General features: G+C 64.1%; 50 protein-coding genes (2 of these 50 only partly in view). 31 read left to right on the top strand and 19 right to left on the bottom strand.

Annotation, left to right across the window (positions count from 1 at the left end; genetic code table 11):
* Together KIT10_07335 and KIT10_07340 are read right to left on the bottom strand one after the other, a co-directional pair.
* On the bottom strand, window positions 1-1,991 hold the 5' portion of the coding sequence (locus tag KIT10_07335; protein MCW5899068.1) for a T9SS type A sorting domain-containing protein. It extends 283 nt beyond the left edge of the window; only the first 1,991 of its 2,274 coding nucleotides appear in the window; it begins with the start codon at window positions 1,989-1,991; its stop codon lies off the left edge, out of view.
* Window positions 1,975-2,811 (bottom strand): PASTA domain-containing protein, encoded by an 837-nt coding sequence (locus KIT10_07340; GenBank protein MCW5899069.1) that lies wholly within the window; start codon window positions 2,809-2,811, stop codon window positions 1,975-1,977. Before KIT10_07340 ends, KIT10_07335 begins: the two co-directional genes overlap by 17 nt.
* Window positions 2,812-2,933: 122 nt before the next feature.
* Between KIT10_07340 and KIT10_07345 the strand changes: the two genes are divergently transcribed.
* Window positions 2,934-3,929, top strand: a complete 996-nt coding sequence (locus KIT10_07345) for a D-alanine--D-alanine ligase (GenBank protein MCW5899070.1) — start codon at window positions 2,934-2,936, stop codon at window positions 3,927-3,929.
* 82 nt (window positions 3,930-4,011) lie between these two features.
* On the opposite strand, the gene rdgB is transcribed toward KIT10_07345, so the two are convergent.
* Entirely contained in the window at window positions 4,012-4,593 is a 582-nt protein-coding gene (rdgB, locus tag KIT10_07350) for an RdgB/HAM1 family non-canonical purine NTP pyrophosphatase (GenBank protein MCW5899071.1), read from the bottom strand.
* A 71-nt stretch (window positions 4,594-4,664) separates the two neighbouring features.
* Here rdgB and KIT10_07355 point away from each other — a divergent pair, with 71 nt between their 5' ends.
* The 6 genes from KIT10_07355 (at window position 4,665) to KIT10_07380 (ending at window position 12,178) form a co-directional block, all read left to right on the top strand.
* Complete coding sequence (locus KIT10_07355; GenBank protein MCW5899072.1) at window positions 4,665-5,498, top strand: ABC transporter permease; 834 nt, start codon at window positions 4,665-4,667, stop codon at window positions 5,496-5,498.
* Between the two features lie 18 nt (window positions 5,499-5,516).
* Window positions 5,517-6,737 carry an ATP-binding cassette domain-containing protein gene (locus tag KIT10_07360; protein MCW5899073.1) on the top strand — a complete coding sequence of 407 codons (1,221 nt, stop codon included), beginning with the start codon at window positions 5,517-5,519 and terminating at the stop codon, window positions 6,735-6,737.
* Window positions 6,734-7,915, top strand: coding sequence for a glycosyltransferase (locus KIT10_07365; GenBank protein ID MCW5899074.1), 1,182 nt, complete (start codon window positions 6,734-6,736; stop codon window positions 7,913-7,915). The genes KIT10_07360 and KIT10_07365 overlap by 4 nt, the downstream gene beginning before the upstream one ends.
* 106 nt (window positions 7,916-8,021) lie before the next feature.
* Window positions 8,022-8,762, top strand: coding sequence for a methyltransferase domain-containing protein (locus KIT10_07370; protein MCW5899075.1), 741 nt, complete (start codon window positions 8,022-8,024; stop codon window positions 8,760-8,762).
* A gap of 51 nt (window positions 8,763-8,813) precedes the next feature.
* Window positions 8,814-10,175 carry a hypothetical protein gene (locus KIT10_07375; GenBank protein MCW5899076.1) on the top strand — a complete coding sequence of 454 codons (1,362 nt, stop codon included), beginning with the start codon at window positions 8,814-8,816 and terminating at the stop codon, window positions 10,173-10,175.
* Window positions 10,160-12,178, top strand: coding sequence for a glycosyltransferase (locus KIT10_07380; protein ID MCW5899077.1), 2,019 nt, complete (start codon window positions 10,160-10,162; stop codon window positions 12,176-12,178). The genes KIT10_07375 and KIT10_07380 overlap by 16 nt, the downstream gene beginning before the upstream one ends.
* Here KIT10_07380 and KIT10_07385 read toward each other — a convergent pair.
* Entirely contained in the window at window positions 12,175-13,689 is a 1,515-nt protein-coding gene (locus KIT10_07385; protein ID MCW5899078.1) for a hypothetical protein, read from the bottom strand. The two genes, KIT10_07380 and KIT10_07385, sit on opposite strands and share 4 nt — an antisense overlap.
* A gap of 182 nt (window positions 13,690-13,871) precedes the next feature.
* Here KIT10_07385 and KIT10_07390 point away from each other — a divergent pair, with 182 nt between their 5' ends.
* Entirely contained in the window at window positions 13,872-14,645 is a 774-nt protein-coding gene (locus tag KIT10_07390; protein MCW5899079.1) for a class I SAM-dependent methyltransferase, read from the top strand.
* Here KIT10_07390 and KIT10_07395 read toward each other — a convergent pair.
* Window positions 14,639-15,100 (bottom strand): 23S rRNA (pseudouridine(1915)-N(3))-methyltransferase RlmH, encoded by a 462-nt coding sequence (locus tag KIT10_07395; GenBank protein MCW5899080.1) that lies wholly within the window; start codon window positions 15,098-15,100, stop codon window positions 14,639-14,641. The two genes, KIT10_07390 and KIT10_07395, sit on opposite strands and share 7 nt — an antisense overlap.
* Window positions 15,101-15,187: 87 nt before the next feature.
* On the opposite strand from KIT10_07395, the gene KIT10_07400 reads away from it, so the two are divergent.
* From KIT10_07400 to KIT10_07420, 5 genes are read left to right on the top strand one after another with little or no spacing between them, the layout of a single operon-like run.
* On the top strand, window positions 15,188-15,586 hold the full coding sequence (locus KIT10_07400) for a DUF4783 domain-containing protein (GenBank protein MCW5899081.1): 399 nt from the start codon (window positions 15,188-15,190) through the stop codon (window positions 15,584-15,586).
* A gap of 5 nt (window positions 15,587-15,591) precedes the next feature.
* The gene (gene nadC / locus KIT10_07405) at window positions 15,592-16,446 is read left to right on the top strand and encodes a carboxylating nicotinate-nucleotide diphosphorylase (GenBank protein ID MCW5899082.1); all 855 of its coding nucleotides are present in this window, start codon (window positions 15,592-15,594) and stop codon (window positions 16,444-16,446) included.
* A 4-nt stretch (window positions 16,447-16,450) separates the two neighbouring features.
* The gene (locus tag KIT10_07410) at window positions 16,451-17,410 is read left to right on the top strand and encodes a YihY/virulence factor BrkB family protein (GenBank protein ID MCW5899083.1); all 960 of its coding nucleotides are present in this window, start codon (window positions 16,451-16,453) and stop codon (window positions 17,408-17,410) included.
* A gap of 23 nt (window positions 17,411-17,433) precedes the next feature.
* Window positions 17,434-20,670, top strand: coding sequence for a M1 family metallopeptidase (locus KIT10_07415; GenBank protein MCW5899084.1), 3,237 nt, complete (start codon window positions 17,434-17,436; stop codon window positions 20,668-20,670).
* 11 nt (window positions 20,671-20,681) lie between these two features.
* On the top strand, window positions 20,682-21,098 hold the full coding sequence (locus tag KIT10_07420; protein MCW5899085.1) for a DUF2147 domain-containing protein: 417 nt from the start codon (window positions 20,682-20,684) through the stop codon (window positions 21,096-21,098).
* Between the two features lie 5 nt (window positions 21,099-21,103).
* Here KIT10_07420 and KIT10_07425 read toward each other — a convergent pair whose 3' ends face one another.
* Genes KIT10_07425 through KIT10_07440 form a run of 4 tightly spaced genes read right to left on the bottom strand, consistent with a single transcriptional unit; the run spans window position 21,104 to window position 26,987 of the window.
* Window positions 21,104-22,582, bottom strand: coding sequence for a hypothetical protein (locus KIT10_07425; protein MCW5899086.1), 1,479 nt, complete (start codon window positions 22,580-22,582; stop codon window positions 21,104-21,106).
* A gap of 14 nt (window positions 22,583-22,596) precedes the next feature.
* Window positions 22,597-23,907, bottom strand: a complete 1,311-nt coding sequence (locus KIT10_07430) for a glycosyltransferase family 4 protein (protein MCW5899087.1) — start codon at window positions 23,905-23,907, stop codon at window positions 22,597-22,599.
* Window positions 23,904-26,699 carry a hypothetical protein gene (locus KIT10_07435; GenBank protein ID MCW5899088.1) on the bottom strand — a complete coding sequence of 932 codons (2,796 nt, stop codon included), beginning with the start codon at window positions 26,697-26,699 and terminating at the stop codon, window positions 23,904-23,906. Before KIT10_07435 ends, KIT10_07430 begins: the two co-directional genes overlap by 4 nt.
* A gap of 42 nt (window positions 26,700-26,741) precedes the next feature.
* A complete protein-coding gene (locus tag KIT10_07440) occupies window positions 26,742-26,987 on the bottom strand; it encodes a hypothetical protein (GenBank protein ID MCW5899089.1) in 246 nt (81 codons plus the stop codon).
* Window positions 26,988-27,140: 153 nt separating this feature from the next.
* On the opposite strand from KIT10_07440, the gene KIT10_07445 reads away from it, so the two are divergent.
* Window positions 27,141-28,979 (top strand): DEAD/DEAH box helicase, encoded by a 1,839-nt coding sequence (locus KIT10_07445; protein MCW5899090.1) that lies wholly within the window; start codon window positions 27,141-27,143, stop codon window positions 28,977-28,979.
* Window positions 28,980-28,995: 16 nt separating this feature from the next.
* Here the strand turns inward: KIT10_07445 and KIT10_07450 are convergent, their stop codons facing one another.
* Together KIT10_07450 and KIT10_07455 are read right to left on the bottom strand one after the other, a co-directional pair.
* Complete coding sequence (locus KIT10_07450; protein ID MCW5899091.1) at window positions 28,996-29,673, bottom strand: DNA alkylation repair protein; 678 nt, start codon at window positions 29,671-29,673, stop codon at window positions 28,996-28,998.
* 3 nt (window positions 29,674-29,676) lie between these two features.
* Entirely contained in the window at window positions 29,677-31,341 is a 1,665-nt protein-coding gene (locus tag KIT10_07455) for a cation:proton antiporter (protein ID MCW5899092.1), read from the bottom strand.
* A gap of 169 nt (window positions 31,342-31,510) precedes the next feature.
* Between KIT10_07455 and KIT10_07460 the strand changes: the two genes are divergently transcribed.
* The 3 genes from KIT10_07460 to KIT10_07470 are packed head-to-tail and all read left to right on the top strand — an operon-like array spanning window position 31,511 to window position 35,277.
* On the top strand, window positions 31,511-33,013 hold the full coding sequence (locus KIT10_07460) for a potassium/proton antiporter (protein MCW5899093.1): 1,503 nt from the start codon (window positions 31,511-31,513) through the stop codon (window positions 33,011-33,013).
* A 29-nt stretch (window positions 33,014-33,042) separates the two neighbouring features.
* On the top strand, window positions 33,043-33,441 hold the full coding sequence (locus tag KIT10_07465; GenBank protein ID MCW5899094.1) for a hypothetical protein: 399 nt from the start codon (window positions 33,043-33,045) through the stop codon (window positions 33,439-33,441).
* Between the two features lie 51 nt (window positions 33,442-33,492).
* Window positions 33,493-35,277: a cyanophycinase gene (locus tag KIT10_07470; protein ID MCW5899095.1), complete on the top strand. Its 1,785-nt coding sequence runs from the start codon at window positions 33,493-33,495 to the stop codon at window positions 35,275-35,277.
* On the opposite strand, the gene KIT10_07475 is transcribed toward KIT10_07470, so the two are convergent.
* The 5 genes from KIT10_07475 to KIT10_07495 form a co-directional block, all read right to left on the bottom strand.
* Window positions 35,274-35,666 carry a hypothetical protein gene (locus tag KIT10_07475; GenBank protein MCW5899096.1) on the bottom strand — a complete coding sequence of 131 codons (393 nt, stop codon included), beginning with the start codon at window positions 35,664-35,666 and terminating at the stop codon, window positions 35,274-35,276. The genes KIT10_07470 and KIT10_07475 overlap by 4 nt on opposite strands.
* 85 nt (window positions 35,667-35,751) lie before the next feature.
* Window positions 35,752-36,240 carry a four helix bundle protein gene (locus KIT10_07480; protein MCW5899097.1) on the bottom strand — a complete coding sequence of 163 codons (489 nt, stop codon included), beginning with the start codon at window positions 36,238-36,240 and terminating at the stop codon, window positions 35,752-35,754.
* A 155-nt stretch (window positions 36,241-36,395) separates the two neighbouring features.
* Window positions 36,396-37,616, bottom strand: a complete 1,221-nt coding sequence (locus tag KIT10_07485) for an alanine dehydrogenase (protein MCW5899098.1) — start codon at window positions 37,614-37,616, stop codon at window positions 36,396-36,398.
* A 101-nt stretch (window positions 37,617-37,717) separates the two neighbouring features.
* On the bottom strand, window positions 37,718-38,143 hold the full coding sequence (gene tsaE, locus KIT10_07490; GenBank protein MCW5899099.1) for a tRNA (adenosine(37)-N6)-threonylcarbamoyltransferase complex ATPase subunit type 1 TsaE: 426 nt from the start codon (window positions 38,141-38,143) through the stop codon (window positions 37,718-37,720).
* A 79-nt stretch (window positions 38,144-38,222) separates the two neighbouring features.
* Complete coding sequence (locus KIT10_07495) at window positions 38,223-39,776, bottom strand: PglZ domain-containing protein (protein ID MCW5899100.1); 1,554 nt, start codon at window positions 39,774-39,776, stop codon at window positions 38,223-38,225.
* Window positions 39,777-39,933: 157 nt separating this feature from the next.
* On the opposite strand from KIT10_07495, the gene KIT10_07500 reads away from it, so the two are divergent.
* The 11 genes from KIT10_07500 to KIT10_07550 all read left to right on the top strand — a co-directional run bounded on the left by KIT10_07500 (window position 39,934) and on the right by KIT10_07550 (window position 52,363).
* Window positions 39,934-42,453, top strand: a complete 2,520-nt coding sequence (locus tag KIT10_07500; GenBank protein MCW5899101.1) for a hypothetical protein — start codon at window positions 39,934-39,936, stop codon at window positions 42,451-42,453.
* Window positions 42,454-42,533: 80 nt separating this feature from the next.
* Complete coding sequence (locus KIT10_07505) at window positions 42,534-43,751, top strand: HD domain-containing protein (GenBank protein ID MCW5899102.1); 1,218 nt, start codon at window positions 42,534-42,536, stop codon at window positions 43,749-43,751.
* Between the two features lie 12 nt (window positions 43,752-43,763).
* Window positions 43,764-44,543 carry an SDR family oxidoreductase gene (locus KIT10_07510; GenBank protein MCW5899103.1) on the top strand — a complete coding sequence of 260 codons (780 nt, stop codon included), beginning with the start codon at window positions 43,764-43,766 and terminating at the stop codon, window positions 44,541-44,543.
* A gap of 40 nt (window positions 44,544-44,583) precedes the next feature.
* On the top strand, window positions 44,584-45,132 hold the full coding sequence (locus KIT10_07515; GenBank protein MCW5899104.1) for a DUF2911 domain-containing protein: 549 nt from the start codon (window positions 44,584-44,586) through the stop codon (window positions 45,130-45,132).
* Between the two features lie 51 nt (window positions 45,133-45,183).
* Entirely contained in the window at window positions 45,184-46,236 is a 1,053-nt protein-coding gene (gene lpxD / locus KIT10_07520) for a UDP-3-O-(3-hydroxymyristoyl)glucosamine N-acyltransferase (GenBank protein MCW5899105.1), read from the top strand.
* Between the two features lie 69 nt (window positions 46,237-46,305).
* Window positions 46,306-47,745: a bifunctional UDP-3-O-[3-hydroxymyristoyl] N-acetylglucosamine deacetylase/3-hydroxyacyl-ACP dehydratase gene (locus KIT10_07525; protein MCW5899106.1), complete on the top strand. Its 1,440-nt coding sequence runs from the start codon at window positions 46,306-46,308 to the stop codon at window positions 47,743-47,745.
* A gap of 5 nt (window positions 47,746-47,750) precedes the next feature.
* The gene (lpxA, locus tag KIT10_07530; GenBank protein MCW5899107.1) at window positions 47,751-48,533 is read left to right on the top strand and encodes an acyl-ACP--UDP-N-acetylglucosamine O-acyltransferase; all 783 of its coding nucleotides are present in this window, start codon (window positions 47,751-47,753) and stop codon (window positions 48,531-48,533) included.
* Between the two features lie 36 nt (window positions 48,534-48,569).
* A complete protein-coding gene (locus KIT10_07535; protein MCW5899108.1) occupies window positions 48,570-49,202 on the top strand; it encodes an ABC transporter ATP-binding protein in 633 nt (210 codons plus the stop codon).
* 118 nt (window positions 49,203-49,320) lie between these two features.
* Window positions 49,321-49,884 (top strand): elongation factor P, encoded by a 564-nt coding sequence (gene efp, locus KIT10_07540; protein MCW5899109.1) that lies wholly within the window; start codon window positions 49,321-49,323, stop codon window positions 49,882-49,884.
* Window positions 49,885-50,058: 174 nt separating this feature from the next.
* Entirely contained in the window at window positions 50,059-51,132 is a 1,074-nt protein-coding gene (locus tag KIT10_07545; protein ID MCW5899110.1) for a UDP-3-O-(3-hydroxymyristoyl)glucosamine N-acyltransferase, read from the top strand.
* Between the two features lie 4 nt (window positions 51,133-51,136).
* Window positions 51,137-52,363, top strand: coding sequence for a PP2C family protein-serine/threonine phosphatase (locus KIT10_07550; GenBank protein ID MCW5899111.1), 1,227 nt, complete (start codon window positions 51,137-51,139; stop codon window positions 52,361-52,363).
* Between the two features lie 8 nt (window positions 52,364-52,371).
* Here KIT10_07550 and KIT10_07555 read toward each other — a convergent pair whose 3' ends face one another.
* From KIT10_07555 to KIT10_07565, 3 genes are read right to left on the bottom strand one after another with little or no spacing between them, the layout of a single operon-like run.
* Window positions 52,372-53,829 (bottom strand): O-antigen ligase family protein, encoded by a 1,458-nt coding sequence (locus tag KIT10_07555; protein ID MCW5899112.1) that lies wholly within the window; start codon window positions 53,827-53,829, stop codon window positions 52,372-52,374.
* Between the two features lie 4 nt (window positions 53,830-53,833).
* Window positions 53,834-54,775: a hypothetical protein gene (locus KIT10_07560; GenBank protein ID MCW5899113.1), complete on the bottom strand. Its 942-nt coding sequence runs from the start codon at window positions 54,773-54,775 to the stop codon at window positions 53,834-53,836.
* Window positions 54,768-55,787, bottom strand: a complete 1,020-nt coding sequence (locus KIT10_07565) for a hypothetical protein (GenBank protein ID MCW5899114.1) — start codon at window positions 55,785-55,787, stop codon at window positions 54,768-54,770. Before KIT10_07565 ends, KIT10_07560 begins: the two co-directional genes overlap by 8 nt.
* A gap of 135 nt (window positions 55,788-55,922) precedes the next feature.
* Between KIT10_07565 and KIT10_07570 the strand changes: the two genes are divergently transcribed.
* The 3 genes in view from KIT10_07570 to KIT10_07580 are tightly spaced (at most 54 nt apart) and all read left to right on the top strand, a layout consistent with a single transcriptional unit that may run on beyond the window.
* Window positions 55,923-56,186, top strand: coding sequence for a hypothetical protein (locus KIT10_07570; protein MCW5899115.1), 264 nt, complete (start codon window positions 55,923-55,925; stop codon window positions 56,184-56,186).
* Window positions 56,164-56,796: a hypothetical protein gene (locus tag KIT10_07575; protein ID MCW5899116.1), complete on the top strand. Its 633-nt coding sequence runs from the start codon at window positions 56,164-56,166 to the stop codon at window positions 56,794-56,796. The genes KIT10_07570 and KIT10_07575 overlap by 23 nt, the downstream gene beginning before the upstream one ends.
* A 54-nt stretch (window positions 56,797-56,850) precedes the next feature.
* Window positions 56,851-57,671 carry the 5' portion of an NTP transferase domain-containing protein gene (locus KIT10_07580; protein ID MCW5899117.1) on the top strand. It continues 241 nt past the right edge of the window, so 821 of the gene's 1,062 nt are visible here — the first part of the coding sequence; it begins with the start codon at window positions 56,851-56,853; its stop codon lies beyond the right edge, outside the window.

A 57,671-nucleotide genomic window follows, 5' to 3' on the forward strand; every position in this document is an offset into this window, starting at 1 on the left:
GCGGAGACGAACACGGGCCGCATCATCAATGATCCTTCGTGGACGGTGATCTGCCAGTTGAGCCCGGTGCGGAAGAAGATCTTGTTGTTGTTGTTGCGGTTCTTGTCGAAGCCCAGGTTCATCTTCACGTTGTTCGTCTGCGTCCAGCCTATGTAGAACGTACCGTCCACCCAGATGGTGGAATCCAGCGGATACTCCACGAACTTGTCGTGGCCGTGGTCACGGTACTCCGGCGATGAGAAGGAGAAGTTCTGGTGGATGATCACCGGTTCCGGCGTCAACTGCTTCCACACGGTGATGAGGAAGGAGCCCTGCGTGGGCTGCTGGTCCGGCGGTGGGTTGGCCATGGGCAGGAAGTACATGCGGATGGCGCGCAGCGAATCGCCGCCCACGATGTCGAATCGGTGGGCGAGTTGCGCACCGGCGATGTTCAGACTGTAGCCCGCCTCGGCGCTGCCATCATCATAGCTGTAGTAGTTGCTCAGTTCCTGCACGAAGGTGATCGTGTCGTTGTAGCGGTTCACATCGGGCGTGGTGTTGGTGATGAACCGCACACGCCAGAACGCGGCGTCCTCACTGAGCGAGGTGTCGTAGGTGAAGTTGTTCGGTGCGCTGTTGATCGGGTGAACGCTGGGGAAGATGGTGTATGCGTTGTTGCTGGTGTTGTTCCCGTAGCTCGGCGGATCGAAAAGCACCGGGCCTTCGTCCAGCCCGGCCTGCATGCGCCAGGTGACGAAGCGGTCGTCATCGTCCAGGTTGCGCTGGAGGGTCGTCACCGATTGCGCCATGTACGAGCCCGGCGACTGGCTGAACTTGTTGAAGGGCACCGAGGTGTATGTCTCCAGCAGTGTGGAAGCGGGCACCATCCACGCCACGTCGGTGAGCGTGGTGTCGCTTTGGGTGCGGTTGGCGGCCAGGCGCACATAATCCAGGTGCCAGTGGTCGAATGCGCCGCTCAGGGTCGCGTAGTTCTTGAAGCGCATGCGGAAGCCGTTCTGCAGGTAACGGAACTCCTTGATCGGGATCATCACCTGCTGGAAGGGGATGAGGATGCTGTGCGGGCGGCTCCACACCTTGTACCAGAGGTTCTCCTGCGGGGCGAAGAATTCCAGCACCAGGCTGTCCTGCGGTTGGGATTGATTGTCGCCGCTGAGGCCCTGCGGTTGCACGAAGAAGCTCAGGTAGATGGAATCGCTCGCCGGGTGGAACATGTCGATGGGCACTGAGGTGAGCTTGTCGGCCACGCCATAGGCCAGGTAATTGCCGGCTTCGTAGGGCAGCCCATTGCGCGCGAGGCCGTCGAAGGTGGCCACACCCACGGTGGGCGGGTTCACGGGATAGTTGCCATTCACGAAGACATCATCGTCCTCCCACAGGATCAAGGGGCCGATGTTGCCGCCCGTGTTGTAGGTGTCGGGCACCGGAGGCACGAGGTACACCAGAAGGGAATCCTGCGTCCACGGCGGGGAAATGATCCAGAGCGTGTCGGCCGGGGGCACCTGGAGCGAATCGATGATGTTGTAGGGCGGCCAGGCGGTGACGATGTTCTCCGTGGGGGGATAGACCGACAGGTTCCGCACGGTGAGCTGCACGGAAGGCAATGCCTCGCTGGAGAAGATGATGGTGTCGGGATCCGACTGGTCCACGATGAAGCGGAAGGTGGTGTCGTTGGCGAAGGCCATGTCAGGCGTGGAAACGCCATCCACGGCCAGCCGGTAGATGGTCTCCTGCAGGGTGACGCCCGGGTCGTCCGGCTTCGCCCAGCGCTTGCGGGTGCGGTCCACGGAGAAGTCGTCCACGATGGGCAGCGTCTGTGGCAGGTTCTGGTAGATGAAGTATTCCTTGCCGCCGGACTTCCGGAGTGCTTCCAGTGCTTCGGGCACCGGCCGCATGGTGAGCGGCATGAGCACTTCGCCCCCTTGCTGGGCGAACACGCCGGCCTGGGCACAGAAGAATCCGAAGGCCGTGAGGGTGTTACTGGTTCTCTTCATCATCTTCCTCTTCCTCTGTTTCGCGGTAGCGATCGGGGTCGTCCCAGCCCGGTGTGGGCCGCAGCCCGGTGGTGTCGGCCGTGAGCCAGATGTCGATCATGCTGCCATAGGCGATCCGGTTGCTGGCATCGGCCACCGGTGATTGGCGGCGCACCCTCGCCAACGCGGAATCGCCGGGGGTATTGCAGCCCTCGCAGTCCACCACCACACCCAGGTTCAGGGAGGCCATGTTCAGCACCATGCCCACCTCGGCGTGCGTAAGGCCGCGCAGGTCGGGTACGGGGACCCGGCCGCCCTTTTCGCCACTGCCCAGCACCAGCGTGATGGATTCACCCTTGCGGATGCGCGTGTCCGGCTCGATCGGTTCGCCTTTGTAGAGTTGGGCGATGACACAATCCGTGCAGGGATCCGGCTTGTACTGGAGTTCCTTCACCTTCAGGCCCAGGATGTCCAGGATCGAAAGTGCCTGCCGCTTGGATAGGTCCACCAGCCGGGGCATGTCGATCATCTTCGGCTGGTTGGCGTTCATCACCACGTACACCTTGCGGCCGGGTTTCACATCGCGTCCCGCAGCGGGGTCCTGGTCCACCACGCTGCCCTTGGGCCGGTCGTCGGTGTGCACCGAATCGATGACCATCAATTGCAGGTCGCGCCGCGCCAGGATATCCGTGGCCTCCTCCAAGGACAACGCTCTAAGGTCGGGAACACGCACGCTGACCTCATGCCGCGTGTAGGAGCGCAGCCACATCCAACCGGCACCCAGCAGCAGGACCAGCAGGACCAGGGGCAGCGCCAGGCGGAGGAGACGTTTGCCGGACATGGTGGGTGCCTTGGGCCTGATGGGCCTTGGGCGGGGCGCGGCGAAGATAGGCGGCATGCCCACCGCGCGGCGAGGTTTGCGGAGCGCCGGGCCCGCCCGCATCTTTGCCCGCCAACACCACCATGTCACGCCCCCTTGTCGCCGTCGTCCGTGGCGGGTATTCCGGCGAATCGGTCATCAGCCACCAGAGCGCCGTGAACATGGCGCAGGCCATCGACCGCACACGCTTCGAGCCTCTCTTCGTCACCATCACCCAAGGGGCATGGGCCTGCGCCGACCTGGAAGAAAGCCCCCTGCCGTTCGACCGTGGAGCCTTCGCCGTGGACCGCGGCCAGGGACCCGAACGCTTCGTCGCAGCGCTGATCGCCATCCACGGCACACCGGGCGAGGACGGCAAATTGCAGGGCTATCTGGACATGCTGGGCGTGCCCTACCAGACCGGTGGCGTGCTGAACATGGCGCTCACCTTCAGCAAGTCGGCCACCACCGGTCTGCTCGGCCAGCGTGGATTCCCGGTGGCGCCTTCGGTGCTCCTGATGAACGGCGATGCCGGCCATGCGGAACGTGTGGCCACGCTGGGTTATCCCTGTTTCGTGAAGCCCGACCAGAGCGGCAGCAGTCTGGGCGTGTCCAAGGTGAAGGCGCCCGGCGAGTTGCGGGCGGCTTTGGACAAGGCCTTCTCCGAATGCGCCACAGTGCTGGTGGAAGCCGCCGTGCATGGGCGCGAACTCACCTGTGGCGTGATGGAGGGACCCGATGGACCCATGGCCCTGCCCATCTGCGAGGTGCGCACCACACGCGAGTTCTTCGATTATGAAGCGAAGTACCATGCGGCCGATACCGAAGAACTCGTGCCGGCACCGATCCCGGATGATGTGGCGGACCTGGTGCAGCGACGCTCCGCAGCCATCTACCGCGCATTGGATTGCCGCGGTCTGGTCCGCGTGGACCACTTCTGGGATCCTGCCGCCAGCGGCGATGCCGCCTTGGTGACCATCGAACTCAATACGGTGCCGGGCTTCAGCGAGGCGAGCATCTTCCCCAAGATGCTGCGTGCGGCGGACATCGGTGTGGAGCAGGCGATCAATGGGCTGGTGCACCGGATGCTGACGCGCTGAACCGCCCTTCTTCGCCGAAGATCCTTGACGCCAGGATCATCGGCGGGATCCACGCATGCGACAGCACTGGCGACGCGGCCCTTCAGCCATGCTTCGACAAGCGCTCCACCAGACCGGCCATCGCCCTTGCCCGGTGACTTGTTCTGTTCTTCTGGTCGGTGCTCATCTCGGCGAAGGTGCTGTCCAAGCCTTCCGGCACAAAGACAGGATCGTAGCCGAATCCTCCCCGGCCGCGTGGCGCCATGGTGATGCTTCCCTCCACCACACCGTGGAACAACTCCTCGCCATGCCGGTGCACGAAGGCGATCGCCGTGCGGAAGCGTGCCCTGCGATCCGTCACACCCTCCATTTCCCGCAGCAGGCGCGCCACGTTGCGGTCAGCATCCCGCTCCGGCCCCGCATATCGCGCGCTGTACACCCCGGGCGCGCCGCCAAGGGCATCCACCTCGAGTCCGGTATCGTCGGCCACACAAGGCATGCCGGTGCGTTCGAAGGCGTAGCGCGCCTTTTCCAGCGCGTTGGCTTCGAGCGTGTCGCCCGTTTCAGGCAATTCCACATGCAGGCCCGCATCGGCAAGCGCGAGCACCGTGGTGCCCGAAGGCAACAGGGCCATCAGTTCATCGCGTTTGCCGGCGTTGCCGGTGCAGAGCAGCAGTGGTTCCATGGGCGGCGAAAGATCGTACTTTCGCCCACCCCGGAGCGATCGGCGACCCGCGCCACACCGGAGTTTCAGCGATGACGCGCATGCGGATCGAAGTGGACGCCAAGGCCTGGCGATGGATACCCGACCTGCGGGAACTCGTCCACCACCGCGACCTCTTCCTCACCCTCTCCTACCGCGACCTGCGTGTGCGCTACGCCCAGACGGCACTGGGCCTGCTGTGGGCTTTCTTCCAGCCGCTGGCCACGCTGCTCATCCTCACCCTCATCTTCGGCCGTGCGGTGCAGGTGGACACCGGGGGCCTGCCTTATCCGCTCTTCGCCATCACCGGTGTTTCGGCATGGACCTATTTCGCCTTCGTCCTGAAGGAATCCGGCGGCTCGATCATCGGTGCGCAGGAGATCGTGCGCAAGATCTGGTTCCCCCGCCTCATCATTCCGCTCAGCAAGGCCACCGTGGGCCTGGTGGACCTGGCCGTGGCGCTGCTGGTGATGGTGGTGCTCTTCATCCACCACGGCATCGCACCGCATTGGGGGCTGGCACTGGCCTTCCTGTATCTGCTGGGCATCATGGCCTCGGCGGTGGGCGTGGGCATCTGGGTCAGCGCCCTCAGCATCCGCTTCCGCGACCTGCAGCATGTGGTGCCCTTCATGATCCAGTTCGGACTCTTCGTTACACCGGTGGCCTATCCCGCCGAGGCCATCATGGGGTCCATCCCGAAATGGGCCCAGGTGCTCTATTTCCTCAACCCCATGGCGGGCATGATCGAAGGTTACCGCTGGGCACTGCTGGGCGTGGGCGATCCCGGCGGCATGTGCCTGTTGAGCATCGCCTCGGCCGTCGTGCTTTTCGTCACGGGTCTCGTCTATTTCCGTGTGATGGAACGGCAGGTCGCCGATCTGGTCTGAGGCTGAGCCATGAGTCGGATGATCACCGTGGAAGGCCTGGGCAAGCGCTATCGCCTGCAAGGGGACGGCACCCTGGACCTGCGTGCGGGCGTGCTCGCCAATATCCGGCGCATGCTGGCCCGGCCCAGTGAGCCTTTCTGGGCACTTCGCGACATCTCCTTCAGCGTGGACGAAGGACAGAGCCTCGGCATCATCGGCCGCAACGGCGCGGGGAAGAGCACCTTGCTGAAGATCCTCTCGCGCATCACCTTCCCCTCCGAGGGCCGCTTCACCGTGGAAGGCCGCATGAGTTCCTTGCTGGAGGTGGGCACCGGTTTCCATGGTGAACTGAGCGGGCGGGAGAACATCTATCTCAACGGCACCATCCTGGGCATGCGCCGCGCGGAGGTGAAGCGCAAATTCGATGAGATCGTCGCCTTCTCCGGCGTGGAGCAATTCATCGACACGCCCGTGAAGCACTACAGCAGCGGGCAGACCGTTCGGCTCGCATTCGCCGTGGCGGCGCACCTGGAACCCGAGGTGCTCATCATCGACGAGGTGCTCGCCGTGGGCGACGTGGAATTCCAGCGCAAGTGCCTGGGCAAGATGAAGGACGTGGCCACCAGTGGCCGCACCGTGCTCTTCGTGAGCCACAACATGGCCGCGGTGAACAGCCTCTGCGACAAATGCATCCTGCTGGACCATGGCCGCGTGGACCACATCGGAGATACCGCCGAAGTGACCCGACGATACCTGAGCCGCAACGACGAGGCCGCGCACGGGGAGATGGACCTGGGCCAGCTGCCGATGAACATCGGCCACGAGGCCCGCTTCCGCCATGCACGCTGGGTGGACCGGGAGGGACGCACCATCCAGCATGCCAAGGTCACCATGCCCTTCGGCCTGGAGATCGAACACGAGGTGCTGCGTGACGGCTTCAAGCCACAACCCGTGGTGCTCCTATTCAACTCGCAGGGCGAACAGGTACTCACCTCCTACCCCGGCATCACCACGCCGCTGGGCAACGCGCCGGGCCGCTACCGCACCAGCGTTTGGCTGCCCGCCGACCTGCTGAACGCCGACACCTACTACCTCACCCTGTGGCTGGTGACCTGGCTGCCCTACAAGGCGCACCAGCTGGCGGAGAACATCATGAGCCTGGAGGTGCTGGACGACATGGCCTCATCCACACACCCGCCTTCGGACCGCAAGCTGGGCGGGGTGATCAGACCGAAGCTGGAATGGCGCATCGGGGCATGATCCCGGCGATGGACATCCTGGTGATCAGCTTCTCGAACCTGGCCACCGATGCACGTGTGCGGCGCCAGATCGGTGCGCTGTGCGACAGGTACACGGTGGGGACCGCAGCGCTCGGCGCCGATGGCCGCGAAGGGAAGCTGCATTGGACATTGCCCTGGGAGGACCACCATCTGGGTCTTCCGCCCTTGCTGCGCAAAATGGTCTCCGCTGGCATGCACGCCAGGCGCTACATCACGCGCCATGTGCTGCGCGACCCCGAGGCCGCATATTGGGAGGGCCATCGCCGCGCCGCCTGGCGTATGATCCGTCATCTGCGGCCGGCTCTCATCATCGCCAATGATCTGGACGCCTTGCCCTTGGCCATACGCCTCGCTGATGGACGCGCCAAGGTGGTCTTCGATGCGCACGAGTTCAGTCCGCGTCAGCACGAGAACGATCCGGAATGGATGCGGGAACACCAGCCCATATGGGAATACCTGTGCAAGCGATACATGCCGCTGGCCGACGCCTGCTTCACGGTGAGCGAGGGCATCGCGGAGGCCTACCTGGAACTCACGGGTATCCGGCCTGCGGTGCTCACCAATGCGGTGCCCTATGAAGAACTCTCACCTGTGACCACCGATCCGCGCCGGATCAAGCTCGTCCACCACGGCATGGCCTCGCCCCAACGCCGCATCGCGGAACTGGTGGAAATGATGGATGCGCTGCGCGATACGCATGAGCTCCACCTCTTCCTGCGACCCGCGCGCAACGCGGCCTATGGCGAACGCATCGCCGCATTGTGCGCGACAAGGGACCATGTGCATCTGCATCCCAGCATCGCACCGGACGACATCGCGCGCGCCATCAACGCCTTCGACATCGGCGTGCACCACCTGCACGCGGACACCTTCAACCACCGGTACGCGCTGCCGAACAAGCTGTTCGAGTTCGTGCAGGCACGCCTCGCGGTGGTGGTGACACCGAATCCGGCCATGGCGGATCTCGTGCGGAAACACGATCTGGGACCAGTGGCCAACGGGCATTCCATGGAAGCCGTGCTGGAAGCGATCCGCGCACTGGATGCAGGAAGGATCATGCGGCACAAGGCGGCGGCCAACGCCGCGGCGCGGGAGCTCTCCGCGGAACGTGGCGCGGACCTGCTGCGCGAGGTGGTGGCCCGCCTGCTGGGCCATTGAACCACCGGGCCGGAGCCAGCTCAATACGCCCGGCTACATTTGCGAGGCACCCCAAGCCTGCGTCCGGGGCCTGCCCACAGGGCCATGCGCCCATCTCTCATCGCCCATGACCGACCTGCTGACCAAGGCCCTGCTGCGCTTCTCCAAGCATGTACCTCTTCCCCACCGCTGGAGCTGGCGGATCGGCATGCGCGATGAACTCGCCTTCTGGGACCGATACATCGCTGCCAACTACGCCCCGGTCAAGGGCCAGGCGCCTACCGAAGAAGGCCGCTTCCGCACCGATCCGGCAGCGCCACTGCAGGACACCTTTTGCGCTTTGCTCGCCCATGTGCGGGAGGAGAAGGTCCAGATCCTCGATGTGGGTTCAGGGCCGCTATCGCGCGTGGGGAAGACCATGCCCGGCAAGCACATCTCGCTCATCGCCACCGACCCGCTGGCCGAGGCGTACATGCGCCTTTGCCGCAAACACGGCGTGGTGCCACCAGTGCCGCCCATCGCCTGCGACGCCGAGGAGTTGGACAAGCACTTCGCACCGGACAGCTTCCATCTGGCACATGCGAACAATTGCCTAGACCACGCCTACGATCCCGTGAAGGCCATCCGCAATATGCTGGGGCTGGTGAAGCCCGGCTGCCACGTGTATCTGCGGCACGAAGTGAACGTGGCCACTGGCGCCGATTTCGTGGGCATGCACCAATGGAATTTCCGACTCGGCCCCCGGGGCGAGTTCCTCGTGAGTGACCGCGATACCACGGTGGACATGGACGAACTCCTCCGCGCGGAGGCCGAGATCACCTCCCATGTGGAGGGCATGTTCGTCGTCAACATCTTCCGCAAACGCTGATGGCCACCCTGGCGCAACGGAACGTTCACCCGCCCAAGCGATCTTCCCCGCATGGTTGATGCGAACGGCGATCTGGTCGTTGGCGGAGCTGATGGCCCCCTTCCGGCAGTGCTGATCGTCTGCCAGGCCTTTCCACCGGCCAATCATACAGGCGCCCGTCGCCCCTACCATCTGGCCAAGGCCCTTCGCGACGCGGGCCACAGGACCAGTGTGCTCACCATGGACCTGAAGGGAACCGATCCCTGGGCCGCGGACCTGGAAGGTATCGAGGTATTGCGTCTTCCCATGACCCGGATGCCGCGCGGACTTGGCCCCTTGCAACGATTGCTGGCCCATGCATTCTGGTCGTGGGAAGGGAAGGCATCCCATGCGGTGGTGCGCACCCTGGCCTTTCTCTTCCTGCCTTTGGATCTCGCCTCGCGCATGGATCTCGACGAGGAGGTGGTGGAGCGCCGCCTGGGCCGAAGCCCCATTGTGGTGGCCACGGGCCCATGCTGGTCCATGCTGGAATTCGGGCACCGCCTGGCCAAGCGCTGGCATGCGGTGTACCTGCCCGATCATCGCGACCCCTGGAACGTGTGGAACCCGGAAGTGGGACTTCGCACGGTGACCTGGTACGGAAGCGGCCTCTCAGGCTGGTTGAAGCGGCGGCACATGGAGGCTCTGGAGCGGCGTTTCACAGCCAACGCGCACGGCTTCACTTTCGCCACGCATGGCCTCATGGAGAACGCCAAGCGCGTGATCGCCGGAAGACCCGCGCAAGTGGTGATGAATGGCGCCGACCCTGGCCCGGCCGGCGAGGTCACGGCCCACGGCCACCTGCGCGTGGTGCATACCGGACGCTTGTACCATGAACAGGAGTGGAACATCGTCATCGGCGCATTGGACAGGCTCCACCGGGCTTCACCCGGGCGGCCCCCCCGTTTGCTGGTCGAGCTCTGGGGCGCGAGAACGGAGGATGAACAACTGCTGGAAGCTTTGCGCGCCTGCGGCGAACGCACCGGCCTGTTGCGCATCATGGGGCGTGCGGGCCGCGAAGAGACCCTGGCCCTGCAACGCTCGGCGGACCTGCTCCTGCACGTGGCCTTCAAAGGCAAGCGCGGCATCGTACCGATCAAATTCCTGGAGTACATGCGCTCCGGCAGACCCATCATACAGGCCGGGTCCGGCCAGGATGAATTGGGCGCCATGCTCGCTGAGACGCGCACCGGCCGCGTCGCGGGCGATGCCACGGTGCTCGCCGATATGCTGGCGCAGGCCTGTGGTAACAAGGAGGCCGGCGAAGCGATCGCCCATGAGCCGCTGGAGGACAAACTGACCGAATTGGACTGGGAGAACCGCATGTTGGCCTGGGTCAAGTTCATCCGTGACATCTTCGCGGCCCGGACCGATCCGGCATGGAAGCGCCCCTGATCAGCATCATCATGCCCGCCTACAACGCGGGCCGCTACATCAGCGAAGCCATCGCCTCGGTGCTGGCCCAGGACACGTCTGACTGGGAACTCATCATCGTCAACGATGGAAGCACCGACGACACGCGCGAGGCGATCGCCCGCTACACCGATCTGCGGATACATGTGTTGCATGAGGAGAACGGTGGTGTGAGTGCCGCTCGCAATGCGGGACTCGGCTTCGCGCGAGGCAGATACATCTGTTTTCTGGATGCGGACGACCGCCTTCCAGCCGGGAGTCTGGCGGCGCGCGCCAAGGTTTTGGATGAGGAGCCGGGAACCTCGTTCGTCGATGGCGTCGTGCTTCCCCTGGAAGATGAGCGACCCGATGCGACGCCCTTGTACCGGCCCACCTTCCGCGGTGCGCCCTTCGGCGAACTGATGCGCCTGAGTGGGTCGTGCTTCTTTGGCCCCACCTGGATGATCCGCAGGGAGATCATCGGCGACAGGCGCTTCCCGGAGCATATGCGCCACGCCGAGGACCTGGCCTTCTACCTGAGCATCGCGCGCGATGGCGTCTACGGGTCCACGGAGCGGCCCGTGCTGCTTTACCGACGGGGGCATGGATCGGCCATGTCCGACCTGGACGGCCTGGATCGCGGATACCAGGCCTTGTTCCGTTTCGCGCAGCACCTGGAGCCCAAGCCTTCCGAAGGGGACCTCGGCCTGATGCGGCGCAAGATCCGCAGGGTGATGATGCGCGGCTACCTGAAAGTGGGCCGGCCTTGGCGCGCCATGCGAGCCTGGTTCCGCCGCATGCCGGTGGCATTGCCCAAAAGGCCGGTGCAGCGTGTGCTATTCCTGAGCTATTGGAGCCTGCGCGAACCACTCACCGCAGCGGCCATCTTCCCCTACCTGCGGATCCTCTCCGACCGGCCCTCCATCAAGGACATCCATCTGGTGACCATGGAGACCACCAGTGATTTCCTGCCCGATGTGGACCTGGCCATCCCCAAAGTGGAACATGTGGCGGTCCTGCCCCGCTTCAAATGGTGGTTCCTCCTTTCCAAGGTGGATCTCTACCTGAGGTCGATCGGCACCATATCCCGCCTGGTACGGCGCGAGGGTATAGACCTGATCATGGCCAAAGCCTCCATGGCGGGCGCCATCGCGCACTTCGTGCATCGTCGTACGGGCGTGCCGTACAACGTGGAATCATTCGAACCCCACGCCACCTACATGGTGGAGTGCGGGGTATGGCCCAAGCGGGGCCTGCGCTTCCTCTTCGCCGACCACATGGAGCGCGTGCAGCTGCACCACGCCAGCAACATCATCACCGTCACCTGGAACCATGCGCGCGACCTGGTGCGCGAAGGCCAGGACCCCTGGCGTGTGCATGTGATACCCTCCATCACCGATCTGGAACGCTTTCGCTTCCAGCCTGAGGATCGGGCCGCCGTAAGGCAGAGGCTCGGCATTCCCGCCGACGCCACGGTGGGTGTCTACGTGGGCAAATTCGGCGGACTCTATTTCGACCGGGAAGCCTTCCACATGTTCAAGGAGGCGTTCAAGCATTTTCCTGACCTGCATCTGGTGGTGCTTTCACCCATGGATCCCACGGTGATAGAGGCGCGTGCCGCCGAAGCGGGCATTCCCGCCGATCGCTTCCATGTGAGCGTGGCCGCGCACACCGAGGTGCCGGCGCATCTGTCGGCGGCGGACCTCGCCTTCAGCCCCATCAAACCAGCGCCCATCAAGCGCTACCAGTGTCCCATCAAGAACGGCGAGTACTGGGCCAGCGGATTGCCGATCCTGATGACGGACGGCGTGGCGGACGAGCATCTGCTCATGCGCAAGGGCATCGGCGGTGCGGTCTACGGCACCGACCTCTCGGGCCTCGATGAGGCCTTCGCCACCATCAAGCGCATCATGCGCGAACCGGACTATCGGGCATCCATCACACGGTTGGCGGAGCGCTACAAATCCGTGCGTATCGCCGAGGAGGTCTACCAGCGCATCCTTTAGCGCATGGCGCCTTGTGCCGCCAGGATGGGTCCTCGCATGCCGCGCGCGCCCCTCCCTCCCGGGTGTTCCTTCCGCGCCATGGGCCTGCCGGTCTTCCGGTCCGGATCCCCGTCCACGAAACTCTCGAAGTCGAAGCGCCCGCCCCCCGCCAGAGCGGCACGCCGGCGGTCCAGGATGTGCGCGGTGATGAACATGGCCGCGACGAAGAAAGGCAGCAAGGGGATCTTGAACCGCACCATGGCGCCGAAGTTGGGCGTGGTGATGGCGATCATGAAGGCGTAGCCCACCGCGAAGAAGTAGCACATCTGCAACAACGGGTTCCTCAGCAGCAGCGTGAAGAAGAAGACGAGCCGCGACCGGTACAGGATGTACAGCGCCAGCAGGAGCAGGAAAGTGTTCTCCAACCCGGCCAGGAACATCACCACGTTGTTGCTTTCCACGATCATGGGCCGGAACAGGCCCGCGAAGGTGGCCTGCGGAAATTTCGACAGCACGCTTTCCCAGGTGGGCTCAATGTCGCCAAGGTCGAAGAAATTCTCACCGTAATGCTCGCTCCGCTTCATGTCCTTCTGGTTGAGCACCACGGTGTCCAGGGCCTTGTCCAGGGAGAACTTGCTCAGGCGGTCACCGAGACTCTCCAGCGTGATGATCGTCCCCACCACCAGCAGGACCATGGCCACCGGCAGGAACATCACACGCACCAGCGCATTGCGGATATTGGCCACGCGCTGATAGAGCACCCAGAGCAGACTTGCTGGGAAGATGGTCATGAAGATGTAGGGCTTCAGACCCAGGAGGATGATGGACGCCACGACCATGTTCACCCAGCTTGTGAAACCTCCCTGCCTGAGCATGAACACGCGGTCCAGCGCGTAGACGTACCAGCACAACGCCGTGAAAGTGAAAGTGTCCTTGAGGATGCCCGAACCCCAGAACACCGAGGAGGGCAGGAAGAGCACGGCCACGGCCAACTGCCATTGCAGCTTGGGATAATACCGGACCAGGGTGCGGTACAGCCGCCACACCCCACCATAGGCCAGCACGCTTACCGCCACAGCGCACAGCAGGTAGCTCTGGAAAGTGATGATGGTGAAGGGACTGATGAGGCGCACCAGGAGATAGGACCTGCTGTCGAAGTAGATGTAGGACATGGGATACCCGGTGCGCAGGGTGAACAACGCGGACCGGTTCTCCACGCTGTTCTCCATGACCAACGCCTGCGCGTAAAGGATGGGGTCCTCCCAAAAAAGCTTCGCCAGCGGCACGCTGGACAGGAAGTAGCTGATGGTGTCACCATTGGCGTAGTAGTACACGTAGGTGAGCGAGAACAGCGCCGCCCCGATCATCTTGATGTACAGACCCCAGAGGTAGTAGCGGTACTCGGGATATCGCTTGATGTTCGCGTTCTTCTCCCGGGCATGCCAGAGCCCCACGGCGGCCAGCATCAGGAACAGCACGAAGTACTCCCAGATGGCGATGTTGACCGGGCTCTGCGAATCGCTGAAATACATCGTTGGAAAGCGCCTTCCAAAGATAGCCGGGCATTCCGAGGACTACGGCAAGGCCTCAGCTCCCATCTATCTTCGCCGCCATGGAGCGACCCGGCCGCCGGTGTCCAGTTTGCGGCCAGGCGGGCGGCGTGGCGTTGCCCCGTTTCAGCGGCCATCATCTCCTCCGATGCCGGAACTGTGGCATGGTGTACGCCGGTCGCACCCCCACCGAGCAGGAACTCGACGAGATGTACGCCACCTATCCGGTGCGTACCGAGCTCCCCCCGCTCACACGTAAGCGCTACCACCAGTTGCTGGACGGCTTCGCGTCCTTCAGGCGCACCGGACAGCTGCTCGATGTGGGGGCCGGCAGCGGCTTCTTCCTGGACGTGGCCCGGGAACGCGGCTGGACCGCGCATGGTACCGAGTATGACCCTGGCGTGGTGGAAGCCTGCCGCGCGCGGGGGCTGCACATGGAGCAGGGTGCGCTCGATCCGGCCAACTACCGGCCCGGCATGTTCGATGTGATCACCAGCTTCGAGGTGCTGGAGCATCTCGTCGATCCGGCGCGTGAGGCGCGCCATTTCCACCATCTGTTGCGGCCCGGCGGCCTGCTCTACATCACCACGCCCAACTTCAACGCACTGAGCCGATGGTTGGCCGGTGCCACATGGACGGTGGTGAACTACCCGGAGCACCTCAACTACTTCACACCGCGCACCCTGCGGATCCTCATGCGCGGCGCCGACCTTCCCCGGGGGAGGATATCCACCACGGGCATCAGCGTGATGCGCGTGCGCGCGAGCCGTACCGGAGTGGCGCAGGACAATACCGACATGGGCAATGATGACCAGCGCCTGCGTGCACGCATCGAGGGCAACCTCCTGCTGCGGATCATGAAGTCCGGCATCAACTTCCTGCTGGACATCACCCGCAGGGGGGACACCATCAAGCTGCGCATGGTGCGGCCTCAGTGATGGTAAGGCCGGCCATGGAGGATGGTGAGCGCCCGGTAGAGCTGCTCGGCGAGTATCACCCGCACCATCTGGTGGGTGAAGGTCATGGGCGAGAGGGCCAGGACCAGATCGGCGCGCTGCCGAACGGGGTCGTCCAGGCCATAGGCACCACCGATCACGAAGGTCAACTGGCGCACGCCGCTGTCGCGCCAGGCACCCAATCTGCCGGCGAAGGAACGGCTGTCCAGCAGGCTGCCCCGCTCGTCCAAGACCACCACACGCTCATGGGGCGACAAGGCGGCCAGCAGACGCGCGCATTCCACACGACGCTGGTGCGCTTCATCCCCGGTGCCCGCATCAGGCACCACCACCTCCTCCACCGGCACCATTCGCTTCAGCCGGCCCAGATACTCCGCCACCCCCTGGGCCACTGGTCCCCGCTCCGTGCGGCCCACCATCAACAGCCTGATCCTCATGGCGCAAAGGACGGTGTTGGAAGCCAGCCGGACATTCACCAACTTGGCTCGGTATTTGACCCCTCCGCGCGACCCATGAAGACCCGGATGAAACGCTTGGTATTCCCGATCCTCCTGCTGGCCACGGCGCCTTTTGCCATGGCCCAGGAAGCCGTGAAGGACAAGGTGGTGGAGGCCATGAAGCAGGGCAACTCCCGCGAGTTGGCGGCCCACTTCATCCCCAACATCGACCTCACCGTCAAGGACAATTCCGACGTCTACAGCAAGGCCCAGGCGGAACAGATCCTGAGGAAGTTCTTCAACGACCATCCGCCCGTGGACCTGGTGATCGAGCACAGCGGCGTGAGCAAGTTCGGCGACCAGTACTTCATCGGCATCCTGCGCACACGCACCGGCTATTTCCGGGTGACCTTCTTCCTGAAGCGCACCGAGACCGAGCATCAGGTGAAACAGCTCCGCATCGAGAGCAGCAAGAACGACTTCTGACCGTGCTGCCCCCAGGAGCCGAGGAAGCGATCGACAGGGCATTGGCCGAGGACCTCGGCGGCGCACCAGCGATCTGGAAGGACCACACCACTTTCGCGACGATACCACCCGAAGCGCGCGGCGCGGCCCGCCTGGTGGTGAAACAGGATGGCCTGCTCGCCGGGGTGGAGATCGCCGCCGCCGTGCTGGCCAAGGTGGATCCCGCGCTCAAGATGAAGGCCTATCTGACCGACGGCGCCCATGTGAAGGCCGGTGACATGGCCTTCACCGTGATGGGGCCGGCACGTGGCATCCTCATCGCCGAACGCACCCTGCTCAATTTCATGCAGCGCATGAGCGGCATCGCCACGCTCACACGCCGTTTCGTGGATGCCGTGGAGGGCACCGGTTGCCAGGTGCTGGACACGCGCAAGACCACCCCCGGTCTGCGTGCGGTGGAAAAATGGGCCGTGCGTATCGGTGGCGGCATGAACCACCGCATGGGGCTCTTCGACATGGTGATGATCAAGGACAACCATGCGGACATGGCCGGTGGCATCAGCAAGGCCATGGCCGCAGTGAAAGCCTACCTGGCCAAAGAGGGCCTTGATCTGCCGATCGTGGTGGAAACGCGCGACCTCAAGGAGGTGGAACAGGTGCTCGAGGCGGGTGGCGCCTCGCGCATCCTGCTGGACAATTTCGAACCTGAACTTCTGCGCAAGGCGGTGAAGCTGATCGCGGGCCGGGTACCCACGGAGGCCTCCGGCGGCATCACGCTGGAGAACGTGCACACCTTTGCCGCCACGGGTGTGGGCCACATCTCCACGGGTGCCATCACCCACAGCGCCGTGGCGCTGGACCTGAGCCTCAAAGCCCTGTAGGACCATGGTGGAGCGGATAAAGCGGAAGGTGCTCTACTCGCGGCCTTTCCGCCGCCTGCTTGGCTGGTCGCGCCGCATCACGCCCCCGGGCTTCGAGGGCTTCAGCATCCTGGAGATCTCGCGATTCTTCTTCTCCGCGCTCACCCAGGGCCACCTGATCACCAGGGCCTCGGCCATCTCCTTCAAGCTCTTTCTCGCCTTCTTCCCGGCGGTGATCGTGCTGCTCACGCTGATCCCCTACGTGCCCATCGCCGATTTCCAGGACCGCCTGCTGGACACCTTTGAGCAGATGATGCCCCTGGAGGTGTTCCGCTTCATCGAAGGGACGCTGGAGGACCTGGTGGTGAAGAAGCATGGCACCCTGCTTTCGGTGAGCTTCTTCCTTGGCCTGTACTTCGCCAGCAACAGCATCGACGCCATCCTGCAGGGCTTCAGCGGAAGCACCAACCTGGGGGGCTGGCACAGCGCCATGAAACAGCGGCTGCTGAGCCTGGGCCTGCTTTTCGCGCTCACCCTGCTGGCCGTGCTGGCCGTGCCGGTGCTCACCCTCAGCGGCATCATCATCCGCTGGGTGAACGAGCTGGGCGTGTTCACCGGCGAGCTTCAGGTGTTCGCCCTGTTCGCCGCCAAGTGGCTCGTCTCCATCATGCTGGTGATCTTCGCCGTGTCGCTGCTCTACAACGTGGGTGATCCGCACACCAAACGTTTCCGCGTGTTCACCCCGGGCAGCATCCTGGCGGTGGCCCTCATCCTGCTGGTGTCGCAGGCCCTGGCCTTCTTCTTCAGCAACATCACCAACTACAACGCGCTCTACGGCAGCATCGGGGCCATCCTGGCGGTGCAGTTGTGGATCTACCTGAACATGATCGTGTTGCTGATCGGCTACGAGCTCAACATCAGCATCACCCGGGCGCGTTTCAAGCACAGCGAACGGTTGGAATTGCGGCGGCGGCGGATGGCCTGAGCCGGGATACCTTCGGGGCGACCATGATGCGCACACTTCCGGTCCTGATCCTCCTGCTGCCTGCCACATTTTCCATGGGCCAGCGGTTCGACGCCAAACATCCGCCCAACACCTACCGCAACGCCGACAATCCCGAGTACTGGCGCAACAGGCCGCCACACCCCGGCTATTGGCAGCAGGATGTGCACCACCTGATCAGCGCGCGGATCGATGACGAACGCGATCTGCTGGAAGGCAGGATGACCCTGCACTACCACAACAATTCGCCGGACACGCTGCCCTTCGTGTTCTTCCATCTTTACCAGGAAGCCTACGTGAACGGCTCACACCTGGAGGAGCGGATGACCGCCAGCGGAGAGAACATGCGGCGGTACCGGAACATGCCCTACGCGGGCACAAGGGTGGAGTCGCTCACGGCGGAAGGCGCACCGGTGCGTACCGAACAGGACAACACCGTGATGAAGGCCTGGCTGCCGCGCCCACTTCCGCCCGGTGGTACCGTGACCTTCGAATGCGGTTTCACCACCCACTGGGCCATGGGGCTGCCGCGCCGCATGAAACTGTTCAACGCGTGGGGCCAAAAGCACTACGATGGCGTGCACTGGTATCCACGGATCGCCGTGTACGACCGGCGCAAAGGCTGGGACACGGACCAACACCTTGGCCAGGAGTTCTATGGCAACTTCGGCACCTTCGACGTGGAGCTCGACCTTCCGCACCACTACATCGTGGAAGCGACCGGCTGGCTGCAGAACCGCGATGAAGCGCTGCCCGCCGATCTGCGTGCCAGGCTGGACATCTCCAACTTCAAGGACAAGCCCTGGAACGAGAAACCCTCGGTGGTGATCGAGCCCGACCCCACGCAGCGCAGGGTGTGGAAGTACCACGCCGAGAACGTGCACGACTTCGCCTTCACCGCCGACCCCACCTACCGCATCGGTGAGGCGGAATGGAACGGCGTGCTGTGCGTGGCCGTGGTGCAGGAGCCGCATGCCAGCGGATGGCAGAACGCCGCCAGCTACACCGCGGACATCATCCGCGTCTTCAGCGAGGACTTCGGCATGTACGCCTACCCCAAGATGGTGGTGGCCGATGCCCGTGACGGCATGGAGTACCCGATGCTGACGCTGGACAGCGGCCGCGACCCCGACTACCGCGGGCTGCTGGTGCATGAGGTGGGGCACAACTGGTTCTATGGCATGCTCGGCAACAACGAGACCTACCGCGCTTTCCTCGACGAGGGTTTCACACAATTCCTCACCGCCTGGGGACTGGAACGCATCGATGGCGATACCATGGTGACCGACACGCCGAAGAGCCGATACGCCGCACGCTACCTGCCACCCGCACTGGCCCGGGAAGAGGAGGTCTACTACGGCTACCAGCGTGATGCCGTACGCGACGGGGTGCCGCCGATCGACACGCACAGCGACGAATTCGGACACTATACCAGCCGAGGTTATGGCGGCTACGGCCACGTGTACAGCAAGACCGCCGTGATGCTCTACAACCTGCAGTACACGCTGGGCGACTCCCTCTTCCGCTCGGCCATGAGGCACTACGTGGCCAAATGGCGGACCTGCCACCCCTACCCGGAAGACATGCGCCGCAGTTTCAGCGAACATGCCGGCACGGACCTCGACTGGTTCTTCGACCAATGGCTCGGCACGGACAAACGCATCGACTACGCCATACGCCGGGTGACACGCCGCAACCGGGATGGCGGGCAGAACATCCACCTGCGCCGCAAGGGTGGCATGCAGATGCCGATCGATCTGCGCGTGACCGCCAAGGACGGCAGCATCCACGACTTCCACATCCCCAACACCTGGTTCGAGAAGAAGACCGACGCGAAAGTGCTGCCACGCTGGATCGGATTCGATGATCTGCGCCGCGATCACGTGGTGCAAGTGGACATCCCCACCGGCATCGAGCAGGTCTCCATCGATCCCACGAACCGGCTGGCGGACGCCTACAAGCTGAACGATCACCTGCACCCGCCGCTGAGCATCACCTTCGACCACCACCTGCCCACCCGCCCGGACCGCCGCGGCTACGAAGGTTTCGTGCGGCCCGACCTCTGGTGGAACGGTTACGACGGCGTGAAGGCGGGTGTACACTTGAACGGCTCCTACATGCGCCACAAGCACAAGGTGCATCTGAGCGCCTGGGTGAACACCGGCATGGGCCAGCACCTGCCGCCCAACAATCCATCCCTGCTGGTCGACTCCATTCCCGGCAATACCGACACAGGTTATGACGCCATGTCGTTCAACTTCCGCTACGAGAATGGCACCGAGAAGATCCTCCGGGGCTCGCATGTGTTCGTGCATGCGCGTGCGCTCGATGGCCTGCAACGCTATGGCGCAGGCTGGCGCTGGGAACTTCCGAACGGACGCACCGAAGTGCGTGCCGAAGTGCTCTACTTCTTGCGGCGCGACAGCACCGACCTGACCTACCTGCTCCATCCCGGGCACTGGGAATTGGACCAGCTCAATGGTGCGGTGGACCTGAGCCTGCGTCACCGTTACAACTACGACTTCGGACAGGGCGCGTTGAAGCTGGAGACCCGAAACAGTTCGGTGGGATCGGCCAACGCCTATGCCCAGGTGCGGGGCATAGCGGTGAACTACAATGACCTCGGTCCCATCCAGGTGCGCACGCGCGGTTTCGCACAATTTGGCACCGGCGCCACGCCGCGTGAGAGCGCGCTCTACCTCGCAGGAGCATCGCCCGAGGACATGATGGAGAACAAGTATGTGCGCAGCATCGGCTTCGTGCCCTACGACTGGTTGGGCTACGGCGCCGATGTGAACCACTTCCACCACGCCGGTGGCATGGGCCTGCGCGGCTATGCGGGCTATGTGGCGCCCGAGAACTCGGGTGATGGCGAAGTGGTGCTCACCTACGTGGGCAATACAGGCCTCAGCGCCAGTGGCGAGATCGATCTGGACGGACTGGTGAAGTGGCGGCCCGGCAAACTGGCGCGCTACCTCCACATGGACGTGTATCTCTTCGGTGATGTGGGCGTGATGGGATACCGCGTGGAACGGGATGGCCGCGAACAATTGCGGCTGGCCCAGCCCCGTGCCGATGCCGGCGCCGGTGTGGCGCTCACCATCAAACGGTTCGGGCCGCTGGTGGACATCAAGCCGCTCACGATCCGCTTCGACATGCCGCTGCTCCTCAGCGCGCTCCCCGATGGCCAGGCCGACCATCTCGCCTTCCGCTATGTGGTGGGCATAGGCCGAACCTTCTGAACACCCCGCCCATGCGCTCCCTTTCACTCCTTCCCGCGATCCTCCTGTGCGGTGCCGCCTTGGCACAGTCCGTCACGGGCCGTTGGACCACCATTGATGACAACACCGGCAAACCCCGCAGCGTAGTGGAGATCACCGAGCGCGAGGGCAGACTCAGTGGCCGCATCGTGGAACTCTACGAAAAGGAGAAGCGCGACAAGCTCTGCGAGAAATGCCCCGACGACCGCAGGAACAAACCCGTTGCCGGACTGGAGATCATCCGCGACATGGTGCGCAGCGGCAAGGAGTGGGGCAAGGGCACCATCCTGGATCCCGAGACGGGCAAGATCTACGACTGCAAATTGTGGATCGAGGATGGCAGGCTGAAAGTGCGTGGATATGTGGCCTTCTTCTTCCGCACGCAGACCTGGGTGCGGGAGGTGAAGTGACGCCCTCAGCCTCGACGCAGCACACGCGAGGCCACCTGGCCCAGTTCGGGGACCAGCCCCAGCACATGTACCACGGGCCAGTAGGCCAGGGCGATCAAGGCGCTGCGCAGGGCGATATCCACCAGGGGCTGGCCGGTGAGCGGTATCCAGGGTAAGACCAGCGCGATGGCCGCGATGAGCAGGAGGGCCCCCACGGTGCGCAGGCCGAAAGGCCAGAGACCATAGCGCCAGCGCAACCAACCGGTGCGGAAGGCATTGACGAGAACAAGCGACAGCAGCGTGGCCCAGGCCGCGCCGATGATGCCCATGCTGCGCACGAGGAAGAAGTTCGCCACCGCGTTCAGCACCAGCAAGGCGAAACTGGAGAGCGCATCGAGGCGGTAGGAGCGTGACATGGAAATGATGCCCATGTTGAGCCCCACCATGCTGTTGAGCAGATAGGCCAGGCCCACCACCCAGGCCACGCCCGCCGCCCCGGAATACTCGGCGGGCAGCAGCGTGAAGAGGTCGTCGATGCTCATCCACATGAGCAGGAAGAGGAAGCCGCTGACGACGGTCTGCACGAGTGAGGAGCGCACGTAGATCTTGCGCAATGCCGGCATGTCGCGGCGCTTCCAGGCGTCGGCCACGGCGGGCATGGCGGCCTGGTACAAAGCGCGGCCCGGTGCGGCGATCACCGATCCGAAGTAGAAGGCCACCGAGTAGTAGGCCACCTGCTTGAGACCTTCGCCCAGCAGGGCGCCGATCATCAACTGGTCCATGTTGCCGAGCACGATGCCGGCCAGGCTCGCCGAGAGCGTGAAGCCGCTGTAGGTGGTCATGCTGCGGCGCAGGCGGCCCGGCAGCCAGCGTTCCTTCAGCCCGGGGGTGAAGTGCCCTGAGCGCCACAGATCGGCCACGAGCAGCAGCGTGCACAGCAGGAACACACCGGTGTACAGCGCCATGAAAACACCGAAGTCCATGGGGCGCCAGGCCTGATGGAGGATCAGCAGCATCTGCAGCAGGCGCAGCAGGAACTCGCGGATGAAGGTGGGCTGCACCGTTCGCCGCAAGGATCGGCTGTAGGCGCGCAGCAGGATGAAGAAGATCTCGCCGAAGACCAGCGGCAACAACAGCAAGCCATACCGGTCCCACAGGCCGGCGCGGTCATTGAAGATCTCCGTGAAGGTGCCGTGCAGCAGGGCCAGCACCAGCATGGTGGCCAGGCCGGTGGCCGTGCCGAAAAGCAGCAGCATGCCCAGCAGGCCGCGGTGCCGCCGCAACGGATCGCGGAAGTAGGGGAAGAATCGGATCACGGTGTTCTCCGCACCGAGTTGCGCCACCTGGGCCACAATGGTGACCATGGCCACCAGCAGCCGTGTCAGGCCGAACTGGTCCGGCTGTAGCACCTTGGGATAGAGCAGCACCACATTGACGAAGCCCAGACCGATGCCCATGTAGGTGAGCACCGTATTGGTCATGGCCTGCCGGGCGATGGGACCCATGTGCGGCAAGGTACTCAGGTGTCCGAAGCACTGTTGGCGATGAGTGCCGCGAGGCGCGCGGTCAGGGACTCACGCGTGTAGCGCCGGTGCGCATCGCCTTGCACGCGCAGGTCCTCTCCCGCCAAATGCCGTCGCAGCATTCCGGCAAGGTGCGCGTGCAGCTCGTCCTCCATGGTACGATCGAACATCCTGCCCGCGTCGCACTCCCGGATCACGGTGTCCACATCGCTCCCCACAGGACCGATGGCCACGATGGTCCTCCGCGACGCCAGGTACTCGAAGAGTTTGCCAGGCAGCACCTGTTCCACACCGGGCGCATCGGGCAGCACCAGAAGGAGCACGTGCGCGGCATGCATGGCGGACAGCGCGGCGGCGTGGACCACCGGCGGAGACCAGGTACAGTTAACCCCTGCCGCCCGGGCCATCGCCTGGATGAGCGGATCGATCGCGCCCACGCCGTGGAAGGTGATACGTGCCTGTGGGCTTTCACGTGTCACTCGGCCCAAGGCTCTGAAAAAGACCGCTGGATCGTAGCTCGCCGCCATGGAGCCCACATAGGTGATCCGGAATTCCCCCTCGGGTGGACCGGGCGCTGAGGTGGGCAGATCGGCCGCGTCGTACCCGTTGGGGACCACATGGATCCGTTCGCCCGCATCAGCGCCGTATCGTCCGGTCAATGTCCGCTTCAGCGAAGGCCCGGTGGTAAGCAGCACATCGGCGGTGCGCACCACGCGCTCTTCCCAGGCGGCATTGCGCCGAGCGGCCCAGGCGCCTTGCATAAGCTCGCGGGTGTACCACATGTCCGTCCAGGGATCGCGCAGATCGGCGATCCAGCGCAACTGAGGGAAGCGCTTCTTCAAGGCCAGGCCGATCAATTGCGCACTGTGCGGTGGTGACGAGATGACGACCGCGTCGAAGTGCCCTTGCCGCAACAGATCGGTGGCGGCGCGCACGGCATGGCGCACCCAGCCCCGCCGTGCGTCGGGGATGAAGAGATTGCCGCGCGACCAGCGCAGGCCACGCTTGAAGAGGCCGGGCGGTGGCTCACCGGCGAATCCCGCCCGGGGCACCACCTCACCGCCGAAGACACGCGCCAGGAAGCGCAGTGGCTCGAAGGAGCGTGTGCGCACCACTTCGATGTCATCCGGCACATCAGCGCTCAACGAAGGGTCCAGCACCGGGTAGGCCGCGTGCTCCGGATCCACGGTGAGCACCGTGGGCCGCACACCGTGGCGCGAGAGGTACTTCACGAATTTCAGCGGACGCTGCACCCCCGCTCCTCCGCTGGGCGGCCAGTAGTAGGTGATGATCAGCGCGCGTTTCATGCCGCGGCATCGCGCCTGCGCCAGAGTCCCCAGGCGGCGAGTCCCAGCCAAAGCAACAGCAGGGCCCCGCCGGCCATGGCGGTGGTACCGCTCAGCGCGTAGGCCCGCGATTCCAGCTTGAAGACCACTTCATGCTCGCCCGGCGGCACCACCAGGCCGCGCAGCACGTAGTCCGCACGCTGGTGATCCGCAGGTTGGCCATCGATGTAGGCTTTCCAATCGGGGCCGTACCACATCTCGCTGAAGACCACGGCACCGCCGGTGTTGGAACGCACCGTGTAGGCCAGACGATCGGTCTCGTAGCGGTCCAGTGTGGCCGTGGCACCGGGATCCACCGTCGATGGCAGCGGACCGAACGCTTCCCGATCACGTTCATGCACGAGCACCGTCACCGCGGGATCGATCGTGCCCAGCAGGGTGATCTCCTCGTCGGCATCCTTCGCGAACCGCACTTCCTGCACGAACCAGGCGTGGCCCAGCGCATTCAGGTTGCGGATGGGCGGGCGCTCGGTACTGTAGATCAGATGCCCCGCATTGAGCATGTTGAGCACACCCTCCTGCGCGAGCAGACTGTCCATCGCCGGCAGGGAGGTGCCCGCTTGCAGCAGGCCGCCCACACGCTGTATGGCCGGCCCCAGGTGGAACTCGATCAGTTCCTGGTAGCGCTTCAGCTTCGCCCCATGGTAGCCGCCCAGACTGCGGTGGAAGTAGCTCACACGCCCATCGTTGAAAGGATTCGCCAGGGTGAGGACACGGTGGTCGGCATGGCGGCGCAGTATGGCGAAACGCAGCTGCGTATCTTCTTCCTTGCTCACCATCTTGTTGCGACCATGCTCGCTGGCCTTTCGCTGCTTGAGGCGCTCCAACGCTTCGGCGAAGGCCGCCTCGGCCGCTGGTGTCCACCCCTCTTCCAGGATGGCGAGGTCTGCGGCGTTGGGCTTGTGCGGGATGTCGTAGGTGGAGCGGTCCTCCCACTTCTCATAGCGGCCCTGCGCCTTCTCGTTGTGGACGTAGCGCTTGTCCACCGTCCACAGGTCCGCAAGCATCAGCGTACCGATGCCGCCGATCAACACCGGTGCGCCGATGACCTTGCGGCCGAAGAGCAGCAACAGCACGGCCGCCGCCAGCACGAAGCCGAGGCTGCGCCACACATCGGAGGTGAAGATGGCCATGCGCACCTGCTTCAGACCATCGATGAAGGAGAGGAACATGGCCTCCTGGCCTGGGCTGGCGTCCATCTGCTCGGCGAAAGCATCACGCTCCTGTGTACTGAGGAACTCGAAGAACGCACCTGGTGCCACCGCCATCACCAGCAGCAGGGCGACCAGGCCGCCCATGACGATGATCGAGCGCCGCTCGGCGGTCTTGTCCAGGCCACCTTGCTTCACCAAGCGATCCAAGTAGAGGATGCCGAGCAAAGGCGCGGCGAGCTCCACGATCACCAGGATGATGGTCACCGCGCGGAACTTGTCGTAACCGGGCACATGATCGAGGAAGAAGTCGGTGAGCGGCATGTAGTTGCGGCCCCACGAAAGCACCAGCGTGAGGACAAGCGCCGAGAAGAGCGCGTATGCGAGTGTGTCCTTCCACAGCGCGAGGCCCGCCAGCAGGTAGACCATCAGCAGCGCGAAGGCCAGCGCCGGCATATCGATCCGAAGCAGGACCAGCAGCACGGGTACCGCGGCCAGGGCCCACCAACGGGCACGTGCCTCGGCCTGGGCAAGCATCAGCAGCATGAGCAACACCACGATGGCGCCGAGATAGACCGGACCGGAGGTGAAGCGCTGATCGCCCCAGTAGCGGTTCATCTGGGCCACGTTCTGGCGGAAGCGCGGATCGCTCTTCGACAGCAATGCCGGGTCGTTGCCGATGAGGCTGGTGGCGCCGCCCTTCGCATCGGGCACGAGCAGCGTGAAGCTTTCCTGCACGCCGTAGCTCCAATCGGTCACATAGTCGCGATCCAGGCCCTTGGTGCGGATGTCATCGGCGGGCGACCCATCGGCCTTGATGGTGAGTTCACTGGCACCGCGCGTGGTGTACTTGCCGTACTCCCAAGTGCTGTAGAGCAGGCCCGCGTTGAGTACGAGCGCGATGCCCACGGCGATGATGCCTATGCCCGACCGCTGGGCGAAGTCGGCCACACGCCCTTCGCGGATGAAGCGGACCGCTTCGGCCAGCACGAAGAAGAGCAGCAACAGCCCCAGGTAGTACGTCACCTGCACATGGTTCATGGCCACCTCCAGCCCCAGGAAGAGCGCCAGCAGCGCGCCACCGAACCACATGCGGCCGCGGTAGAGCATCCACAGGCCGCCGAGCACCATGGGCATGTAGCCGATCGCGTGGGCCTTGTTGTTGTGGCCGGCCTCCAGGATGATGAAGAAGTAGGACGAGAAACCGAAGGCCACCGCACCCACGATGCAAAGCCAGGGATCCACACGCAGGATCCACAACAGCACGAACATGCCCAGCAGGTAGAGGAAGAGGAAGCTGGCCGGGCGCGGCAGAAAACCGTGGAAGAGGCGATCGGCGGCGTGCAGCACGCTGGGTGCCCAGTCCACCGCGATCTGGTAGGCGGGCATGCCGCCGAACATGCTGCCGGTCCACAGTGGCTCCCGGCCGGTGAGTTCGCGGTGCTCCTCGATCTCGCGCGCCATGCCCTGCCATTGCTTGCGGTCGCCCTGCACCAACTGTTTGCCCTCCAGCATGGGGCTGAAGTACAGGAGGCTGAGCGTGTAGAACAGGGCCAGTGCGGCGAACACCGGCAGCAGCTTCTTCCAAGGGATGGCTTTCATGCGTGGGGGTCGGTATCGCTGGCGGGAGTCGTTGGGTCGCGATCACTTCACTTCCTCGTAGTCGGCATCGCTCACCTGGCCTTCGGAACCACTGTTGGTCCCCTTGCGGCCTGGAACGGGTTCAATGCGCACATCGCCCTTGGGCCGCCCATCAGGCTCCGACCAGCGGTGGTCGCGCTTGCGGCCGCTTCCGACCCTGTTCCGCAGCAGGCGCAACACCACCCAGATCAACAACAGGATACCGATGATCCGCAGGGTGCCGGTGAGGCTCGCTTCGATGGTGGTCATGCTGGCGGCCAAAGATAGCCGGGGCCTACATGGGAGGCGGGATGATGATGGAAGAGGCCGATGGCCACTGGGTTCCCGTACCTTCGCGCCGCGTCCGCTATTGGCGGACCACAGCCACACGCGCTCCCAAGCGCCCATTCCCCTCCCCTTCCCATGGCGTCCTTTGATGCGCTGGGCCTCCGGCCCGAACTCCTCCGTTCCCTCCACGACATCGGTTTCACCGAGCCCACGCCGGTGCAGGCACAAGCCATTCCCCTGTTGCTGACCAGCGAGAAGGATGTGGTGGCCCTGGCCCAGACCGGCACGGGCAAAACGGCGGCTTTTGGCCTGCCCCTGCTGGAGTATGTCGACCCGCAGGACCGCCGGACGCAGGCCCTGGTGCTCGCACCCACCCGCGAACTGTGCGTGCAGATCGCCGGCGACCTGGAGAAATTCGCCCAGCACCTGAAAGGAACGCGCGTCACAGCCGTGTATGGCGGTGCCAGCATCCGCGACCAGATCCGCGCCATCGCGCGGGGCACACACATCATCGTGGCCACCCCGGGCCGCCTCCTGGACCTGCTGGGCCGCGATGCCGTGGACCTCACCGGCGTGGATACCGTGGTGCTCGACGAGGCCGACGAGATGCTCAACATGGGCTTCCAGGAGGACCTGACGGAGATCCTGAGAAGCACGCCGCCGGAGAAGCGCACCTGGCTCTTCAGCGCCACCATGGGCCGGGAGGTGCGCGCCATCGCCAAGGGCTACATGCGCGAGTTCCAGGAGTTGCAGGTGGGCGAACGCAACACCACGGCCAGCGCCATCGAGCACCAGTACGCCGTGGTGCATGCCCGCGACCGTTACGCCGCACTGAAGCGGTTCGTGGACGCCGACCCCGCGCTCTTCGCCATCGTCTTCTGCCGCACCAAGCACGAGACCCAGGAGCTGGCCACCGCGCTGATCAAGGACGGCTTCAACGCCGACGCCATCCACGGCGACCTGAGCCAGGCCCAGCGCGACCATGTGATGGGCCGGTACCGCGCCCGTTCGCTGCAGCTGCTGATCGCCACCGATGTGGCCGCGCGCGGCATCGACGTGAGCGATGTGACGCACGTGATCCACTTCGACCTGCCCGGCGAGGCCGAGAGCTACACCCACCGCAGCGGCCGCACCGCGCGCGCCGGTCGCAGCGGCATCTCCCTCAGCATCATCGGGGTGCGCGAGGTGAACAAGGTGCACCAGCTGGAGCGCATGCTGAAAACGCACTTCAAGTACGTGCGCGTGCCAGGCGGTGGCGACATCGGCAAGGCGCAGGTGGTGGCCTACATGCACAAGCTGCTCAATGTGGAGGTTGACCGCGAAGCGCTGGCCTCCATACTGCCCACGGCCCACGCGGAACTGGCCGCCTTCAGCAAAGAGGAATTGATCGAACGTTTCATGAGCGTGGCCTTCAACCGCCTCATCACCCAGTTCCGCGACCTGCCCGACGTGAACGTGGACATGAGCCGCAAGGACCACACCGTGCGCACCGAGCGGCCCAGCAGCCGCGAGCGCTTCAGCACCGGCCGCCAGCTCTTCATCAACCTGGGCACCGCGGACGGCTTCGACAAGGGCCGCATGCTGGGCTACATCTGCGGCATCAGCGGCATCGGCGGCGAGCACATCGGCCGCATGCTCATCAAGGACGTCTACGCGTTCGTGGACATCGAGCCGGACTACTTTGAGCAGGTGCACCGGGCCTTCCAGGGCGCCAACTACAAAGGCCGCAAGGTGCGGGTGGACGAGGCGCAGGGTCCCGGGCAGGGTGGCCCACGCGGCGGACCCCGGCCTGATGGACCACGCGGTGGTGGCGGCTACAAAGGTGGCGGAGGATCCCGTGGCGGCCCGCCCCAGAGCGGCGGCTACAAAGGCGGTGGCTACAAGAGCGATCGCCCGCAAAGTGGCGGCTACAAGGGTGGGTACGAGAAGAAGAAGGATTTCTACGAGCCCAAGCGGAAGTTCCCGAAGAAGTAAGGGCGGCCTCCCGTACTCACAAGTTCCGCAACGCCTCTTTCACACTGAGCGGCGACAAGGTCGCAGACCTGACCAAGGACTTCACCGCCTGTGGATCGGTAGCACCGTATTCGCGCAGCGCCCAGCCGATGGCCTTCCGGATGAAAAAGTCCGGATGCGCCGCATGACGCCGGATGTTCGCGAAGAGCACCGCCTGATCGGTTTCCGTCCTCCACTTCAACTGGAACAGGATGGCCGCGCGGTTCAGCCATAGGTCCGGACTCTCGATCCAGCGCTTGTTCCAGGGGGCGATCGCATCCGGATGCCGCTTCAGCACCACGCCCACTACCTTGCTCGCCAGCAGGTCCACCGTATCCCACCAGCTCCTGGTGGTGATCAGCTCCTCCAACAACGGCAGGTGCCCAGGTCCGAGCTTCTTCGCCAGGCGCACCAGCAGGTCCACGGCGCAGTAATGCCATTCACGCTCGCGCTGCGCGAATGCTGAACGGGCGATGGCCGGAAGCTCCTCCATCGGCGGCGGCCCGTACCGATGGATGTGCGCTTGGAGCAATGCCCGGCGCTCAGGCGTCTTGATGCCGAAGAAGGGCGCGATGTCCTTCATGTAGGCGCGCATCGCCACCGCGTTGTCCGCACGCGCATGGCCTGCCAGCAGCGGCGCCAGGGGCTTCAGCCAGGGATGCGGGGTGGCCGGCATGGCTCAACTCCGGTCGCGCTTCAAGGTCTCCACCAGGGTGGCATGGAAGCTCTCGGCGGCCATGGCGTGCGGCCGCAGGATGTGCGCGCTATCAAAGGCTTCGAGGAAGGGCGCGTCGCGCTCGTTCATCTGCGCCACGAAGACCTCTCCCTTGTACCCATGCCGTTCCAGGTCCGTCAACAGCCGCAACGAATGCTCCACCACCGGTATGGTGCTGACGATGGCCCCGGCATTGGCCCACGGCACATGGTCCAGCAGATCGGGATCCTCGATGTCGCCGTACATGATGGTGCGGCCCTCCTCCTGCCAGCGACGCACCACCTGGGGGTCGAAGTCGATCCCCATCCAGGTGATGTCCGGATAGGCGTGCAGGCATTGGGCGATGGTGCCGCCGAAGCGTCCCATGCCGAAGATGATGAGGTCATAGCGCTGCTGCTCCGCGAGTTGTTCCTTCTTCTCCCGATAGGGGTCCTTCCGCTCGAAGACGCCCAACATCGGCGCCAGCCACTCGTAGAGCTTGGCGGAATAGAGGATCATGTAGGTGGACAGGCCGATGGTGATCAGGCCCACGAGGGTGATGAGGCCCACGGTCTCTTCATCCAGGTGGCCCACCTGCAGACCGAGACCGGCGAAAATGAGCGAGAACTCGCTGATCTGCGCCACCGTGAGTCCGGCCAGGAAGCCCGTGCGTTTGCGGTAGCCCATGGCGCCCATGATCAGCAGCACGATGATCGGATTGCCGATGAGCACGAAGAGGGAGAACACCAGCGCCTGTGGCACCATGGCACCGATGACGTTGAGATCGAGCTGCACCCCGAGGTTCACGAAGAAGAAGAGCAGCAGGAAATCGCGCAGGCTGATGAGGCGGCCGCCGATGGCATCGCGGAAGGGCGATGACGCGAGACTGACCCCTGCGAGGAAGGCGCCGACCTCGCCGCTGAAGCCGATCAGCTGGCTGAGCGAGGCCAGGCCCACGGCCCAGGCCACGGCGAAAAGCGCCAGAAGCTCCTGCGAGCGGGCCAGGAAGAAACTCACGCGGGGGATCACGAAGCGCATGAAAACGAAGGTGGCCGCCACCAGCATCGCACTGGCGCCGAGCGTGGCCGCGATATCGCCCCACACATCGCCGCCGCCGTCGCGTGCCAGGGCCGAGAGCACGATCATCACCAGGATCACCACGATGTCCTGCACGATGAGGAAGCCGATGGCGATCTGGCCGTGCAGCGCGTCGATCTCCTTCTTGTCGGTGAGGAGCTTGACGATGATGATGGTGCTGCTGAAGGTGAGCGCCACGGCGATGTAGAAGCTGTGCAACTGGGAGAAGCCCAGCGCCAGGCCGATGAGGTAGCCGATGCCGGCGGTGAAGAGCACCTGCCCCAGGCCGGTCAACAGGGCGATCTTCCCCGTGCTCTTGATCAGGCGCAGGTCCAGCTTCAGGCCCACGATGAAGAGCAGCACCGCGATGCCGATCTCCGCCAGCAACTCGATGTTCTCCTTGCTCTTGACCACATCGAGCATGGAGGGGCCCACGAGGATGCCCAGCGCGATGAACATGACGATCAGGGGCTGCCGCAGCAGCTGGCCCAGCCCGCCCAGCAGCGCGGCGAGCAGCAGAATGATGGCGAACTCGTGGAAGGGGTGCGCGGCGATCTCGTCCAACAAGGGCATGGACCCAAAGTAAGGGGATGGCGGGTTGGTGGAACGTGGTGATGACAGGGCAGGCTTGGTGGAACCCACTGCGAGCGCAAAAGGGTGCAAGGGCCTGAGAGATCGGCCCACACGCACTGCTGTCGCCCTTCCCCACCCTCGCACACATCACTCCGGTACCTTCGCGCCCATGTCCATCAGCGTTGAACAGATCCTGCTCGTGGGAGCACTGTTGTTGCTGGTGAGTATCCTGGCCAGCAAGACCAGCGGCCGCCTGGGAGTGCCCTCGCTGCTGCTCTTCATGGGCGTGGGCATGGTGGCCGGCACCGATGGGCTCGGGATCATCGACCTGCAGGACGCTGGCATCGCGCAGTTCCTGGGCATCGTGGCGCTGGTGTTCATCCTCTTCAGTGGCGGCATGGATTCACGCCTGGAGAGCGTGCGTCCCGTGTTCTGGCGGGGCCTGTCGCTGAGCACCGTGGGCGTGCTGCTCACCGCGGTCATAGTGGGTCTCAGCGTGCCCCTGTTCACCTCGCTGGGCTGGCGCGAGGGGCTGCTGCTGGGCGCGGTTATCTCCAGCACGGACGCCGCCGCGGTGTTCACCATCCTGCGCAGCAAGGGCATGGGCCTGAAGGGCAACCTGCGCCAGACGCTGGAGTTGGAGAGCGGCAGCAACGACCCGATGGCCTTCTTCCTTACCACGGCCATGCTGCAACTGGTGATCGCGCCGGAAGCTTCGCCCTGGACGCTGGTGCCGATGTTCTTCCTGCAGATGGGCATCGGCGCCTTGATGGGCTGGGGCATGGGCATGCTGATGACGCGCGTGCTGAACCGCATCCACCTCGATTTCGAGGGCCTCTACCCCGTGCTGATGCTGGCCCTGGTGATGCTCACCTTCGCCGCCACCGACGCCGTGGGCGGCAACGGTTTCCTGGCGGTGTACCTGGCCGGCGTGGTGCTGGGCAACGACGACTTCATCCACAAGCGCAGCCTGATCCGTTTCTATGACGGCCAGGCCTGGCTGATGCAGATCGTGATGTTCCTTACACTGGGCCTGCTGGTGAACCCGCGCGAGATCGTGCCGGTGATGGGTGCCGGGCTGATCATCTCACTCGTGCTCATCTTCATCGCGCGGCCTTTGGCGGTGCTCATCGCGCTGCTGCCTTTCCGCATGATGTTCGCCAAGCGGGTACTGATCTCCTGGGTTGGTCTGCGCGGTGCGGTGCCCATCGTATTCGCCACCTATCCGCTCATGGCCGGTGTGGAACATGCGGGGCTCATCTTCAACATCGTCTTCTTCATCGTGCTCACCTCCGTGCTGCTGCAGGGCACCACTCTTCCCTTGGTGGCACGCTGGCTGGGGCTGGAGCGGCCGGAATCCGCGCGAAGACTTTCGCCCTATGACCTGGAGATCAGCCCCGAGTTGCGCGGCGAATTGCGCCAATTGCTGATCCCTGCGGGCTGCACTGGCGATGGCCGCCAGATGGTGGACCTGCACTTCCCGCTCGGCAGCCTGGTCACCCGCATCGATCGGAGCGGGGTGCACATCTTCCCTTCGGGAAATACGAAGGTCCAGGGCGGCGACCGCCTGACGGTGATCACCAGCAAGCCGCGCGAACTGGATGAATTGGCCCGCCGCTGGGGCTTTACGGTGATGCAGGTGGCCCCCATGGTGCGGCCTGTAACGGGCTGATTACTTTTCGGCTCGCAAACCCTGTCGCCATGGTGAACAATCTGAAGGTCCTTTCCATCCTGCATTATGTGTACGGCGCGCTCGTGTGCGTCATGGGTGTGGCCATGCTCTCCCTCGTGGGGCTGGGCGCCTTTCTGGCCAGCGACGTGGTGGCCCAGAACGCCGAGGAACCCCCGCCGGAATGGCTCGGTGCCTTCCTGGGGGCCTTCGGCATGGCGCTCTTCATCATCATCCTGCTTTGGGGGCTCTTCATCGTGCTCAGCGGCCGCTGGATCGCCAGGCGCCGCAACCGCACGGCCTCCATCGTGGTCGCCGCGCTCTGCCTGCTGAGCTTCCCCTTCGGCACGGCTCTGGGCATCTTCACACTGGTGGTGCTGTTGAATGATGAAGTGCGTCAGGCCTACGAGGGTGGGGAGGTCCTGCGTTAAGGGATCCGCATGGGCTTGGTCCGTGGGTGATCCCTGCCCATCTTCGTGGGCATGAGGATCACGCTCTCGATACTCCTGCTTTCGCTGGTGCTGAACTCCCCGGCACAGAGCTACTTCAGTTATCCCTTGGGAAACCCGAACAGCATCGGCGTACAGGCGCTCGGCGGCGTATGCCTGATGGGCGGCGCCACGGAGAATGACGAGGCCATGAAATGGTTCCTGCAACGCGCCAACGGGGGTGATGTGCTGGTGCTGCGAGCCAGCGGTGGAAACGGGTACAACAGTTATTTCTACAGCGAACTGGGCGTCACCATCAACCGGGTGGAGACCATCGTGTTCAACAACGCCAGCGCCTCCAGCGAGGCGTACATCCACCAACGCATCCAGGAGGCAGAGGCGATCTGGTTCGCCGGCGGCAACCAGTGGAACTACGTGAACTACTGGCGCGACACGCCCATCGCCACGCTGATCAATGAAGCGATCGCCCAGCGGAACATCGTCGTAGGTGGCACCAGCGCGGGCATGGCCATCCTGGGTGGCGGCTACTACACCGCACAGGCCGGTTCGGTCACCAGCGCCACCGCGTTGACCAACCCGTACCACCCTTGGGTGACGGTGGACATCGCGCCTTTCCTGGAAGTGCCGTTCATGTCCGAAGTGGTGACCGACACACACTACGACAACCCGGACCGACGCGGGCGGCACATGGTGTTCCTGGCGCGCATGTTCGCCGACCACGGCATCGATGCAAAGGGCATCGCCTGCGACGAATACACGGCGGTGTGCGTTTCGCCCGATGGTGTGGGACGGGTCTTCGGGGAGTTCCCCACCTATCAGGACTTCGCGTACTTCCTCCAGATCAATTGCGAGGAGCCGGACGGGCCGGAAACGATCGCCTCCGGTACGCCGCTGACCTGGGACCGCGGTGGCCAGGGGGTGAAGGTGTACAAGGTGCCGGGCACCATGGACGGAAGCAACACCTTCGACCTGAACGACTGGCGAACGGGCAGCGGTGGCACCTGGCGACACTTCCGTGCCATCAATGGTGTCTTCAGCGAGTTGGCCGGCACACAAGCGCCCGAATGCGCCGCGGTGCCTATGCCAGGCCTGGCGCTCAAGGCCATGCTGCAAGGCCCCTACGATCCGGGCACCGGAAGGATGCGCGACGACCTGCGTGTGGCGGGCCTGATACCGGAAGAGGAGCCCTATACCGCGCTCGGGTTCACGCATGTGGGCGGTGGTGGCGAAACGCTGGACGCCGCCCTGCTCGGTGCAACAGGTGATGACGCGATCGTGGACTGGGTGGTGGTGGAATTGCGCGACCCGGATGTGCCGGCCACGGTGGTCCACACGATCGGTGCGTTGGTGCAGCGCGATGGCGACGTGGTGGACGCGGAAGGGAACACGCCCCTGATGTTGGATGTGCCGGTGGGCGAGTACCATGTGGCCCTTCGCCACCGCAACCATCTTGGGGTGATGACCGCGGCCCCACTGACGCTGGGCGCGGTCACCGCCGTGGTGGACCTCACCCAACCGATCACGAACACCTATGGAACGGAGGCTATGCGCGAGACCGGCGGCGTGATGTTGCTCTGGTGCGGCGATGTGAACTTCGATGGCAAACTTCAATACACCGGCGGGGGCAACGACCGCGACCCGATCCTGTCGACCATTGGTGGACCGGTGCCAACCAACACGGTCTCCGGCTACCTGCCCGCGGATGTGGACCTGGACGGCGTGGCCAGCTATACAGGCATCGGCAACGACCGCGACCCCATCCTCAGCAACATCGGCGGCAGCGTGCCCACGGCCATCCGCCACGCGCAGCTTCCCTAAGGCCCGGCCAGCGACCACAAGGTGGCCGTGCTGTCCACGTCCGCATCGCGCATGCCGGCGATCACCAGCAGGGCCGGTACGCCGTCGGGTTCAGCGCGGAGGGTGTACCAGATGCTGTCCGCCGTGCGCCGAGTGGCGCGCAGGTGCACACGTGACTCCGGGATCGAGGCCCGCACCTCTTCCAAAGTGATCGATCGAGCGCGCATCGCTTCCTCCGCCTGGGGCGTGGCACGCACGAGCGTGGCCGTCAAACGCTGCTTGATGCGGGCCTGAGGCGTCCAGGCCATGTTGCCCAATCGGTCGCCCAGAAAGAGGATCGAAAGGCCCAGGCCGATGGCCACACCGATGAGGTAACGGAGGAGGCGGCGGCGGAAGTCCATGGAACTCATGTGCCCATGCGGGCATGCGGTCATGTGCGCATGTCGCACTGCAAAAGTGCGTGTTCGCAAGCCGTAGTCGGCGATTCCTGCGTGGTCATGGCTTTTCAGTCCCGCTTTTGCGAGCATTCCGTTTCTCGGACAGCTCTCGGGCCAGTCTTTCAGTGGTGGTCTTCAAGATGCTGTGGAATAGCGGGAACAAGACCTTGGTGCGGCGTACAAGGTCCGGATCATGTGGATAGTGGGCCTTGATGTGGCAGAGATCCAAACGAAAATCGGTCTCCTCCAACTCCTGGTGGGCCACCTTCATTTTGTTGAGGAATGCACGCAAGCTTTGGGCACCCTGCGCTTCCCGTACATGTGACCCCACGGAAGTGCCGCTCCGCAGGATCTGGTCCGCGAACACCGGATTGATGCGGACCAAGGACTCACAGTAGTCCATCACATGACTGGCCAGTCCAAAGGTCTCATCCACCACCGGGTTCTTTCTCCGATAAGAGGCACCCTGACCCAGTTGTGGTTCGGCCAGCTGCTCATTCCAGAATGAGGCCAACCACTCATCCGCATTGAAGGTCTCTTTTACCATGGCGATCGGGTTTGAAGGAAAGATATCGCATGCGGTAGGTGCTGGAGAACATATGCACATGTATGTCCCTGATCGAAACAAGGATCCTGTCCCATGGGCACATGGTGCATGGGATCCGCGCGTTGGCGGCACATGACCACATGGGCATATGCTATTCAGAAGGCCGCCAGCAGGATGTCCAGATCCTTGTGCGGCAGCTTGAAGGCCTCGGCCAGGATGCGGCTGGTGAGGTTGCCGTTGTAGAGGTACACGCCGTGGCGCACGCCGAGGTTGGTCTTGATCAGATCTTCGAAGCCGCCCACATCGCCCATGTTCAGCAGCATGGGGCCGAAGATGTTGCTGAGCGCGGTGCTGGCGGTGCGGGGCACGCGGCTGGCGATGTTGGGCACACCATAGTGGATCACACCATACTTCTTGAAGACCGGATCGGTGTGTGTGGTCACTTCGCTGGTCTCGAAGCAACCACCGCGGTCGATGCTCACGTCCACGATCACGCTGCCGTTCTTCATCTCCTTCACCATGTCCTCGGTCACCACCATGGGCGTGCGGCCCTGTTCCGGGCGCAGGGCGCCGATGGCCACGTCGGCATGTTTCAGCGCCTTCTTCAATTCGCTGGGCTGGGCCACAGAGGTCCACACGCGCTGGCCCAGGTCGGTCTGCAGGCGGCGCAGGCGGTAGATGCTCTTGTCGAAGACCTTCACGCTGGCGCCCAGGCCCAATGCGGCGCGCGTGGCGAACTCGCCCACGGTGCCGGCGCCGATGACGACCACTTCGGCGGGCGCCACCCCACTGATCCCACCCAACATGAGGCCCTGCCCGCCCTTGTCGGCGCTGAGGTATTCGCTGGCGATCTGGATGCTGGTGTTGCCGGCGATCTCGCCCATGGCCCGGATGATCGGATAGATGCCCTCGCGGTCCTTGATGAAGTCCCAGGCCACGGCGGTCATGCGCTTCTCCATCATGCGCTTCAGGGTGTCCTTGGGCTGCACGGTGAGTTGCAGGGCGGAGATGAGCGTCTGCTTGTGGCGCAGCAGTTCGATCTCGTTGTGGTTGGGTGGCGCCACCTTCAGGATCAGGTCGGCCTTGTAGACCTCCTCGGGGCTGTCCACCACCAGCGCGCCCGCCTCGCTGTAGTCGTTGTCCTGGAACTGGGCGGGTTCACCGGCGCCACGCTGGATCACCACCTGGTGGTCGCGGCCGGTGAGCACGGCCACCGCGGCGGGTGTCAGCGGCACGCGGTGCTCCTGGAAGGTGATCTCCTTGGGGATGCCGATGAAGAGGCTCTTCTTCCGCAGGCCCACCGCCATCACCTGCTCCTGCGGCATCATGGCCGATTCACGGGCCAGTTGCTTGAGCAGTTCCGAGCTTGGACTCATGGGGTGGTAGTGGATGGCGAAGGTACTTCCGGGAGTTGGAGCTTGGACGGCAGCTGGTGGTCGGATGTTGACCGAAGGGATGCCCTCGATGGCCCCCCCCTTCAAGCACCGGCGACCGTGATGCTCCTGGCCTGGTCCGGTTTCGCTTCCAGCGTCAGGTGCATCACCCCCGGCGGCAACAGGTCCAGGGCCAGATCCGGCCATTCAATGAAGCACCAGGCACCGCTGTCCACGTACTCGACGAAGCCGATGGCCTCCAACTCGGCCGGGGACTTCAGGCGAAAGAGGTCGAAGTGGTAAACGGGTGTGCCGTCGGCCGCGCGGTACTCGTTCACCAGGGAGAAGCTGGGGCTGCTGGTATCATCGGCCACGCCCAACGCCGCGCAAAAACCCTTGATCAGTGTGGTCTTGCCCGCACCCAGATCGCCGTGGAAGGCAAGGACGCGGGCATGGGGGAATTCCGCCAGGATCCGTTCCGCAACGACCCGGGCATCCCCTGCGCGATCCAGTGTGAAGGAAGCCACCATGGCCAACGAAGGTCGGCCACCAACCTTAAATTTCTCAACCACGACCCTGCCGGCCGGCAGACAGGCTTCATCCCACGCCCTATCGCGCCTTCAACACCGCCCAAGGCACCATCATCTCCTCCATGCTGATACCCCCGTGCTGGAAGGTGTGGCGGAAGTAGGTGACGAAGTGGTTGTAGTTGTTGGGGTAGACGAAGAACTTGTCCTGCTTGGCGAAGATGTAGACGGTGCTCACGTTCGCCTTGGGCAGGAAGGCCTTAGCGGGATCCTTCACCACCAGCACATCGCGGCTCTCGTAGGTGAGGTTCTTGCCGTACTTGTAGCGCAGGTTGGTGTTGGTGTTGCGGTCACCCACCACCTTGCTGGGTTCGCCCACGCGGATGGTGCCATGGTCCGTGGTGATGACCATGCGGCCGCCGCGTTCGGCGATGCCCTTGATGATGTCCAGCAGCGGCGAATGCTCGAACCAGCTCTTGGTGAGGCTGCGGTAGGCGGCATCGTCATCGGCCAGCTCGCGGATCACCTCCATCTCGGTGCGGGCGTGGCTCAGCATGTCCACGAAGTTGTAGACGATCACGTTGAGCGGATTGCCCATCAGGTTGTCCAGCGATTCGGCCAGTTTCTTACCGGTGGCCAGGTTCAGGATCTTGTGGTAGCTGTACTTCACGTTCTTCCCCAGGCTTTTCAGCTGCCCTCCGATGAACTCCTCCTCGTGCGCGTTCTTGCTGCCCTGCTCGTCCTCGCTGATCCACTTGCCGGGGAAGCGCTTCTCGATCTCGCTTGGCATGAGGCCGGCGAATAGCGCGTTGCGCGCGTATTGCGTGGCGGTGGGCAGGATGCTGTAGAACATGCCCTGCTCCTCGGTGCGGAAGTACTCGCCGACGAAGGGCTCCAGCACGCGCCATTGGTCCAGCCGCAGGTTGTCGATCAGCACCAGGAAGAGTGGTGGCTGCTTCTCGTCGATCAGCGGCGCCACCTTGGCCTTGAAGATCTGGTGGCTCATCAGCGGGGTGTCGTCGCCCTGGCCGTTCACCCAGTCCAGGTAATTCTTCTCCACGAAGCGTGCGAAGAGGTCGTTGGCCTCGGTCCACTGGCTGCGCAATATGTCGGTCATGCCCTGGTCCTGCCCGCCCACGAGGTCCAGTTCCCATTTCACCAGTTCGCCGTAGAGCTGCTTCCAATCCTCGGTGCCCAGGCGATCGCCCATGCGCATGGCCAGCTGGCGGAACTGCTGCTGGTAGTTGCTGGTGGTCTTCTCGCTGCGCAGGCGCCGGCCTTCCAGGTGCTTCTTCAGGGTGAGCAGGATCTGGTTGGGGTTCACCGGTTTGATGAGGTAGTCGCCGATCTTGCCGCCGATGGCCTCCTCCATGATGTGCTCCTCCTCGCTCTTGGTGATCATCACCACCGGGGTGTGCGGTTGGATGTCCTTGATACGGCTGAGCGTTTCCAGCCCGCTGAGGCCGGGCATGTTCTCATCCAGGAAGATGATGTCGTACTCCTTGGCCCGCACCTTCTCCACGGCGTCCAGACCGTTGTTCACGGTGTCCACGCCGTAGCCCTTGCCTTCCAAAAAGAGCACATGCGGGCGCAGCAGGTCGATCTCGTCGTCGGCCCAAAGGATGTTGGCGGTCATGGGGTGGATGGGGGTGCCCGCAGGCGGTGCGATGGTGTTCCGGGTGATGTGCATATCCGGCCAACGCGGAACGAGACGCGGTGTTGCCCGGGTGGGCGAAGGTAGGGTCCGTCTGGAGGCGCCTCCCGTACTTTCGCACCTCACACAACACCTGTTCATGCTGCGATCCACCACGTTTCTTCTGTTGTTCGCCACCACCACCATGCTTCCGGCCCAGCACTGGGTGGATCTGCTGATGGACGAGACGACCAACATCCATGATGTGAAGGCCGCCTTCGACACCGAGTGGGAAGGCCGCACCTATGTGCGCGGCAAGGGCTGGAAACAGTTCCAGCGCTGGCACTGGTTCATGGAGCAGCGCACCTGGCCCAGCGGCGAGCGGCCCGACCCTGCGATCCACCTGCAGGCCACACAGGAGGTGCGGCAGATGCACGCCCAACGTGGCGGCCTGCGAGACGGGGCCGAATGGCGCTCCTTGGGACCCACGCAATGGAACACCTTCTCCTACAACCCCGGCAACGGACGCGTGAACTGCGTGGCGCTCGACCCCCAGGACCCGGAGATCATCTATGCGGGCACCCCCAGTGGCGGTCTGTGGCGCTACATCCCCGGCACAGGGTGGGAGGCCCTCTTCACCGACCTGCCCTCCATGGGCGTTTCCGGCATCGTCATCCACCCGGACGAACCGCAGACCATCTTCATCGCCACCGGTGATGGCGACGGTGCCGACACTTACAGCGCCGGGGTGCTGAAGACCACCGATGGCGGCCAGACCTGGGAAAGCACCGGACTGGACTGGAACATCAACCAGACCCGCACCACGCGGGCCCTGCGCATGCGCCAGAACGACCCCGACGTGCTGTATTGCGCCGCCAGCAGCGGATTGTACAGCACCACCGATGGCGGCGAGAACTGGACCCAGCACAGTGGTGGCTCATTCCGCGATGTGGAATTCATGCCGGGGGACACCACCATCGTGTACGCCTGCGGCACCTCATTCTACCGCAGCGAACCCGGTGGCGACAACTTCAGCAACGCGGGCATCACCGGCCTGCCTTCCCCCTCGCAGGTGGGTCGCATGGCCATCGCCGTCACACCCGCCGACCCCCTGATCGTGTACGCCCTGTGCAGCAACAACCAGAACGGTTTTCTCGGTCTCTACAGAAGCACCGATGGCGGCCACACCTTCGAGACGCGATCCACTTCGCCGAACCTCTTCGGCTACAGCGAGGTGGGCGATGACCTGGGCGGACAGGCCTGGTACGACATGGCCCTGGCCGTGGACACGGAGAACCCCGACCTCGTGTATGTGGGTGGCATCAACGTGTGGCGCAGCACCGATGGCGGCGCCAACTGGAACATCGTGTCCCACTGGGTCTACCCTTCCATGATCGGGTACACCCACGCGGACATCCATTCGCTGGATGTGCTGGACGGCAAGATCTGGTGCGGGTCCGACGGCGGGATCTTCGTCAGCGCCAACACCGGCAACAACTGGCAGAACCGAAGCTTCGGATTGGACATCACGCAATTCTACCGCATCGGCGGAAGCGCATCGGATGCCGGCCTGCTGCTGGGTGGCGCCCAGGACAACGGCACCAACCGTTTGAAGGACGGCCAATGGACGCACATCTTCGGCGCGGACGGCATGGAATGCGCGGTGGATCGTGCGAGCAACAGCATCCTCTACGGCGCATACCAGAACGGTGGTCTCCTGCGCTCCAACAACGAGGGTGTCAGCTGGACGGGCCTTACCGACAACATCGACGACGAAGGCGCCTGGGTCACACCCTATGTGCTGCACCCCACCGATCCCACGGTGCTCGTGGCCGGCTTCCGCAACCTGTGGGTCACCGCCGACCGTGGCGACAACTGGTACCAGACCACCTTCTGGCCCACGGGCGAATTCGTCCGTGTGATCGCCATCGCACCTTCCGATCCGGATGTGTGGTTCGCCGCACGCAACGACCGGGTCATGCGCAGCATCGACGGCGGCTTCACCTGGAATAGCATCAAGCCCGGCCTGCCCAACCTCTCGCCCACTTCCATCGCCGTGGACCACGATGATCCCCTGCATGTGTGGATCACCTTCAGCGGCCAGACCGGCGGACAGAAGGTCTATGAAAGCGTGAACGGTGGCAGCTCCTGGATCAACCGCAGCCTGGGCCTGCCCAACGTGCCGGCCAACAGCATCGTCACCCAGCCCGATTCGCCCAATGGCGTGTACCTCGGCACCGACATGGGCGTGTTCTACCGCGACGACTACACCGAGGGTTGGGAACTCTACGGCAACGGACTGCCCAATGTGGTGGTGACCGAACTGGAGATCCACATGGGCAGCGGCACCTTGCGCGCGGGTACTTATGGGCGTGGCATCTGGGAAGCGGACCTCTACTTCTCGCCCTTCGCCAGCGTGGATGGGATCGCGATCACCGAAGGTCCGCTGGTCATGCCGGTCGACATGGAAGGCCGCTACATCATCCGCGCCGACGAACGCCTGGGCCGGCTGCTGGAGGTGCGTGTGTTCGATGCCGTGGGACGGGCGATCCGCCCCCGCATGGGCCAGCGCGACCTGCACCAGTTGGACCTGTCCGCACAGCCACCGGGCACCTACCTGGTGCACATCACCATGGAGAAGGGCATGTGGACGAGGCCCGTGGTGGCCAGGGTGTGGTGACAGGGTTGAAGATCGGAGCGCCGACGGGGCCGACAGGACCAGACAACGTCCAACTACCTTCAACCTCCGTTGTCACCGGCATGAAGATCCTCAACGACCCCATCTACGGCTTCATCAGCGTGCCGCACCCGATGGTGCTGCGGCTGATCGACCATCCGTGGTTCCAGCGGCTGCGCTACATCAAGCAGCTGGCCCTTGGTCACCTGGTCTATCCCGGTGCGCTGCACACGCGCTTCCACCATGCGCTGGGCGCCATGCATCTGATGGGCGAGGCCATCGCCACTTTGCGTGGCAAGGGACATGGGATCACCGACGACGAGGCCCTCGGCGCATCCATCGCCATCCTGCTGCACGATGTGGGCCACGGACCCTTCAGCCATGCGTTGGAGCACAGCCTCGTGGAAGGCATCTCCCACGAGGACGTGAGCGCCCTGGTGATGGATGCGCTGAACGCCAGATTCGATGGCGCGCTCAGCACCGGTATCCGCATCTTCCGGGACCAGTATCCGAAACACTTCCTCCATCAACTCGTCAGCAGCCAGCTGGACGTGGACCGCATCGACTACCTGAACCGCGACAGCTTCTACACCGGCGTCAGTGAAGGTGTCATTGGTGGCGAGCGCATCATCAAGATGTTGCAGGTGGTCGATGATCGGCTGGTGGTGGAGGAGAAGGCCATTTACAGCATCGAGAAGTTCCTGGTGGCGCGGCGGCTGATGTACTGGCAGGTGTACCTGCACAAGACGGTGGTGGCCTGCGAACTGATGCTGGTGGAGACCCTGCGCCGCGCGAAGCACCTGGCCATGCGAGGTGAGGCCGTGTTCGCATCGCCCGCATTGTCGCGCTTCCTCACCAAGCACCATGACCGTGCGAGCTACCACGACCCGGAGGTGCTGGCGGACTTCCTCCGATTGGACGACCACGACGTGATGGGCGCTGTGAAGGTCTGGGCCGCCCATCCGGACAAAGTGCTGAAGCAATTGGCCGAGGACCTCACGCACCGACGCACGCTGCACATCCGCTTGCAGGACCAGCCCTGGGACCCACAGCGCGTCAAGGAGATGAAGGGCCGCGTGGCACAGCAGCTCGGTATCGACCCAACGGCGGCGGACCACTTCGTCCTCACCGGCAGCATCATCAATAACGCTTACGATCCCGCCCAGGACCGCATCGAACTGCTGCACAAGGATGGCACGCTTCGCGACATCGCCGACGCCAGCGACAACCTGGGGATCGCCGCGCTGAGCAAGCCGGTGGAGAAGTGGTACCTGGCGTGGCCGAGGTGGTCGCAGAAGTAAGTTCGCCCCATCATGCCGTCCCCCATCGTACTCGTGACCGGTGCCACCGCCGGTTTCGGCGAGGCCATCGCGCGCCGCTTCGCCGCCGAGGGTTGGCGTGTCGTCATCACCGGCCGCCGCAAGGAAAGATTGGAAGCCCTGCGCAAGGAGCTCGAAGGTCTGCACGGCAAGCTCGAAGGTCCACCCATCGTGCATCCCCTGCACTTCGATGTGCGCGACAACGACGAGGTGCAGCGTGCCATCGCCTCACTGCCCGACGACTGGAAGGATATCGACGTGCTGGTGAACAACGCCGGGCTCGCTGCCGGCATGGCATCCATCCAGGAGGGCGATCTGGAGGACTGGAACACCATGCTGGACACCAATGTGAAGGGCCTGCTGCACGTGAGCCGTGCGGTGATCCCCGGCATGATCGAGCGTGGGCGCGGTCACATCATCAACATCGGAAGCGTGGCTGGCAAGGAGGTGTACCCGCGCGGCAACGTGTACTGCGCCAGCAAGCATGCGGTGGACGCCCTGACCAAGGCCATGCGGCAGGACCTGCTCCCCCACGGCATCAAGGTGACCCAGATCGCGCCCGGCCTGGCCGAGACCGAATTCAGCCTGGTGCGCTTCAAGGGCGATGAACACAAGGCGAAGCAGGTCTACCTCGGCATGGAGCCCCTGCGCGGCGCCGACATCGCCGATCTGGTGTGGTTCGCCGCCACACGCCCGCCACATGTGTGCATCAACGATCTGGTGGTGACGCCTACCGCACAAGCCAGCAGCACACAAGTGCACCGGAAGGGCTGAAGTACATTGCGGTCCTTCCATCGAACCCAGCCACAGCACCATGTCCAAATTGGTCCGCATCCTACTCATTCTCCTCGGTGCCCTGCTCATCCTTGGCTTCATTGGCCTGCGCTTCATGAAGAAGCAGACCAAGCGCCACAGTCCGATGGAGAAAGTGACGCTGGTGCACCACGATATCGAGCTGGAGGTGAACTACTGCAGGCCCTTCAAGAAAGGACGCCCCATCTTCGGTGGGTTGGTGCCATACGACCAGGTGTGGCGCACCGGAGCGAACGAAGCCACCACCTTCCGCACCAATGCGGACATCCAGTTCGGTGACACGCCCCTGAAAGCCGGCACCTATACGCTGTGGACCATTCCGGGGCCGGAGCAATGGAAGGTGATCCTCAACGGCAAGCGCTACGCCTGGGGCGTGAAGTGGGGCGGTGAGGCGAGCCGCGAACCCGAGCACGATGTGGCGAAGGTGACGGTGCCCGTGGAAGCACAGAACCCGCCCTTGGAACAGTTCACCATCAGCTTGCAGGACGAACCCTTCGCTTTGGTGCTGGCCTGGGACCGCACGCGTGTGACCGTTCCGCTGGACCATTGACGGCCTTGGCCGGGGTATCTTCGCCGCGCCTCACCCAGCGCACCGTCCGCCATGCAATTCACCGCAGCACAGATCGCCGAGCTCCTCGGTGGAGAGGTCGATGGCGACCCGCAGGTCCTGGTGAATGATCTGGCCAAGATCGAGGAGGCCCGCAGCGGCACCCTTACCTTCCTGGCCAACCCCAAGTATACCGAGCACCTCTACACCACCGGCGCCAGCATCGCCATCGTGGCGGCGGCCTTCGAGCCCCAGCGCACCCTGCCCAAGCGTCTCACGCTCATCCGCGTGGGCGACCCGCGAGCCGCCTTCACCGAGTTGCTGGATCGCTACACGCAGTTGCAGTACGACCGCAAGGGCATCGAACAACCCAGCTATGTGAGCCCCAAGGCCAGGCTGGGCCGCGACACCTACGTGGGCACCTTCAGCCATATCGGCGATGACGTCGTGCTGGAGGATGCCGTGAAGATCTTCCCAGGCTGCGTGATCGGCGATGGCGTGCGAATCGGCCGCGGCACGCTTTTGCACGCCGGTGTGAAGGTCTACCCCAAATGCGTCATCGGCGCCGGATGCGTCATCCACAGCGGTGTCATCATCGGAGCGGACGGATTCGGTTTCAGCACTGATGCCGAAGGCCGTTACGTGAAGATGGCCCAGGTGGGCAATGTGGTGATCGAGGACCAGGTGGAGATCGGCGCCAACACCACCATCGACCGCGCCACCATGGGCAGCACCATCATCCGCACCGGTGTGAAGCTGGACAACCTGATCCAGGTGGGCCACAACGCGGAGATCGGGGCGCACACGGTGATCGCCGCGCAGACCGGCATCGCGGGCAGCAGCAAGGTGGGCGCCCATTGCATGATCGGCGGGCAGGTGGGCATCGCGGGGCATCTCACCATCGGCGACCGCGTGCGCATCGCCGCCCAGAGCGGTATCGCCAGCGACATCCCCGAAGGCACCACCGTGCAGGGTTCTCCGGCCTTCCCCATCGTGGAATTCAAGCGCAGCCATATCCTCTTCCGCCGCCTGCCCGAAATGGGCAAACGCCTGGGCGATCTGGAGCGCGGTCGATCCGGTGGGGAGCCTCCGGCGGCGGACCGGTAGCGCTTCGGCCCGGCGATCTACCTTCGCCCGGCGAGGCCATCGTGATGTCCGAGGCCCCTTAGCAAGGCGATGAGCGACCGGCAGCATACCCTGAGAAGCGAAGCCACGCTGCATGGTGTGGGACTCCATACCGGCGAACCTGTGGAGTTGACCCTTTGCCCGGCACCTGTGGGCCACGGCTACAAATTCCAGCGCACCGACCTGCCCGGCCAACCCGTGATCGAGGCCGATGCGGACCTGGTGGTGAGCACCGCGCGCGGCACCACCCTGGGCAAGGGCGAGGCCGTGGTGAACACCACCGAACACGTGCTCAGCGCGCTCTATGCCCTGGGCGTGGACAACTGCCTGCTGAAACTCACCGGTCCTGAAGTGCCCATCATGAACGGCAGTGCGCTGCCCTTCGTGGAGGCCATCGAAGCCGTGGGGCTGGAAGAACAGGACGCCGAACGGAACTGGTGGGTGCTGAAGGAACCCATCTGGTTCGAGACCGAGGAACGCGGCACCGAGATGCTCGGCGTTCCCGCGCCGGGCGGCGAATTCCGGCTGACCGTGATGGTGGACTACAACAGCCCCGTGCTCGGCACCCAGCACGCCAGCATGTACCGGGCGGAGGAGTTCAAGACGGAGATCGCCCCCTGCCGCACGTTCGTCTTCCTGCGCGAACTGGAACAACTCGCCAAGGCGGGGCTGATCAAAGGTGGCGACCTGGACAACGCCATTGTGCTGGAGGACCGGGAGGGCACCACCCAGGAGGACCTGAAGGCGCTCGCCAAAGCCCTGAACAAACCCTACCAGGAAGTGGAGATCCGCCGCAATGGCGTGCTCAACACCACCGATCTGAAATTCTTCAACGAACCCGCGCGCCACAAGCTCATGGACATCATCGGCGACCTGGCGCTGGTGGGCCGTCCCATCAAGGGCCACATCCTCGCCGCACGGCCCGGCCATTTCGGCAACACCAGCTTCGCCAAGCGCATCAAGGCCAAGATGCGTGAAGAAGAGAAGAACCCCGTGGCCCACCTGGACCTCACGGCTGAACCCTTGTATGACAACGCCGCGATCCACCGCCTCCTTCCCCACCGCTACCCCTTCCTGCTGGTGGACAAGGTGATGTCGATGGACAAGACCAGCATCATCGGCGTGAAGAACGTGACGCTGAACGAGCCGCACTTCACCGGCCATTTTCCCGGCAACCCCGTGATGCCCGGCGTGCTGCAGGTGGAGGCCATGGCGCAGGTGGGCGGCATCTTCGCCCTCAGCCAGGTGCCTGACCCCGAGAACTACACCACCTACTTCCTCAAGACCGACGGCATCCGCTACCGGCGCAAGGTGGTACCCGGCGACACGCTCGTATTCCACCTCACCCTGATCACGCCCATCCGGCGCGGCTTGGTGCACATGCAGGGCCACGGCTACGTGAACGGACAGCTCGCCGTGGAGGCCGAAATGATGGCCCAGATCGTGCGTGACAAGGTGCCTGCGGAAAAGAAGGCCAAGGCCGGCGCCTGAACATCATGAGCATCTCACCACACGCCTTCGTGCACCCCGACGCCAAGCTCGGGAAGGATGTCGTCGTGGAGCCTTTCGCCACCCTGCAGGCCGATGTGACGGTGGGCGATGGCACCTGGATCGGGCCCAGCGCGGTGCTGATGAACGGCACCCGCGTGGGCAGCAAGTGCCGCATCTTCCCCGGTGCGGTCATCGGCGCCATCCCGCAGGACCTGAAGTTCGCCGGCGAATACACCACGGCCGAAGTGGGCGATGGCACCACCATACGCGAGTGCGTCACCATCAATCGCGGCACCGCCGACCGCCTGAAGACCGCCGTAGGAGCCAATTGCCTGCTGATGGCCTACGTGCATCTGGCGCACGATTGCATCGTGGGCGACCATGTGGTGATCGCCAACAGCGTGAACCTCGCCGGCCACGTCACCATCGACGACTGGGCCATCCTGGAAGGCAACGTGGCGGTGCAGCAATTCATCCACATCGGTGCGCACAGCTTCATCGCCGGGGCCAGCCTGGTGCGCAAGAACGTGCCGCCCTTCGTGAAAGCCGCCCGCGAGCCGCTGAGCTATGTGGGCGTGAACGTGGTGGGCCTGCGTCGCCGCGGATTCAAGGACGACGCCATCGCGCGCATCGAGGACATCTACCGCGAGATCTTCGTGCGCAACAGCAACGTGGAGCGCGCCGTGCAGAACGTGGAGCAGACCATGGCCCGCAGCCCCGAACGCGGCCTCATCCTCGATTTCATCCGCAACAGCCCGCGTGGCATCATGCGGGGGCTCACGGAATGAGCATGGGCGTTGGGGCCAATGAAGGGTTGACAGGGCATGGAGATCATCCTGCGTGATATCGCGAAGCAATTCGGCCGCGAGGTGGTCGTCCAAGGCGTGTCGTTGAAGCTGGCCTCCGGCTCACGCACGGCGATCCTGGGTCCGAACGGAAGCGGCAAGAGCACCCTGCTCCAATTGGTGGGCGGGGCATTGGCCCCCACCTCGGGGTCGATCGAACACCGCACTGGCCAAGGCGCCATTCCGCAGGAAGCGGTGTACCGCCACATGAGCGTCGCGGCGCCCTACCTCGGACTCTATGAAGAGCTGTCCCTGCGGCAGACGATCGCCTTCCATGCGCGCTTCAAACCCCTGCGCAACGGGTTGCGGCCCGAGGAGGTGGCCGGCATCGCCAGACTGGAACACGCCCTGGAAAAGCCTGTGCGGCACTTCAGCAGCGGCATGAAGCAACGTGTGAAGCTCGCCCTGGCCATTCTCAGCGACACCCCTTTGCTGCTGCTGGACGAACCCGCCAGCAATCTGGACGCCACCGCCATCGCCTGGTACGTTGACCTGCTCGGCGGACACCTCGATGGACGCACCCTGCTGGTGGCCAGCAATGCCCAACAGGACGAATTCGCCCTGTGCCACGACCGCCTGGAAGTGGAGCGCTTCAAGGCCCTGCCGGGATAGGTCGCCGGCCACTCGCTCGCTCCATGGCAGGATGGCAGCCATCTTCAACCTCCAGCGGGCTTCAGCCACCAACCGAAAAGGGCCTATTTTCGCCGCCCGAACGAAATAGCACCGCCGCATGGCCACCACCGCCGACGTCAACGTAGGTTCCTACATCCGCTACAATGGGGACATCTGCCAGATCATGGAATGGCAGCACCGCACCCCGGGCAACCTGCGCGCCTTCTACCAGGGCAAGATGCGCAACCTGCGCAACGGCAAACTCGCCGAGAACCGTTTCCGCAGCGGGGAATCCCTGGAACTGCTGCGGGTGGAGGTGCACGAACTGCAATACCTCTACCGCGACGGCGACAACCTGGTGTGCATGGACCGGGAGACCTTCGACCAGAAGTACATTCCCGTGGGACTCTTCGGCAATGCCCTCGGATTCATGAAGGAGGAGATGATCGTGCAGGTCGGCTTCGAGAGCGAGGTGCCCATCTTCGCCCGCCCGCCCAAGGTGGTGGAGCTGGAAGTGACCTACACGGAGACCGCCGTGAAGGGCGATACCAGCAGCAAGGTGATGAAGGCCGCCACCCTGGACACGGGCGTGGAGATCAGCGTGCCCAGCTTCGTGGAGATCGGCACCGTGGTGCGCGTGGACACCGAGACCGGCGAGTACCTGGACCGGGTGAAGAAGTAGGCCGGGGCCACGACCTCCAAGCGTCCCAGCCGCGAAGGGCCAGTGCTCTTCAAGAGTCGGCCCAAGGTCGAGGATCGATCGGTCCAGCTTGGTGTGCAAGGGGCTGAGGCCCACCGATACTGGTCAAGGATCGCCTTGGATGGACTTTGATGGTACGATAGGTATCGGACGGCAATGCCTCTTCCCAGGAATGCCTGTGGGCCTTGGACGGACCGGGGATACACGTTCATTCATGTCCATTCATGGTTCGCTGCGCCAAGGCGCGTCGGCCCTGAGCGGTCGCACAATACGAGGGCCTCTACCTTTGGCCCACATCGCCCGGCCGTGCTACTCGATCCCCCCCACTCCGCATCCGACATCGCGCGTTGGCTCGGCGCCCAAGTGCTGGGCCGCGCCGATCTGCCCGTCACCGGCATCAACGAGATCAACCGTGTGGAGGCCGGCGACCTGGTCTTCGTGGACCATCCGAAGTACTACGACAAAGCCCTGCGCAGCGCCGCCACCACCATCCTCATCGACAAGGCCGTGGAGGTGCCCGAAGGCAAGGCGCTCATCGTCAGCGACGATCCCTGCCGCGACTACAACCGGCTGGTGGAGCGCTTCATGCCGCGCCGGTATTGGGATCAGGCGGATGCGGCCATCGGCGAAGGCAGCCGGGTGCATCCCAGTGCGATGCTCGGGCCGGACGTGGTCATCGGCCGCGGATGCATCATCCATCCCGGGGTGGTCATCTACGAGCGCACCACGATCGGCGACCGCGTGATCGTGCATGCCAACACGGTGATCGGCGCGGATCCCTTCTACTACAAGAAGCGCTCCGCCGGCTATGAAAAGATGCCGCCCGGAGGCAGTGTCACCATCGGCGACGACGTGGAGATCGGCGCGCTATGCACCATCGACCGCGGGGTGAGCGCCGACACGCGCATCGGCCGTGGCACCAAGATCGACAACCACGTGCAGGTGGGCCACGACACCATCATCGGAGAACATTGCCTGATCGCCGCGCATGTGGGCATCAGCGGCGCCGTGGTGATCGAGGATGGCGTGACGCTCTGGGGCCAGGTGGGCGTGCCCAGCAAACTGCGCATCGGCGCGGGCGCCACGGTGCTGGGCCAGAGCGGCCTGATCAATTCACTGGAGGGCGGCAGGACCTACTTCGGCAGTCCCGCCGGGGAATGGAAGGCCAAAATGCGCGAGATCGCGCTTCTGGGCCGCCTGCCGGAGCTGTTCAAGAAGCCCAAGGACTGAGAACATGGCCCGCCTGGAGCGCATCGTGGAGCGGTTGGAGTTGAAGGAATTCCAGCTGCGCGCACTGCTCGATGTCACCAAGGCCATCAACGCCAACATGGATCGCGGCGATCTGCTGGCGCTCTATGAGCGCATCGTTCGCGAGGACCTCGGCATCACCCGGCTGATGCTCTTCGAGAAAGCCGAGCGGTGGGAACGCATCCTCAGCTATGGCCACACGGGCCGGGCCGAGGACCTCGATGTGGAGCGGATCTTCAGCGCCTACCAGGACATCCAGGTGATCAATTCAGAAAGCGCCGGCAGCCTCGGCGCCTTCGATGTGGCCGTGCCCGTTTACCACCGAGAACAGCCACTGGCCTTCCTGCTGATCGGTGATATCGATGAGGAGGAGCAGCGCATGAGCCCCACGGTGAAGCACCTCAACTTCATCCAGACACTCACCAACCTGATCGTGGTGGCCATGGAGAACAAGCGGCTGGCGAGGCAGGCGCTGCTGCAGGAACGTGCGCGCCGCGAATTGGAGCTCGCCGCCGAGATGCAGAGCATGCTGGTGCCGCGCGAGTTGCCGAACGATTCCCGCATACAGGCCGACGCGTGGTACCAGCCCCATGGGCAGGTGGGCGGCGACTACTACGATCTGGTTCGCCTCAATGAGGATGAACTGGTGCTGTGCGTGGCCGATGTGAGTGGCAAGGGCATGGCTGCCGCGCTGCTGATGAGCAACTTCCAGGCGAACATCCGCGCGCTGGCCCACGAGGCCGCCACGGACCTGCCCGCACTGGTGGCGCTGCTCAACGACAAGGTGAACGCCAGCGCGCGCGGTGAACGCTTCATCACCCTCTTCATCGCGCATGCGGACCTGCGCACGCGGCGGCTGCGCTACGTAAGCGCCGGGCACAATGCCGCCTTGCTCCAGACCGGTGCCGGCATCGCCCGGCTCAGCGACGGCTGCGTGGCCCTGGGCATGTTGCCTTCGCTGCCATTCCTCAAACCAGGAGAGCGTGATCTGCCTCCGGGCAGCACCCTGCTCTGCTACACCGATGGCTTGGTGGAGCAGGAGAACGCCGCGGGCGAGGAACTGGGCACACAGGAAGTGGAACGGTTGCTGACGATGCACGAAAGTGAAGGCCCCGCCCGCATCGGTCAGGCATTGAAAGCGGCCTACGAGCTGCACCGCGGCGACCAGCCATTCCTGGACGATATCGCCGTGCTGACCTGCCGCTTCGAATAGTAGCCGGATCAGCCCTGCGGCGAAGGGGCCAGGCTTTCCCGCGTCGAGGTCTTCGGATACTTCAGGTCCATCAGCACCACGATCGCCGTGAACGCCCAGAAAGGCACCGAAGCCTTGTCCAGGTCGAGGAAGTTGTTGAGCACACCGTGCAGATAGTAGGTCACCAGCCCCAGGAACGCCGCGGTGAGCAACCTTCGGTCGTCGCCCGGCGGTATGCGCTTGTAGAGCCGAAGGGACACCACGGTGGTGACGCCCACCAGGAGCAACATCAGCAACATGCCCAGGACACCCTGCTCCGATAGCGGCCCGAGATACTCGCTGTGCGCATTGCCCTGCAGCCCGAAATTGGTGCTGATGATGGTGCGCTCCGAGGAGGCCTGGAAAGGCGCGTACTGGAACATGTAGGTGCCCGGTCCCCAGCCGAAGAGGGGCCGCTCCTTCCACATGCGGATGGCCGAATTCCAGCGGTTGATGCGTTCCAGGTTGGAGGCGTCGCTGGAAATGTTCGAGATGGAGCGCACGTGCTCGCCCAGGTCGTCCGATGACTCCTCGCGGTTGCGCTCCAGCGCGATGGTGATCTGCTCCTCGTTGGCCCAATAGACGCCACCGGCCGCCACCAGCGTGAGCGCCACCACCCACAGTGGAATGCGCAGGCGCATCACCAGGAAAACGCCCAGCGCGCCCACCAGGCTCACCCAGGCGGCGCGCGTGTAGGAGAACACCAGGCCGGTGACCAGCAGCAGCAGAAGAAGCATGGCCACGGTGCGCCGCGTGCGCGAATAGCCCGGCATGCCGATGGCCGCCACCACGAAGGGCAGGAAGAAGGCGATCACAGCGCCGTAGCTCGTGTGGTCCTTGAAGAAGGGGCTCATCACCCAGTGCCCGGGATCGTGCGCGAACTCATATTGGGCGTGGTGGACCAGGGTGTACACCACCACGATGGACAATCCTCCCAGAAAGGCCCACATGAAGCGGTGCATCTCGCTGGAACGCTCGAAGAGGCGTGAGGCCACGAAGAACATGCAGGTGATGAACCAGAGCTGGGCGGTGAAGGACTTGATGGAGACCAAGGGCATGCTGCTGGGCACGATGGTGGCAGCCATCCAAAGGAGTTGCGCCACGATGATGCCCGTTATCGGATGCCGCCACACACGGGGATCGAGGACGCGCTTCTCCATGGCGGACTTCAGCAGGAAGAGCAGCATCACGCCCACCATCAACGGCTCGGTGGGCAGGCTCACGCCGATGCCGCCGAGTTCCAGTTCCTCCAGGTTGATGGAGAGCGGCGTGGCGAAGGCGATGAACAGGATGAGCCGGTCCAGCGAGGCCATCATGGCCCACACCACCAGCAGCGCCGCGGGAAGCAGGTTCAGCCAGTAGATCTCCTTGGCGGTGAGCAGGGCGTTCACCAGCACGAAGGCCACGCAGATGGCCAGGATCCAATGGTCCTTCAGCGACCGTGCCATGGGCTCAACTATCCCGTTCGCGCCAGGTGAGCAGGATGAAGCAGAGGAAGAGTGCAGACACCGTGCTGAGCAGCACGATGAGCCAGCGGACGGGATAGACCTTCTTGTCGGCGATCTCCGGATAGACCACCACGTTGGTGTAAGTGAGTTCCTTGGTCACGTCATTCACCACCTTCTCGTACTCGGTGAGCAGGCGGTCGTAGTTCTTGCGGAAGAGATCCCCCATTTCGGTCAACTCATTGAACTCGCCGCCCTTGCGCTCGAGTTCGCGGATCATGGCCCGCACCTCATCCACCCGGCCCTGGGGCGCACCGGCCTGGATCATGCGCACGAGACCCCGGGTGAGTTCCCGCACCTGGTCCTTGTAGGAGAGCAGGCCGGTCTCGCGGCGCAATACGTTCAGGCGCGCCTCTACGGAATCGAGCTTCACGCGCTCGTGCCGCATGGCCCGCTCGGCGATCTCCAGCACCTCGAATGATTTCTCCCGCTGTAGGCGGCGCGCCAGCAGGTTCACCTGCTCCAGCATGGCCAGCACGAGGTCTCGCGCGCGGCGGGGATCCTCGTCGAGGATCTCGATCATCACGCTCTCATAGCGCGTCTTGCTGATCTCCACACGGTCCTTGAACTCGTTGTACAGCACGAAATAGCCGCCCCGTTGGGTGGTGTCGGCCTCGTACACCGTGGCCAGGTCGAAACGCTTGATCAGGCTGTCGCGGATGCTGTTGCTCTCCAGCAGTTGAAGCAGCTGGTCGGTACGTGTCTCGGTGCTGTAGCTCGTGAGGTTCACGGGGTATACCGTGGCCATGGAGCGGTAGCGCGGCGTGATCACCATGGGCGAGGACAACAAGGCCCCGAGCAGGATGGCCACCACGGCCACCAGACCGAAGGTTCGCCACTTGCGGGCGATCAGGTCCATGGACGCGCGGAAGGAGAGGTCGTCACGCATGGCTCGCACGGATCTTCCTGACGTTCTCCCGCACCACGATAAGCAACAGGGACAACAGGCTGCCCGAGAGGGTGCAGATGGCCACGACCAACCAGCGGATGGGATAGGCCTTCTTGTCGGCCGGCTGGGCCTTGTTCACCACGAACTTGTGCGGCAGGTCGCTGTCGCGATCGGCTTGCGCCTGTTCCAGTTTCATCTTCAGGATGCTCAGGCGCTTGGTCTCATTGAAGATGCGGTCCTGGATGGTGACGTAGGTGCCACCATGCTCGGCCAGCACCTTGAAGCGGTCCTCGAACTCACGGACGGCGCGCTGGTCCCCTTTCACGATGGCCGCGCCCAGGTATTCGTTGTAGCGCTCGCTCTGGGTGTGGTAGTCATGCACGCCCAGTTGGCGCAGTTGCCGAAGGCTGTCGTCCATGGTGCGGATGCTCTCCTCCAGCAAGCGCACCTTGCGTTCCACAATGGTGAATCCCTTCTCGGCACGCTCCAGCGCCATGTCCTTCCAAACGCTGTCCACATGGTCGCTGATGTAATTGGCGATATCGGCGGCGCGCTGTGGCTCGGGATCGAGCACGGTGACGCGTACGCTGCCGAACTTGGTGTACTCGAATTTGATGTGGTCCTCGTAGGCCTTGCGCAGTTCGCTTAGGCGGTGCTTCGCATCGGGCTTGATGCGGTACACGTCCAAAAGGTCGAAACGGTCGGCCACGCGGTCCCGGATCTGGTCACTTTGGAGCATCTGCAACAGTTGCTCGGCGTCCTGCTCATCGCCCAGGGCCAGGATATCGTCCCGGCCGGTGCTCATTTCGCTCAGCAGGGCCTTGGACACCGAGTTGGTGACGGCGGGGAACATGATCACCTCGCTCAGGTACAGGGGCCGGATGACGAAGGCCGCGACCAAGCCTGTGACCAGACCCAACAGCGTGACCACCCCGATCAGCCGCCGCCTGGCCCAGAGGAAGAGGACCAGATCGAATGAATCCATGGGTTGCTGACGCTGCGTGTCCTGCATGGGGGCTTTTTCTGAAGAGGGCCAAATGTAAGCCTTCCCGTGCAGGGCTGCCGCTGCCCTGGAACGCCCGTCCGGCGCGGCCCGGGGCACTTTTGCCGGGGCCTTGGGGAGCGCTGGCCTAGCTTTGCCCCGGCCATGCCCAGCCCCCTGCCCCGCACCCTGCCGATCGCCCTGCTGCTGCTGGTGCTGGCCGCCTCGTGCCACCCGCATCCGGCCAAGTACCGGAGTTCCAAGCGGAAGGGCTGCGACTGTCCGAAATGGAACCACGCTCCCCTGCGTGATGGGAACTCGGAGCATGCTATTTTCGGCCCCCCACCCGGCTCTTCACGGTCCATCGAAACCCGCTGGAAGCCCCGGCCACAGCACGAGAACGCCCATGCCCACCGTACGCGACCCTGAGGAACTCCGCCGGTATCTGCCGGCCGGGGCCTGGCCCGTGGTGTCGCAATGGCTGCGGCGCAACCCGGTGCAGGTGCGGGTCGCGAGGCCACGCACCACCAAACTCGGCGATTTCCGCTGCGCCACACGCACCCAGCCCAACCGCGTGAGCGTGAACGCCGACCTGAACAAGTACGCCTTCCTCGTGACCCTGGTGCATGAGTTCGCGCACTTCTCGGTGCACGTGAGGACGCGCCGCTGGACGGCACCCCACGGCCCGGTATGGAAGGCCGAGTACCACCGCCTGATGCGGCCCTTCATGAGCCGCGCGGTGTTCCCCGCCGACGTGCTGCATGCCTTGGAACACCACCTGACGGACGCGCCCGCGAGCAGTTGCACCGACCTTGGGCTCATGCGTGTGCTGCGCCGCTATGACCGCGACCAGCGGCCCATGCTGGATGAGATCCCCGAGCGCGCCGTGTTCCGTTTCAACGACCGCATCTTCGTGAAGGGTCCCCAGCTGCGCAAGCGTTTCAAGTGCCATTGCCTCAACGACCGGCGCGTGTATCTGATCGATCCGCTGGCGGAGGTGCATGTGAATGGCCCGCTCATCGTGCGCAAAGCAGGCTGACGCACCCAGGGCCAGTCCACCAGCATGAGCGATCGTCACACCTATTGCGTGATCATGGCCGGCGGCATCGGCAGCCGTTTCTGGCCGTTGAGCCGAGACGCCCGCCCCAAGCAATTCCTGGACATTCTCGGGCTGGGGCGCAGCCTGTTACAGCTCACCTACGATCGCTTTCTGGCCCTGTGCCCGCCTGAGAACATCCTGGTGGTGACCAATGAGCGCTACGCCGCCCTGGTGCGCGAGCAACTGCCCGATCTGCCCGAAAGCCGCATCCTGTGCGAGCCCGCCCGCCGCAACACGGCGCCCTGTGTGGCCTATGCCACCCGGGTCATCGCCAGGCTGGACCCCGATGCCCGCGTGATCGTGGCTCCCAGCGACCACCTGGTCCTGAAGGAGACCGCCTTCCATGATACGCTCCGTCTTGCCCTGGAGCAGGCCGCCGACGCGAAGCACCTCGTCACTCTGGGCATCATGCCCACCCGCCCGGATACCGGCTACGGCTACATCCAGTTCAAATTGGAGGAGGGTGGCAAGCATCCCCGCGTGAAGCGGGTGCGCACCTTCACCGAGAAGCCCGACCACGACACGGCCCTGCGCTTCCTCGAGAGCGGCGACTTCCTGTGGAACTCCGGCATCTTCATCTGGCATGTGAAAGCCATCACCGCCGCCTTCCAGGAACACCTTCCGGAAATGGCGGCGCAGTTCGACGCTGGTGTGGCCCACTACGGCACGCCCGGTGAAAAGGCCTTCATCGAAGGGCTCTATGCCCAAGTGGACAATGTGAGCATCGACTACGGGATCATGGAAAAGGCCGCGGATGTCTACACCGTCATGGGTGACTTCGGCTGGAGCGACCTGGGGACCTGGGGCAGCCTGTT

The sequence above is a fragment of the Flavobacteriales bacterium genome (assembly GCA_026129465.1).
Classification (GTDB): Bacteria; Bacteroidota; Bacteroidia; order Flavobacteriales_F; family PHOS-HE28; genus PHOS-HE28.

Bases quoted from the DNA above. Each gene is read 5' to 3' on its own strand.
- KIT10_07460 (MCW5899093.1), top strand. From the start codon at position 31,511: ATGTCCATCAGCGTTGAACAGATCCTGCTCGTGGGAGCACTGTTGTTG.
- KIT10_07345 (MCW5899070.1), top strand. From the start codon at position 2,934: ATGTCACGCCCCCTTGTCGCCGTCGTCCGTGGCGGGTATTCCGGCGAA.
- lpxA (MCW5899107.1), top strand. From the start codon at position 47,751: ATGAGCATCTCACCACACGCCTTCGTGCACCCCGACGCCAAGCTCGGG.
- KIT10_07570 (MCW5899115.1), top strand. From the start codon at position 55,923: ATGCCCAGCCCCCTGCCCCGCACCCTGCCGATCGCCCTGCTGCTGCTG.
- KIT10_07550 (MCW5899111.1), top strand. From the start codon at position 51,137: ATGGCCCGCCTGGAGCGCATCGTGGAGCGGTTGGAGTTGAAGGAATTC.
- KIT10_07435 (MCW5899088.1), bottom strand. From the start codon at position 26,699: ATGAAAGCCATCCCTTGGAAGAAGCTGCTGCCGGTGTTCGCCGCACTG.
- lpxD (MCW5899105.1), top strand. From the start codon at position 45,184: ATGCAATTCACCGCAGCACAGATCGCCGAGCTCCTCGGTGGAGAGGTC.
- KIT10_07510 (MCW5899103.1), top strand. From the start codon at position 43,764: ATGCCGTCCCCCATCGTACTCGTGACCGGTGCCACCGCCGGTTTCGGC.
- KIT10_07370 (MCW5899075.1), top strand. From the start codon at position 8,022: ATGACCGACCTGCTGACCAAGGCCCTGCTGCGCTTCTCCAAGCATGTA.
- KIT10_07420 (MCW5899085.1), top strand. From the start codon at position 20,682: ATGCGCTCCCTTTCACTCCTTCCCGCGATCCTCCTGTGCGGTGCCGCC.
- KIT10_07430 (MCW5899087.1), bottom strand. From the start codon at position 23,907: ATGAAACGCGCGCTGATCATCACCTACTACTGGCCGCCCAGCGGAGGA.
- KIT10_07545 (MCW5899110.1), top strand. From the start codon at position 50,059: ATGCCTCTTCCCAGGAATGCCTGTGGGCCTTGGACGGACCGGGGATAC.
- KIT10_07475 (MCW5899096.1), bottom strand. From the start codon at position 35,666: ATGAGTTCCATGGACTTCCGCCGCCGCCTCCTCCGTTACCTCATCGGT.
- KIT10_07375 (MCW5899076.1), top strand. From the start codon at position 8,814: ATGGTTGATGCGAACGGCGATCTGGTCGTTGGCGGAGCTGATGGCCCC.
- KIT10_07535 (MCW5899108.1), top strand. From the start codon at position 48,570: ATGGAGATCATCCTGCGTGATATCGCGAAGCAATTCGGCCGCGAGGTG.
- KIT10_07465 (MCW5899094.1), top strand. From the start codon at position 33,043: ATGGTGAACAATCTGAAGGTCCTTTCCATCCTGCATTATGTGTACGGC.
- KIT10_07515 (MCW5899104.1), top strand. From the start codon at position 44,584: ATGTCCAAATTGGTCCGCATCCTACTCATTCTCCTCGGTGCCCTGCTC.
- KIT10_07355 (MCW5899072.1), top strand. From the start codon at position 4,665: ATGACGCGCATGCGGATCGAAGTGGACGCCAAGGCCTGGCGATGGATA.
- KIT10_07455 (MCW5899092.1), bottom strand. From the start codon at position 31,341: ATGCCCTTGTTGGACGAGATCGCCGCGCACCCCTTCCACGAGTTCGCC.
- KIT10_07555 (MCW5899112.1), bottom strand. From the start codon at position 53,829: ATGGCACGGTCGCTGAAGGACCATTGGATCCTGGCCATCTGCGTGGCC.
- KIT10_07365 (MCW5899074.1), top strand. From the start codon at position 6,734: ATGATCCCGGCGATGGACATCCTGGTGATCAGCTTCTCGAACCTGGCC.
- KIT10_07470 (MCW5899095.1), top strand. From the start codon at position 33,493: ATGAGGATCACGCTCTCGATACTCCTGCTTTCGCTGGTGCTGAACTCC.
- tsaE (MCW5899099.1), bottom strand. From the start codon at position 38,143: ATGGTGGCTTCCTTCACACTGGATCGCGCAGGGGATGCCCGGGTCGTT.
- KIT10_07480 (MCW5899097.1), bottom strand. From the start codon at position 36,240: ATGGTAAAAGAGACCTTCAATGCGGATGAGTGGTTGGCCTCATTCTGG.
- KIT10_07400 (MCW5899081.1), top strand. From the start codon at position 15,188: ATGAAACGCTTGGTATTCCCGATCCTCCTGCTGGCCACGGCGCCTTTT.
- KIT10_07525 (MCW5899106.1), top strand. From the start codon at position 46,306: ATGAGCGACCGGCAGCATACCCTGAGAAGCGAAGCCACGCTGCATGGT.
- KIT10_07410 (MCW5899083.1), top strand. From the start codon at position 16,451: ATGGTGGAGCGGATAAAGCGGAAGGTGCTCTACTCGCGGCCTTTCCGC.
- KIT10_07340 (MCW5899069.1), bottom strand. From the start codon at position 2,811: ATGTCCGGCAAACGTCTCCTCCGCCTGGCGCTGCCCCTGGTCCTGCTG.
- KIT10_07495 (MCW5899100.1), bottom strand. From the start codon at position 39,776: ATGACCGCCAACATCCTTTGGGCCGACGACGAGATCGACCTGCTGCGC.
- KIT10_07360 (MCW5899073.1), top strand. From the start codon at position 5,517: ATGATCACCGTGGAAGGCCTGGGCAAGCGCTATCGCCTGCAAGGGGAC.
- KIT10_07450 (MCW5899091.1), bottom strand. From the start codon at position 29,673: ATGCCGGCCACCCCGCATCCCTGGCTGAAGCCCCTGGCGCCGCTGCTG.
- KIT10_07485 (MCW5899098.1), bottom strand. From the start codon at position 37,616: ATGAGTCCAAGCTCGGAACTGCTCAAGCAACTGGCCCGTGAATCGGCC.
- KIT10_07560 (MCW5899113.1), bottom strand. From the start codon at position 54,775: ATGCGTGACGACCTCTCCTTCCGCGCGTCCATGGACCTGATCGCCCGC.
- KIT10_07425 (MCW5899086.1), bottom strand. From the start codon at position 22,582: ATGGGTCCCATCGCCCGGCAGGCCATGACCAATACGGTGCTCACCTAC.
- KIT10_07500 (MCW5899101.1), top strand. From the start codon at position 39,934: ATGCTGCGATCCACCACGTTTCTTCTGTTGTTCGCCACCACCACCATG.
- KIT10_07385 (MCW5899078.1), bottom strand. From the start codon at position 13,689: ATGTATTTCAGCGATTCGCAGAGCCCGGTCAACATCGCCATCTGGGAG.
- KIT10_07565 (MCW5899114.1), bottom strand. From the start codon at position 55,787: ATGCAGGACACGCAGCGTCAGCAACCCATGGATTCATTCGATCTGGTC.
- KIT10_07505 (MCW5899102.1), top strand. From the start codon at position 42,534: ATGAAGATCCTCAACGACCCCATCTACGGCTTCATCAGCGTGCCGCAC.
- rdgB (MCW5899071.1), bottom strand. From the start codon at position 4,593: ATGGAACCACTGCTGCTCTGCACCGGCAACGCCGGCAAACGCGATGAA.
- KIT10_07445 (MCW5899090.1), top strand. From the start codon at position 27,141: ATGGCGTCCTTTGATGCGCTGGGCCTCCGGCCCGAACTCCTCCGTTCC.
- KIT10_07390 (MCW5899079.1), top strand. From the start codon at position 13,872: ATGGTGTACGCCGGTCGCACCCCCACCGAGCAGGAACTCGACGAGATG.
- KIT10_07440 (MCW5899089.1), bottom strand. From the start codon at position 26,987: ATGACCACCATCGAAGCGAGCCTCACCGGCACCCTGCGGATCATCGGT.
- KIT10_07395 (MCW5899080.1), bottom strand. From the start codon at position 15,100: ATGAGGATCAGGCTGTTGATGGTGGGCCGCACGGAGCGGGGACCAGTG.
- KIT10_07575 (MCW5899116.1), top strand. From the start codon at position 56,164: ATGCCCACCGTACGCGACCCTGAGGAACTCCGCCGGTATCTGCCGGCC.
- KIT10_07415 (MCW5899084.1), top strand. From the start codon at position 17,434: ATGATGCGCACACTTCCGGTCCTGATCCTCCTGCTGCCTGCCACATTT.
- efp (MCW5899109.1), top strand. From the start codon at position 49,321: ATGGCCACCACCGCCGACGTCAACGTAGGTTCCTACATCCGCTACAAT.
- KIT10_07380 (MCW5899077.1), top strand. From the start codon at position 10,160: ATGGAAGCGCCCCTGATCAGCATCATCATGCCCGCCTACAACGCGGGC.